Genomic DNA, 57,671 nt, shown 5'->3' with positions numbered 1-57,671 from the left:
GATAAGTCACTGAAAGATGCCATTCGACGCCTCATCAACGAAGAGATTGCACGCAAAAGACATGAGCAAGCCTACATCGGAAACAATGTAAAGATAGTCAATACCAAAGAGATTACAAATACAATCGTTTATGATGATTGCGAAATCAATGGGGCTTCACGACTCAGTGACTGTACAATTCTAAGCTCACCGGTATCAAATGTGTACATCGGTACAGGCGTAATATGCGAAAATTCGATAGTTAGTGAGGGCTCAAGTATCATTAACAGCGTTAAGATTCAAGATTGTTTTATTGGTGAGGCCTGTCAAATCAGCAATGGTTTTACGGCATCTTCAAGTGTATTCTTTGCCAATTCATACATGAGTAATGGGGAAGCTTGCGCCGCGTTTTGTGGCCCTTTTACGGCCAGTCACCATAAAAGTAGTCTACTAATTGGAGGCCAATTCTCGTTCTATAACGCTGGAAGTGCGACGAATTTCAGTAACCATGCCTACAAGATGGGACCCATTCATCACGGTGTTTTGGAGCGAGGCACGAAGACAGCAAGCGGTGCTTACATACTTATGCCGGCTCATATTGGGACGTTTTCTGTATGCTTTGGCAAGCTAATGTATCATCCAGACACCCGCTATTTACCATTCTCTTACCTCATCGCTTATGGCGATACGATGTATCTTTCGCCTGGAAGGAATATCACAACCGTAGGACTTTACCGCGACATTAGAAAGTGGCCAAAACGCGATGTGCGTCCAGTGGGCAGCCAAAAGAGTATCGTTAACTTCGATTGGTTATCCCCTTTCTCAGTTGGAGAGATAGTAGAGGGGAAGCAAATCCTTGAGAAACTACGCGATGCTTGTGGCGAAAATGTAGCTACTTACACCTATCATAATTATGTTATCAATGCAAGTTCGCTCAACAAAGGCATCAAATATTACGATATTGCCTTAAGAATATACATGGGAGCCGTATTGAAACGCGTGATAAAGAAATGGGGAAAAGTAGATCTTCCAACAACAACCATCGGGCAAGGGAAATGGAATGACCTCAGCGGATTACTGCTTCCAGAAAGTGAAGAGATGCGTTTGCTGAGCGATATCAAGCGAGGTGAGCTTGAAACTATTCAAGAAGTAACAGACCGTTTCAAGGAGATTAATCGCAATTATCGCGAATATCAATGGGCATGGACTTATCAATTGATTCTCGACTACTATCACCTTACAGAGATTACTGATGCAGATGTTGAGCGAATTCATAAGGATTATGTACATGCCCGACGTGCTTGGATCGCGGAAATCCGTAAAGATGCCGAGAAAGAATACGCCATGGGAGACGTCGAAAAGCATGTACTTGACGACTTCATCCATAATCTTGACCACGAAATTGATTTCGAAAATTAAAATAATATGAGACTAAGAACGATTTTATTCACATTGGTTCTCGCCGTCACTACTTCTGTTTCGGCTAAAGATTACCACTTTACTACCGTCAAAGGTGACGCGATGAAGACGCGTATTTACACCTTAGACAATGGCTTAACTGTTTACATGAGCGTCAACAAAGAGCTGCCAAGACTGCAAGCCGACATAGTAGTTCGCACGGGATCTCGCAATGATCCTGCCGAAACTACAGGCTTAGCGCATTATTTAGAGCATCTAATGTTCAAAGGAACTCAGCAATTTGGCACGACAAACTACGCCAAAGAAAAACCTTATCTTGACGAAATTGAACGTCGATATGAAATTTATCGCACGCTAACTGACCCCAAAGCACGCAAGAAAGCCTATCATGAGATTGACTCAATCTCCCAACTTGCCGCACAATATAACATCCCAAATGAGTATGATAAGCTTATGGCGAGCTTGGGTTCTGAAGGGAGTAACGCCTATACAAGCAACGATGTAACGTGTTATGTGGAGAATATTCCATCCAATGAAATTGCTAATTGGGCACGCATTCAAGCCGATCGGTTTCAGAATATGATAATACGCGGCTTCCATACTGAGCTTGAAGCCGTCTACGAAGAAAAGAATATATCGATGGGAAGCGATGGAAGTAAGGAGTATGCGGCCCTTTGGAAGCTCATCACTCCAACTCACCCATACGGTACTCAGACTACAATTGGAGAACAAGAACACTTGAAGAATCCCTCAATTGTAAACATAAAGAATTATTTCCACCGCTATTATGTGCCCAATAATGTGGCTATTGTGCTTGCAGGTGACTTCAATCCAGACGCTGTTATCGCCATCATTGATAAATACTTTGGCAGTTGGAAGGCCGACAAACAACTCTCACGACCTGAGTTTGAGGCACAAAAGCACATCACATCTCCAAGAGATACTACAGTCATTGGACTTGATGCAGAGAACATTATGATGGGTTGGCGCTTCAAAGGGGCTAACCAACTGCAAAATGATACGCTTGATATCGTAAAACGTATGCTATCAAACGGCAAGGCCGGACTCATGGATATAAACATTGTTCAGCCCATGAAAGCAATGCAAGCTGAGGCATATCTTGAGGAACTTAACGACTATTCATTACTTCTTTTCGAAGGAGTTCCATTGCAAAATCAAAAGCTTGACGACGTGAAGAGCCTCATCTTGGCAGAGATTGAAAAGCTTGGACGCGGCGAATTCAGTGATGATTTGTTGCCAGCTGTGCTTGCTAACAAGAAACTTCAATACTATAAGTCACTTGATAACAATAATAACCGCGCCAGTTTAATGATAGATGCGTTTATCAACAACAAGCCATGGGCTGACGTTGTGGGGCAAATTGCGCGACAAGAAAAACTTACCAAGCAAGATATTATAGACTTTGCACGCCGCAATCTGCGTACAGATAACTACGCATGTGTCTATAAAGAGATGGGAAATGATACTACTTTGAAGAAGATTGAGAAGCCTATCATCACACCAATCCCTGTAAATCGTGAGCTTGAAAGTGCCTTCTTGAAAGAGATTCGCACGTCAAAAGTTGAGCCCATTCAACCGCAATTCGTAGACTTTAAGAAAGAACTTACGTTCACAAGTACTAAGTCTCGCCTGCCCATGATATACAAAAAGAATACTGATGACGGTATTTTCAACCTCGTTTTCCGCTTTGATTTCGGTTACACGGCAAACAAACTATACGACATAGCCTTTGATTATCTCGACTATATCGGCACTAACGACATGACCGCTTCACAGATTAAACAAGCCTTTTACAAGCTTGCGTGCAGATATCATGCCTCTATGGACGAGAAGAACTTGCAGATTACACTCACTGGTTTGAATGAAAATATGCCACAGGCACTGCGACTTTTTGAGAAGATTATGCATCATGCAAAGGCTGACAAGACTTCATGGAATAGCTATTGTGATATGCTTGAGAAGGCACGTAATGACGAAAAGACCAACCAAAGGTCTAATTTCAGTGCGCTTTGGGACTATGCTGTCTATGGAGAATATAACCCAACACGCGACAAAACGCCTATGAAGGACTTGCGGGCAATGGACCCTCAGAAGCTTGTTGATATGCTTTCAGAACTTGAAAAGATGGAACACACCGTACTTTATTATGGTCCTTCTGACATCAATCAACTCAACCAGTTACTCAGTAAAGAGCATCCTACGCCAGCAAAATGGGTACTTGTACCTGCCAACAAGCCCTATAAAGCTAAAGAAACGACACAAAACGAAATGATTATTGCACCATACGATGCTAAGAATATCTATCTAAGACAATACAACAACGAAGGAAAGACGTGGTCAACTGCCAAAGCTCCCGTTGAAGCGCTATTCAATCAATACTTCGGTGGAGGTATGAATAGTGTGGTATTCCAGGAACTTCGCGAGACAAGAGCACTCGCTTATAATGCCTTTGCAATGTATAAACGTCCTGCGTATAAAGACGAATCAGAGAGCTTTTACACACATATCATCTCACAAAATGATAAGATGGGCGACTGCATCAAGGTATTTAACGAGATTGTTAATAACATGCCACAGAACGAAGCAGCGTTTGATTTGGCTAAACAAAGCCTCACTAAGTCTATCCAAAGTAGTCGAACAACAAAGTTAAACATCATCTATCGATACCTGTATCTCAAGCAAATGGGACTTGATCACGACTATATGCAAGACATATATGTCGCATTGCCCAAGCTGAAATTGCAGGATGTCGTTAACTTTGCAAATCAGAACATTGCGCACAAGCCTTATCGTTATGCCGTGCTTGGCAACGAAAAGAATCTTGATATGAAGGTTCTTGAAAAGATAGCCCCTGTAAAACGTCTGACTACTGAAGACATTTTCGGGTATTAATTCATGCAAAATCGTTAACATCGAACCGCAAATCATATCTCATCTATCATATAGATAAGGTATAAACACATAAAAAGAGGCAGGTCTGAACCATCAGAACCTGCCTCTTTTTTAGATACAAAGTCCCACCCTTTGAATTAAAACAATGTCACAAAACACTGATTGTAAACGATGACTCGCAAGGATGAGCATCCAACACAGAGCCCCGACATTCAATAATATATAAGCCATTGAGAAACGAACAGCAAGAAAGCGATTAACATACTGCATGAAACTCACCTTAATAATGACATATAAGGCACTAAAAAATGACATTTCACAAAAACCTTTACAATAGAGAATAAATCGTGAAAGTATTTGAAACATTTTCTAAAGACGACCCTCTTATGGCACGCTTTTTATCTTTTTGCAATAGACTTATAGTCAAAGCGTTAGAACATTTGGCACGAAACACGCCCTAAAATCATGATAAAAATCTATTCAATCTCAGTCATATCATACAACAAACAGCATCATTTCGTGGAGTAAAATGAATGAAATAGGAACGTAAAATGACGCAAATCACATCACAAAATGAACAAAAAGAGAAAACAATTAGGCAGAAACGATATACAAAAATGATTTTTTTGAGCAACCGAAACCTTATTGATGTATCCTCAAAGTGTTAAAAAACAGACAATAATCCTTACACAAAAAACAGGTTTTTCCATGCTATCCATAACACATTGCACCCCATTTCAAAAGCTGATTTATAACAGGAAAGCCTTTGATAGCAAGGACTTTTCACCCAATATTGCACCAAAAGCAGATGAAAAGCAATAGATAGCATAAGAAAAGCCTCATGGTTTAATCATTTAAATCACATCAAATCAGCCCAAAATCTCAAAAAAAATAATTTGTGAAATCTTTCTCTTTAATTATCAACATGCAAGTGATTGATTTTGAAAACCTTTCATTTTATCTTTATAAACAAGTTTTCCAAAACAGAAATTTTATAGAGAAAATAAGTTGATTTGAATTTCCTTTTGTCGAATTTAAAGGCTAATTTTGCAACAACAAATTTATAGTTACACTTGAAAATGGAAACGAACAAAACCTATTCTTTTGAAGAAGCCTTCCAAACTTCTTTGAAATACTTCGACGGAGACGAGCTTGCTGCGCGCGTATGGGTAAATAAATACGCTATGAAAGATAGCTATGGGAACATCTATGAGCGTAGTCCTGAGGACATGCATAGGCGTATTGCCAAGGAGATTACACGTGTAGAAGCGAAGTATAAGAACCCAATGAGCGAGCAAGAAGTATTCGAATTACTCGATCATTTCCGTTATATTGTGCCGGCAGGAAGCCCAATGACGGGCATAGGTAATAACCAACAAGTAGCCAGTTTGAGTAATTGTTTCGTCATAGGACTTGATGGTAAGGCCGACAGCTATGGCGCAATAATGCGTATTGACGAAGAACAAGTTCAGTTAATGAAGCGTCGTGGTGGCGTGGGGCATGACTTAAGTCACATCCGTCCGAAAGGAAGTCCGGTGAATAACTCGGCACTTACCTCGACAGGTTTAGTGCCTTTCATGGAACGTTACAGTAATTCTACACGCGAAGTTGCCCAAGATGGTCGCCGCGGAGCATTGATGTTATCAGTTAGTATCAAGCATCCTGATAGCGAAGCCTTTATTGATGCCAAGATGGAAGAAGGCAAAGTAACAGGTGCAAACGTATCGGTGAAGCTCGATGATGACTTTATGAATGCTGCCATCAACGACAAAACTTATGTTCAACAGTGGCCAATTGATGCAGAAAAGCCCAAGGTTCAGAAAGAGATTGAAGCCCGAAAACTATGGGAAAAGATAGTACATAACGCATGGAAAAGCGCAGAACCTGGTGTGTTATTTTGGGATACAATCATCAAAGAGAGTATTCCTGACTGCTATGCAGATTTAGGTTTCCGCACCGTTAGTACGAATCCATGTGGCGAAATCCCACTATGTCCTTATGATTCTTGCCGTCTTTTGAGTATCAATCTCTATAGTTATGTGGAGAAACCCTTTACAAAAGAGGCACGCTTTGATTTCGAAAAGTTTAAGAAACACGTTCAGTTTGCTCAGCGAATCATGGATGATATTGTTGACTTGGAAATGGAAAAGATCAACCTTATCATTGAAAAGATCAAACAAGATCCTGAAAGCAATGAGGTGAAAGATGCCGAATATCACCTTTGGGAGAAGATAAAACGTAAGAGCGGAATGGGGCGTCGTACAGGCGTTGGTATCACTGCAGAAGGTGATATGCTTGCCGCTTTGGGATTACGCTATGGTACTCAGGAGGCAACCGACTTCTCAGTATTGGTTCATAAGACGCTGGCCTTGAATGCATATCGTTCATCTGTGACGATGGCTAAAGAGAGAGGAGCATTTGAAATCTATGATGCGAAGCGCGAAAGCAATAATCCTTTTGTGCTAAGAATTAAGGAAGCAGACCCTGAACTCTATGCAGATATGCAGCAATATGGGCGTCGCAACATCGCTTGTTTAACCATTGCACCGACTGGAACGACTTCATTGATGACGCAAACCACCAGTGGTATTGAGCCCGTTTTCATGCCAGTGTACAAAAGAAGACGTAAAGTTAACCCGAATGATGCCGATGTTCACGTTGACTTTGTAGACGAAGTAGGTGACAGTTTCGAGGAGTATATCGTCTATCACCGTAAGTTTTTGAAGTGGATGCAAGTCAATGGATATGACACAGAGAAGCGTTATAGCCAGGAAGAGATAGATAATCTTGTTGCAAAGTCACCTTATTATAAAGCTACAGCCAATGATGTTGACTGGTTGATGAAGGTTAAAATGCAAGGCGCTATACAGAAATGGGTCGACCATAGCATTTCAGTGACCGTCAATTTGCCTAATGATGTGGACGAAACTCTTGTGAATCGTCTCTATGTTGAAGCCTGGAAGAGTGGTTGTAAAGGCTGTACCATCTACCGAGATGGTAGTCGTGCCGGCGTAATGATATCCGTTTCAAAGAAAGATAAGAAGAAAGGTACACACGCAGAAGGTGCAGAAGTGCGCGAGGAAGAACCCAAAGAGAAAGATTGTAAGCAACCCGAAGTGACGGAAGTACGCCCAAAAGAGCTCGAATGTGATGTCGTTCGATTCCAAAACAACAAAGAAAAGTGGGTGGCATTTGTAGGCTTGCTCAATGGCTATCCTTATGAGATATTCACTGGTTTGCAGGACGACGAGGAAGGAATTGTATTGCCTAAGAACATCACTAAAGGCAAAATCATCAAGTCAACGCTTGAAGATGGCACGCATCGCTATGACTTTCAGTTCGAGAATAAACGCGGATATAAGACTACAGTAGAAGGATTGAGCGAAAAGTTTAACCCAGAATACTGGAACTATGCTAAGTTAATATCAGGCGTTTTGCGTTATCGCATGCCAATAGATCACGTGATGAAGCTCGTAAGTTCTTTGCAATTGAAAGACGAAAGCATTAATACTTGGAAGAATGGAGTAGAGCGTGCCTTGAAGAAATACATCGTTGATGGAACCAAAGCGAATGGACAGAAGTGCCCAGTATGCGGACATGAGTCACTCGTTTACCAGGAAGGATGTCTCATTTGCACGAATTGTGGCGCCAGTCGATGCGGTTAACATCGCGTGAAGAGAATTGAATCATGATGAAAATCAGAAATAGTTATATATTTCTTAACGGCCTGCGGTTTCATGCTTTCCATGGTGTGATGCCGCAGGAACGTTTAACTGGGAATGATTATCGAATCGATTTAAAGATAAACTACCCGTTGGATGATGCCGTTGTTACAGACGAAGTAGAAGACACTTTGAACTATGCAACGGTTTATCAACTAACAAAACAGGAGATGGAAAAACCGAGTAAGCTCGTTGAAAACGTTGCTTATAGGATTGCAAAAAGCCTCGTTGACCACTTCCCTACTATCAAAGAAGTCTACATTAAAGTAGCCAAGTGTAACCCACCAATGGGAGCTGACACAGCAGATGCAGGCATAGAACTACACATAATAAACGAAAAAACTGAATGAAACTCAAGGTTTTATGACATTTTTTCATTAACTTTGTCACCCGATATAATGGTTTTATGCGTAGAAAGAAAGTATTCTTCCTGATAACTATGTTATTGTTTGCCGTACAACTCATGGCGGCAAATCGTAAGTTTACACTCGTAATAGACGCCGGACACGGTGGAACTGACCACGGTGCACCTGGTGCTTACTCCAAAGAAAAAGACTTAACACTCAAGTATGCGCTTGCTTTTGGGAAATATGTAGAAGACAATTGTCCCGATGTTAGAGTGATATATACACGTAAAACCGATGTTTTCGTGACCTTAGCTGGCCGTGCTGACATCGCAAATAAAGCCAATGCAGACCTCTTTTTATCGTTCCATATCAATGCCGTTACAGGCTCTCGAGCTGCTCGTGGCTTTCAAAGTTGGACATTAGGTCGTGGAGAACACTCAGGGGATCGAGGCATAAAAGCCAACCTTGATGTAGCAAAACGCGAGAACTCTGTAATGTACTTAGAGAAAGATTACAAAACCGTTTATAAAGGTTTTGATACAAACTCGGCGGAAAGCGATATCATGTATGAGTTTATTGCGGATAAAAACAGAGAGAAGAGTGTTGAACTTTCCCGCCTACTTCAACAGTATGTGTGTGCCTCAACGGGTCGATCTAATGGCGGATCTCACCAAAATAATCTCGCCGTTCTACGCTTATCATCAATGCCAAGCTGTCTTTTGGAGTTGGGATTCATATCTACTCCCGATGAAGAAGACTTCTTAAATAATGATTCTTCAGTAGCCTTGTATGTGAAAGGTGTATTTAATGCCTTCATGAAATATAGGCAACGCTACGATAACGACTTTAGCGTTCCGTTCAAACCCGTAAAAGAAGAGGTTACCATTCCACAGATTGTACCCACAGACTACCAAGGTTCGACCACGGAAAAGCCAGCAAAACGCAAGAAGCAACGACGTGTAGAAGTCAAGTCTGAAGAGGCAAACAACAACACCGATAAAGTTGAACAGCCACGCAAGGAAACTACAATCGCTGTACCAAATAAGCAAGAAAAGGATAAGCCTGTATTCAAAATACAACTCTTTACCAGTCCAACCATCTTGAAAAATGACGATAAACACTTCAAAGGTTTGACGAATATTGAGTCGTATAAAGAAGGTGTTTACAAATACACTTACGGCGCTTCAACTAATTATAACGAGATTTTCAGACTACGGAAACAAATACTTGACAAGTTCCCCGATGCCTTTATTGTCGCTTTTAAGAATGGGAACAAAATGGATATCAACGCAGCTATCAAGGAATTTAAGCAGAGAAGATAACAGCATTTCGTAGAAATAACAGCATCACTCAATTGAAAAGATAACGCTATTCAACGCATAAAGTAAAAAAGTTAAGATTAAAATATGAAACTAACAAAGGAAATCAAGATTGCACTGGTAGCCATAGTAGGTATCCTTGTGCTCTTTTTTGGACTCGAGTTCCTAAAGGGAATGTCGCTATTCTCTAACGATAATACTTATTATGTGTCGTTTAAGGACATCAGTGGACTATCTTCTTCCAACCCCATCTATGCCGATGGATATAAAGTTGGCGTTGTAAAGCATATCCAATATGACTATGATCGTGGCGGAGATATACTCGTTCAGATCGATGTTAACAAGGATCTTCGCATACCAAAAGGTAGTTCTGCCGAGATAGAAAGCGACATTATGGGCAACGTTAAGATGAATTTGCTCTTGGCAAATAACCCTCGTGAGCGTGTAAATCCAGGCGAAACTATCATTGGTGCAAAGAATAATGGTCTCATGGGTAAAGTTGCAGGACTCCTCCCTTCAGTAGAAGTGATGCTGCCAAAGCTTGATAGTATTCTTGCTAATCTCAATGCTTTACTCGCCGATCCGGCTTTAGCGAACTCATTACACAATATAGAAAGCATCACAAACAACCTCAATACATCGAGTAAACAGCTAAATGTTCTCATGGCAAGTCTTAACAAAAATGTTCCTCAAATGATGCATAAAGCGAATAATACGCTATCAAACACCGACCGACTTACAGCCAATTTAGCTCGTCTTGACGTGGCAAATACACTCGCACAAGTAGACCAAACAATCGCTAATCTCAAAGGATTCACAAACCAACTCAATAGTCGTGAGGGTTCATTGGGACTGCTTATGCACGATGCAACCTTGTATAACAACCTCAACAAAACCATGCAGTCAGCCGACTCTTTGTTGATTAACGTGCGTCAACATCCAAAGCGTTATGTTCACTTCTCACTCTTTGGAAGGAAAGATAAATAAAAGATTGCAGATTAAATAAAAAGCATCTAAATTATAAACACAAATGTTTCACGGCTTCTGATAATACTCAGGAGCCGTTTTATTATACCATCTCTTGTCGCTTTCAATAACGTTTCACATCACAAGATAAAGCTACTTAGAAAACGATATAACACATTTAGAATCAGAATCTTATAATCTTGCAAACGTAAAAAGCATTGAATCATCCCGCGAAACATATAACTTCGCATATATGAATGAGTTAACCAAGCTTATCAAAAAACATTCATGAGATAGATTTGCCTATCTGATATTCTTTTATTAACTTTGCAGTCACGACGCAACAAAAGGTCGAAAGACATACATTATTATATATTCTAAATCATAAATGAAAGTGAGTCCTGATAGCAGTTGGGGCAAAGCAGTTGCGCTCATCAAGCAAAACGTTACGCAACAGCAGTTTGAAACATGGTTCAAACCTATCGTTTTTGAACATTACGACAAGGAAAAGAAGACCATCTTAGTTCAAGTTCCCAGCTTGTTTGTTTATGAGTACTTGGAAGAAAACTTCTTAGCGTTACTCAAAACGGTTCTCTATCGCACGTTTGGCGAGGGAGCTCAGCTCACGTATCGTGTCGTAACAGATAAAGAACACAAACTAACTCAGGACTTAGAAGCCGATGGTGACGATGCAGAACCAAGCAAAAAACAGCAAGAAGCAAAGCTTTCTCCGTCGTCAAAAGACGATACTCAGGTCGCAGATATAGACACTCAACTCGACCCTCACCTTAATTTCAAGAACTATGTTGAGGGAACCAGCAACAAACTTGCACGCAGTTTAGGACTCTCTATCGCTGAACATCCGGCACAACCGCAGTTCAATCCTATGTTCATCTATGGCCCATCGGGATGTGGAAAAACGCATCTCATCAATGCCATTGGCCTTCGTTGCAAACAGCTTTACCCTGAAAAGCGCGTACTTTACATAAGCGCAAGGCTATTTCAAACGCAATTTGTCGACGCCAACTTCCATGGATCAATCAACGATTTCATTCGATTCTACCAAACAATCGACATGCTTATTGTCGATGATATACAGGAATGGGTCAATGCAACGAAGACACAAGACACCTTCTTTCACATCTTTAATCACCTCTTTCGCAACGGAAAACGAATGCTTTTGGCCAGCGACAGACCGCCAGTTGACTTAAAAGGCATGAACGAACGACTCTTAACACGATTCTCTTGCGGTTTGATTGCCGAACTTGAAAAGCCAAATATCGAACTATGTACAGACATTTTAAAGAGTAAAATACGTCGAGACGGCCTGCATATTCCCGATGAAGTAATTCAGTTTATCGCTTCAACTGCTAACGGAAGTGTGCGTGATCTTGAAGGCGTTATCAACTCATTGCTGGCTTATAGCGTTGTATATAACAGCAATATTGACATGCGTTTGGCTGAAAGAGTTATCAAACGGGCCGTTAAAATCGATGATAACCCGCTCACGGTTGACGAGATTCTCGACATGGTTTGCAATCATTTCAGCGTCACACCAACTGCCGTGAATAGCAAAAGTCGTAAGCGCGACCTTGTCACTGCACGCCAAGTAACGATGTATTTGGCTCAGAAATACACAAAAATACCGGCTGCTCGCATCGGAAGATTAGTCGGAAACCGCGATCATTCCACGGTAATTCATAGCTGCGCACAAGTAGAAAACCGATTGAAAATAGACAATACATTCAAAGAAGAGATTAATTCCATCGAGACTTCTTTTAAACTTAAGGCGTAAAAATCAAGCATTTCAAAACAGAAAGGCATTGAGTCTTCACGCTGAAATCCCTTGTCTTCAATAGTCTTATTTATATAAATTAAAAGAAACTCTAGCTTCTTTAGCCTGAGTTTCTTTGGTTATCATATCGTGAAATAAAATAAATTGTATCATGAAATCTATGATTCAAAAACACAACTTGTAGCGAGTTGCCCCACTATCTAATGCAAACGCTCTTGCAATTAGACTCATTTTATGCAATGAAATGACGCAAATTACACGATAAAATGACGCAGTTCAGTATGTGAAATGACGCAGTTTACCATGCGATTAAAGTTCAACGCTGAGGGCATTGCCCTTTAACCACTCTGGGGTGGCTATGCCTTCCTTCATCGATCACTATCAAATCATGTAATAAGATGAAAGAAAAGGTGACACCGGTTGAAATCATTTGCATCACGTTTTCATTCAATTATATTATTATTCCCTATCAAATGAAGGAGCAAATTGATGAGAATGTTCGGCTGCTTTGCCTTCAAATGTAAGATAAACCATATAAAAGCCATCGGCATGGAAAGTGACTTCGTTGCCTGAAGCCTCATTTAATGTGCCCTGCCAAAGTGCATCATACGCATAAGACTGCCACAAAAGGCCCTCACTTTCGAGTCGTTTGCAACCGAAATTAAAGATACTTATCTGCTGGTGGGCAAAGGTTTTGAAACAACTTTCGCCACAAGTGGGAATAAAATATCCATGGTCTGTAATCATGATGGGTTGCAAATGAAAAGATGAATAATAGCGCATCATGAGCGAAATATTGCCCAACGTATGGTCTTCTCGCTTGCCTGTACATCCCAAATAAGCTACCTTTGCACCCTCTTTGAACGTAGAAAGCGACATCAAATAACGTGTGGCCTTCGTCAAATCATTATCATCTTGTTCTGCAACATGAATGAAATGAAGACGTGATTTCAAACTGTCGGGAAGACTGTCTCCATCTCCTATCACCGTCATTCGATGTGCCTCTACCCCATCATTCACAAGAGATTGTGCCGCTCCATCACATACAATGAGATGTGAAGCATGCTGAATGAGCGTATGACAAGCCTTGTTTTGAGGGTAAGAACCATTAGCAACAATGACGGCATCAAAGCGACTTTGTCCGTCAATAAGAGGGTAATTATTCATATTGTTGATGCATTATACGTTTCCATTTGCAATAACCTGCGACGGCAATCACTACATACAAGCCGTAAAGTCCAGCCTTAAAGGGTATTCCTTTGATGATATAGAGATAGCAACTGATAACATCTACGACAATCCAAAAGCCCCATTGCTCGATATATTTACGTGCAAGAGCCCACAAACCGACAAAACTCAGCGCATTGGTAAAGGCATCTAACAACGGAACGGATGAGTTAGTGTAGGTTCGTAACACCCAATAGGTGGCCCCCCAAGCCACAAAGAAAAACACAATTGCAGGCAGATAGAGCCGCCGACGCATGTGCGTGATGGGGAGTTCTTGGCCTTCTTGTTGTCCATGTTTACGCCCAAAGCGCCACACTATGAAGCCATACAGGGCGGCAAATGTATAATATACCGCCATGCCGGCATCCCCATAGAGGCCATGAGTGTAGTAAAGCCAAACGTCAAGTAATGGCATGAGGATGCCAACCGCCCAGAGATAAATGCTTGCCCGATATTCTAACACGATATAGATAAGGCCTAAGAACGTTGTTAGAATATCGAGCCAATGGAGTGATAAGAATGCTGTCATCTTAGAAAGTGATGCTTAAATGCGCCAGAAAGTTAAGGGGTGCCTGCGGAGAATAGGCTGATTCTGTCTTAGTTTCCTTTCCGTTGTCATCATAACCTGCGCTGGCATAGCCGTTAGTGAAATACTTTTCGGAGAACAGGTTGTATATCGTTGCGCCAATAGTAATGGCTTTTACTGACCTCATCTTAAACGTATAACTGAGGTTTAAGTTTGAAATGAAGTAGCCATCAAGCATAAGATGGCGGTTGTTATCATTCGTCATATACTGCTCTCCGATATATTGGCTTTGCAAAGATGCTTCAAAACCATGACTATTAAACGTGAAAATGTTGTTGAAAATGAGGTCAGGGGAGAAGCTAAGGTGGGTGGTTCCAAAACTAAGAGCCTTTTTATTGTTACTCATTACAATCCAATCCATGGCACGATTACGGCTGAAAGTGGCGTTCATATCCCATCGGAAACAGTCAAAAGGCTTCCAAGCGCTTTGTAATTCAATGCCTTCGCGATAGGAACTTCCTACATTTCGGTGAATCATCGCACCGATAGCATTTCGCTCTCCCGTTAAAACGAACTGGTCTTTATAGGCCATATAGTAGATGTTTAGGCCTGCACTGAACCTCATAGCTTGGTATTTATAACCCAATTCCCAATCGTTCATGCGCTCAGCACGTGGCTTTGGGTCGGGATTTCCCTCGAAATCATTGCGTACAGGCTCACGATGTGAGAGCGACCAAGAGCCATATAGCGCATGGTTAGCATTGATTTGCCAGAAAAGTCCAGCCTTTGGATTGAGGAATTTGTAGCGTTCGTCGTAACGCCAACCTATAGAAGGCGACGCCGTATATTTGTCTTCAGGATTCTCTATGCGGTAAGTGATATAACGATATTGTAGATCTGCATAGGCATTCAGCCCCTTAATAAGCTCATAATTGACCTTTCCGTAGATGCTGTTTTCATTCTTTTCAGCCTTGTTTCGATAGTATTCATTGTCTGGATAGTTGGTAACAACAGGATTGATGACGCTGATGAGTGTTCCGAAATGGCGTCCGTTGTAATGGTTTATGGCTCCACCGAGCGATGCTTCAAGTCGATTTTGCTTATAATTCAAGGCATATACGCCACCAAAGAAGTCATTTCGCAAATTCTTTCGACGGATAAGGTCAGACTTCAAGCCTGTAGTTGTGAGTCCATATTTGGCAAGTTCCTGATCTACCATATATTGTTCGTAATATCCAAAGCCTGCCGTGTAGTGCAAAGCAGCACTGAAACTGAAATGGTTTCCAAGCAATTGGTTCCAAATTAACTGGTAGTTTTGCTGATGATAATTGTCAGTTTGATTGCTATAGTAACGTGTAATTCCCTTGTCATCTACGTATTCTCCGCTCGGGTTATAACGCCTTCCATGTTGTTTCATCTGCTCTTTTGTGGCGTAATCCCATGCCATATACGTCTTCTCTATACCGTTAAAGGTCAGCAATTTGATAAGCGTATTGTCGGAAGTATAAGCACCTTGCATGAAATATGAATTAAGTTGGCTTGTGGCGCGGTCTATATAACCATTACTTCCGATATTAGAAAGGCGACCATCAAAGCTCCAATGGCCAGCCAAAAGACCAGAACCGAAGCGTAAACTCTCTTTATGCGTGCCGTAACTGCCTGCAGAGGCGTTGAGATTCAAGTAAGATTGCAACGAAGGTGCATCCGTTTGCATGTTTATTGTGGCTCCAAACGCGGCACTACCATTGGTAGATGTGCCGACACCTCGCTGTATTTGAACGTCTTTAACGCTTGACATGAAGTCGCCCATATTAACAAAGAACACTTGAGAACTCTCTGCATCATTCAATGGAATGCCGTTAGCGGTGAAGTTGATACGGCTTGGATCTGTTCCTCTTACCTTCAAAGAAGTGTATCCAATGCCATTACCTGCGTCGCTGGTCGTAGTGATACTCGGTGTAAGAGCAAGCAAAAAAGGTATGTCTTGACCATGATTTAACTTCTTGATTTGATTCTTGTCAAGAGATGAGTAGGCCATAGGAGTGTGCTTTCCGGCACGAGTTGAGGTGACGGTCACATCGTGTAGTTCATACGTTTTCAGCGTATCTACAGTTTCGTTTGTCGCATAACACTGCATGGTAGCTATGGAAGCAAGCATCAGCATGTGTAGTTTTCTGTTCATATTTAAGTGTTTTTAAAGAATAATTTATATCCAACAACAATAAACATACAGGCGAACAGCATGCATAAATGTATCATTACATCTTACAAAAGAACTCGTGGAATAATCTCATCCCTGCGTCGGCATTATCCGTTTCAGGTTCCATGGGTTTGTTCTCAGCATCCGCAAACGCGGTAGCACCCCGTATGTCACGTCTTCATTTGACTATAGAAGACGTGTGCAAAGATACATTTTTGAATTTAAATACACAAATTTTATGTCACAATTTGTTTATAATCGTGCAAAAAATAATATTACTTCTCAAAGCATAGGCTATCAATTCAGCCTTAAAAATAATTGAAATATAGCTTAGATTTCAGTGCGATATTGACGTGGAGAGACTCCCGTGTGACGCTTAAAGAACTTACAAAAGCTACTCAATGAAGGGAAATTGAACTCATTGGCAAGTTGAGTTAGTGTCTTATTTGAATAGCGTAACTCCACTTGTATAGCCGAAACAGCAGCCCGATCAATCCAAGTCTTCGCCGTTTCTCCCGTTTCTCGCTTAACAACCATACTGAGATGATGACTTGACATGCAAAGCGTTGACGCATAATAGGTCAGTTCATGCTCCGTATTTGCTTTCTGATTAACTAACTGAATGAATGCTTCCGACTGCTGTTTCCCTAAGGACCAGTTCTTCTGTGGAGCCACAAAGTCTTGGTCATAAAGCATTTGTGCGAAGTTAAGTGCAGCCACAAAGAGAGTATTTAAGGCTTTATTCTTGTCGCCATACGATAGCTTTGACAAGCTCATTAGCGTGTTAAGATAGTCTTGAAAGACTTTACGCTCGTTGTCAGAAAGGTGTAGTTTGAAGCAAAGACCAGGGTTTCTAAAGAGTGGAGGCATATCCAAGCCGAAGAGTTGACGTAGATATTCCTCGGTCAAAGCAAAGCCTCCAAAGCGTGTATCGGGTGTAAATGAATCATCTTCTACAACACTTCCCCAGTTGATAAATATCAAATCACCCACCTCACAAGGGTAAGATCGCGAGTTAACTACAGGGCAACAAGCTCCTTGTTTGACTATAGCCATGCGCATACAATCCATTCTTACGGGCGCATTTTCAGCGATAATAGCTTGAAAGAAAGGGCTACTGTTCGTGAAAGCTGTGTAATCTGAGGTAACAACATAATCCCCTTGAGCGGGATGTTTCGTTGCTTGTAGTTGGTCAGTAAGTTCCTTCAGTGAGGCAATCGAAGGCATCTTGTTCGGGTTGTCTTTCATAATTGGTGGTCGAAATAATTGTTGTAAAGGTACGAAAAAAATCAATACATAAGATTATTTTACTTGATTTTAACATAAAAAAGACTCTACTAATATTCTATTTTATCCCAAATTGGGAGGTAAAATACCCCAACTCGGCTCTATTTTCATGCATTTATACGAAAAAGGAAACATTACATACGATTTTGACAACGGCAGTTTAAGGAATTGTTAGTACTTTTACACCTGCAAAATCAACTTTAGAGGATGCACGACTAATTAAATTTTTATACTCATATAAGTCCAAATGATAATTAAGTATCACTTAAGGTGAAATTATAGTGGTAGCTATAAATGGGAAAAGATCCATCGAGATGATGGGTCTTTTTTTTGTTTTCATAAGCCCGAATGAAACTAAAACCAAGCTTGTATGTATCTAAACCTAAGTTTGTAGATAGCTAAAACTAAGCCTGAATGAAGCTAAACCCAAGTTCGTATGTATCTAAAACTAGGCTCGAATGAAGCACATCTAAAGCTCGAACAAATCAAATCACGACACAAACTGACTTTACACCTTATATATATAGAAGCCTTGCAACAAACCAAAAAGGTCATTGCAAGGCTCCTTTTGCTTTATTTCCACTTATCTCAACAAAGCGATTATGCTATCGTTACAAACGAAACGCTACACGACAAACCTGCTGAGACAAGGAAATCTCTTTTATTTTGTGCAGTTACAAGGCGTCCATGGTTTCAATTCCTTAAAGAAATCATGTCCTTTATCGTCTACAAGTATGAAGGCAGGGAAGTCTTCTACGCGAATCTTCCATACCGCTTCCATTCCCAATTCCGGATATTCCACACACTCAATGCTCTTGATGCAGCTCTGAGAAAGCACCGCAGCAACGCCTCCAATGGTACCCAAATAGAAGCCACCATGCTTTTTACATGCATCAGTTACAACCTGAGTGCGGTTTCCTTTGGCTATCATCACGAGTGAACCACCATGCTCTTGGAACTCATCTACATAGGGATCCATGCGGTTTGCAGTAGTAGGGCCCATAGAACCACAGGCATATCCTTCTGGAGTTTTAGCCGGACCAGCATACAAAACAGGGTAATCCTTAATGTATTGAGGTAGATCTTCGCCCGCATCTAAACGCGCTTTGAGTTTTGCATGGGCTATATCTCTTGCAACAATAATAGTTCCTTTGAGGTTAACTCGAGTGCTTACAGGATACTTTGTGAGTTCCGCACGCACGGCATCCATGCCTTTATCCAAGTCAATCTCAATGCCCTTAGCTCCTTCTCCAGGCTTTCTATACTCCTCAGGGATAAGTTCTGACGGATTCATATCCATCTTTTCAAGCCATATTCCATCTGCATTGATCTTCGCTTTGATGTTTCTGTCGGCCGAACAACTAACTCCCATGCCGATAGGACAACTTGCTCCATGACGTGGAAGACGTATAACACGGATGTCATGTGCAAAGGCTTTGCCACCAAACTGAGCGCCAAGACCAATCTTATGAGCCTCTTCAAGAAGCTTGTTCTCAAGATCTATGTCTCTGAAAGCACGTCCTGTTTCGTCTCCTGTGGTAGGAAGATTGTCGTAATATTTAATAGATCCGAGCTTAACTGTAAGCAGATTCTTCTCTGCAGAAGTACCACCCACAACGAAACAAATATGATATGGTGGGCAAGCTGCAGTGCCAAGACTCTTCATTTTCTCTACCAAGAACGGCAAAAGTGTACCTTCATTCTGGATAGTTGCTTTCGTCATAGGATAGAAGTAGGTTTTATTTGCAGAGCCACCACCCTTTGCTACCATCACAAAACGATACTCGTCACCTTCTGTTGCCTCTATATCTATCTGCGCCGGAAGGTTACATTTCGTGTTAACTTCGTCATACATGTTCAAAGGTGCATTCTGAGAGTAACGCAGATTGTCTTCAGTGAACGTGTTATACACACCTTTTGACAAGGCCTCTTCATCCTCAAAGCCAGTCCAAATCTGCTGACCTTTCTCGCCATGGATAATCGCTGTACCCGTGTCTTGACAGAAAGGAAGAATACCTTTGACTGCAGTCTCAGCATTACGAAGGAATTGTAACGCTACATACTTATCGTTTTCAGAAGCTTCCGGGTCACGAAGTATGGCGGCAACTTGCTCATTGTGCGCCCTACGTAGACTGAATTCTACATCGTGAAACGCTTGTTGTGCAAGATAAGTTAAGGCTTCCTTTGACACCTTCACAATCTGTTTGCCTTCAAATTCGCTTGTCGTCACACCTTCTTTCGTCAGAAAACGATACTCAGTATCATCCTTTCCAACTTGAAACATCGGTGCATACTTGAATTCAACTCTGTTTGCCATAATGTTTTTTGTTTATATATTGTTTCGAATTTCCAATTGAATAACCTCTGCAAAGGTATAAAAAAACTATGTAACGCATGGCGAATTTCACCTTTTTCACACTCTAAACCGGTCTTATTTTAATGCATTGTTTCTACCACTTCAATGCCTTTTAGACACGAAATGACTATAGCTATCATTCAAATACCACTATAACAACGAAACAAAGTGACGCAGATTAGGCAGTGATTTGAGGCATTTCACCGCACAAAATGCCTCAAAACACCTGCTCATTTGCGTCATTTTATCACACCAACGCAGGGCCTTTGCATAACTAACTCATTGACAACGCACTAAAAAAGAAAGTGTATGACATCACAACTTGATTTGATGTTGCTAATATCGAATATTTTATGTAACTTTGTTTCCATTGACATCAGCTAATAAAATAATTATGGATACATTGCAAAACAGAAAAACTATCAGGAAATATTCAGCCAAAGAGGTTAGTGATTCACTGCTGAACCGATTATTGAAAACGGCTGAACGCACGCCTACTATGGGCAATTTGCAACTTTATAGTGTTGTGGTGACGCGCCAACAAGAGGGTAAAGAGCGTTTGGCTCCAGCCCATTTCCATCAGAAAATGGTTACTGAGGCACCAGTAGTACTAACGATTTGCGCCGATTTCAGACGTACTTCACTCTGGGCTGAGCATCGAAAAGCAACACCGGGCTATGCAAATTATCTCTCGTTTATGAACGCTGCAACGGATGCTTTGCTTTATACGCAGACCTTATGTAACCTTGCTGAAGCCGAAGATTTAGGCACTTGTTTTCTTGGAACGACACTTTACACGCCACAAATGATTATCGATGCGCTCCAGCTTCCACGCTTGGTATTCCCTGTTGCAACTATAACCATGGGATGGCCTGACGAAAATCCGGAGTTAACAGACCGTCTTCCACTGCATGGAATCGTGCATCAAGAGTGCTATACAGACTATAATGCTGACGCGATTGATGATATTTATCACGACAAAGAGGCGCTATCCGAGAACCAAAATTTCGTGAAAATAAACCATAAAGAGACGTTGGCGCAGGTGTATACTGATATCCGTTACACGAAAAAAGATAACGAATCGATGAGTAAAAGATTCTTAGAAGCGTTGCGGAGGCAGGGGTTTTTGGAAGTTGACGAGTAGACAAGTTGACGGGTTGACAAGTTATTTGCAAAGCAATACACAACTCGTTTACTCGTCAATTATTATTAGAGACGACAGCAACACAAGGGGGTGATAGAGTTAACAAGTAGACAAGTTGACGGGTTGACAAGTTGTTTGCAAGGCGAAACACAACTCGTTTACTCGTCAATTATTATTAGAGACGACTGCAACACAAGGATTTTGGGGAGTTAACGAGTAGACAAGTTAACGGGTTGACAAGTTATTTGCAGACTTATAAAATAAGAGTTTTGCAGCATTTCCTATCAAAAGTAAACGGGTAAACAAGTTGTTTGCTAACCAACAGCCAACTTGTTTACCCGTCAATCGTTATTAAGGACGGTCGTAAACGCATGTATTTTTATAGGTAGACGAGTTGACAAGTTATTGTTAAAGGTTCAAATAACATGTCTACCCGTTTACAGTCAACTTGTCAACTCCTCCACTTGTCAACCTCTCCCCCTACTCCAAAACGATTGGTTTGTATTTAGGTACGAGCAGTTTCATAATACTCCAGCCGATGAGATAAGCCACAGCACAGATACAAAAGACTATCATGTAGCCGGCAGGCTTGCCTTCAAAGCCCATGAAAGAGAACGAAGCACCTTGCGCTTCCGCATAGGTGAAGAGCATACCCGAGCCTTTATTAATCATAAACGAACTCACTCCACCTGCCATTGCGCCTATACCGGTGATGGTAGCTATCGTTGATTTAGGGAACATATCGCCTATAGTTGAATAGAGATTTGCCGACCATGCCTGATGTCCTGCACCCAAAAGACCAATAATTATGGCTGGCCACCACGGACTATATGCACCAAGTGGCTGGGCGAAAAGTCCCAAAACAGGGAAACAAGCGAAGATAAGCATCGCACGCATGCGGCCGATATAGGGATTCATTCCTTTCTTATCGACGAAATAAGTGGGCAGATATCCACCGCCAATACTAAGAATTGTGCAGATAGCATAAAGCGTAAAGACTAACGATATGCCCATGGTGGAATCGCTCTTGTAGCCATATTGGTCAGAGAAATAGGCCGGAGCCCAGAACAAGAAGAACCACCACACGCCATCAGTCATGAACTTTCCAACAATGAATGACCATGTTTGCTTGTATGAAAAGCATTTCATGAAGCTGATAGTATGCTCATTTTCATCTTTCTTTTCAATCTGTTCCATCGATGAAAAGTTACTATCTTGCTCAATATAACATAGCTCTGACTTGTTAACATGCTTGCTTTTAGCCGGTTTTTCATAAAGCCATAGCCAGAAACCCATCCAGATATAGCCCAAGATGCCTATGATAATAAAGGCCATTTCCCAACCCCATGCACGAGCAAGTAATGGAATTGTGGCTGGCGCGGCTAAGGCTCCGACCGATGCTCCGCTATTAAATATCGAAGTAGAAAAGGCTCTATCCTTCTTAGGAAAGTACTCGGCAGTGACTTTTATGGCTGCCGGGAAGTTGCCAGCTTCACCAACTGCCAAGATCAAACGACACGAAAGGAACAGCCAAACGCTTATCGTGGCGATGGCAACTGCAGCAGAACTCCCCGCTTGTACTAAGCGAAGAGCTTCTATACTGTCATATCCTTCTATCCGCATTGCTACCCATCCGCAACCCGCATGCATCACAGCACCAGTAGACCAGACAAGAATTGCAATGAGATATCCCTTCTTTGTGCCCATCCAATCAATGAACTTACCCGCAAAAAGATTAGCAATGGCGTAGAAAATAGAAAACAATCCCGTTATTGTTCCATAGTCATCATCCGTCCAATGGAATTCAGGCGCAATAAAATCTTTCCAAGTTAACGACAAAACTTGACGGTCCATATAGTTGATTGTGGTTGCAATAAAGAGCAAAGCACATATCACCCATCGGAAGTTTGACATCTTTGCAGATTGTATTTTGTTCATTCTTATTTTCTTTAAAGAATTATTTTATTGAAGGAATCTTAACGACTTGCATGTCCGTATAAATCAAATTCTCTCCTGCCATGCCCCAAATGAACGTGTAATTACTTGTTCCCGCCGCACAATGTATACTCCATTGCGGTGAGATTACAGCCTGTTCATTGCTCAACCAGATTGGTCTTGTCTCTTGAGGCTCACCCATTACGTGGAGAATCTTTTGACTTTCCGGCAAGTTATAATAGAAATAAGCTTCCATTCTGCGCATATGTGTGTGGGCAGGCATGGTATTCCACACCGAGCCTACATTGAGTTCAGTGATTCCCATCTGTAATTGACACGTGTGAACTCCAGCAACTCCGTCGATAATCATTTGGTGAATAACACGGTCATTGCTTTCTTTCAGCGAACCAGCCTTTATGTTTTTGGCCTCCTTTAGCGTCACTTTCTTTGTTGGATAGGATTGATGTGCGCAAGCACTATTCATATAAAACTTTGCAGGATGACTTGGATCGTCACTCGAAAGCACTATATCTTTATTGTTTTTCTCGTCAGCTCGCCCCACATAAAGCGCCTCTTGGAATCCCAATTCATAGCTTTTTCCATCCACAGTAACCGTGCCTTTACCTCCTACATTGATGATACCCAGCTCGCGATTATCAAGTAATCGTTGTTTGTCTTGAGGCTTATCAGTATGCAAAGGCTCAATAGATGTAAGACGAATTGGAGCAGTTGTAGGTTCAGCTCCACCGATTAAAAAGCGATCATACATGCTATACACCCAGTTAACTTCACCAGGTGAGAACACCTTTTCTATCGCAAACTCCTTTCGAAGACGTTCCGTGTCATAATGCTTTGCGTCTTCTGGGTGGTTAGCCCACCTCACTTCATAATTCACTTGTGCCATACTTACGGTTGCACTAAGGCCTAAAACCAAGGTTAATAATGTCTTTTTCATATTTAATCTGCATTTTTTTCACTCGCAATAATCCTGCGTCGATTGAATAACATCAGTGCTATTGTCACACAAATTAACAATACCATGCCAACGTATTTCAATGAAGCAGTCGCTTTATAGATAGCCCATCCAAAGAAACTTGAGGCAAAATCAAGTGCACCTCCCAAGAAACCATCAGGTATTTTGGCTGCTTTGTCGCCCGTTTCTGCATAGACTGAGGCTGCAGCTTGCGTGAAAGCAGGAGCCATATCCGTAACAAAATAGAGGCCGAAAACAAGCACTACAAGTCCGATAATGAATGTTCTCACAACGTTTCCCTTTGTAAATGGCAACACCATTGGAAACAAATAGAACATCCCTGCCAATGAAGCTAACGGCAGAAATTGGTTTCCTGGCAAGAAAACGGCTAAGGCTAAGATCGTTGGAATGAGGAAAAGTGACACCACAAGTGTTGTGGGATGTCCAATCACTAAAGCCGGACTCATACCTATATAGATTCGTTTTCCTTTGAATTTCTTAGCTACAAGCGACTTCGTTCGTTCCGAAATAGGCATCAATCCATCGATAAACAACTTCGTGATTCGAGGGATTAGTTCCATCACAGCGCCCATAATCACACCCAAAGCCAACACATTTTTCACAATGCTTACCGTGGCATCTGTTGCCGTTGTACCTGGAGCAGTCTTACGAAGTTCGTCTAAATAGCCCGCAAAGTTTGTGATATGGCCAGCTTCTCCGAATAGCGCTATCAGACCACCAACGATTACTCCCAGCACAAGAGGGTCGCCAAGTTCGCCAAACTTGCGTTTAAGTCCCTCGGCATCTATATCTAATTTATTAAAGCCTGGAATCTTTTTTAGAAGTTTATTGATAAGAAGTGCAAAGGGAACAAAGCTCTGACAGAACGGCTGAGGAATGGAAATACCTTCCAAATCATAATATTTTTGGAAACGTTCTGCCGTTAAGTCTGCAAAGACCAGCGTTATAATATAGCATACTATGGCTGCAAAATATCCCCAAAGTAGGCTTTCTCCCATCACAAAATAAGCCACTGCACCTATGAAAGCAAAGTGCCAATAGTTCCAAAGGTCAATGTTCACAGTGCGTGTTGTCTTTGTAATGAGCATTAAAAAGTTAACTCCTAAACACACAGGGATAATCAAAGCACCCACCGCAGTGTTATAAGCCACGGCAGCAGCTGCAGGCCATCCCATGTCAAAGACATTGAGTTGGAGATGATAAAAGTCTGAGATTGAACTCAAAGGCGTGTTGAAATTCGTCGTGAGTAAGGCTGTCACAACGCCCAACCCCACAAAGCCCACGCCAACATAAAGGCCCGATTTCAACGCTTTTCCAAAGCCCATGCCTATGCATATGCCTATGATTGTAAAGAGAATCGGCATCATCACACTCGCTCCGAAGCTGATGATGTAGCTAAAAATTTGTTCCATGTATTGGTTTTTCGATTTTAAGTTGTAGATTGTTTTCTTGATTTCAGCGTTCTCCACGCATTAAATGCAAAGTTAAACAAAGTTTTCTTATTACGCGTTCTTTTAAATGTTAGTTTTCTTTAAACAGCAAATTATGATTAGAAAAGCATGCAAAATCAAGCCTCTCTGAATCTAAACTCATCATAGAACAAGGGGTATACCCCATAAAACAACGGCAAATAAAACTCTTTACAAATTCACTTTACAGAATCGTTCAGTTTTCATCAACCACCCACTCGCCTGTAAATACACGAGTTTTAGGCCTCTTTCATAAAACTTTATATATCAGATGGTTACACCATGCACCTCATTTTATTCGCTAAAAAACTGAGAAAAACAGAAGGTTTTAAGCCATAAAATCTTATGAAGTGAACCATTTCATGGCATCATTTGAGTCTTAACAACTCATGAAATGCCTGAAACCACCATGCAATTTGACGCATTTAACAATAGCTTATGACTAAAAACATGATTCCGTTAGACGTCAAACAGCATAAAACAAGGCTTTATCCGCTTTCTTCTTCGCTATTTCACACTTTCCAAACACCTTGTTTTTTGGTTAAGTTTCCTTACAAAATAACGCCTATTCTATTATTCCCCACTCCATTTTTTGCCTTGAATGACATTTAAATCCCATGTCATTCCGCCACCAATGTCCCTTTCCTCTATACGCAATATCCGCAAAGAGGAAAGGAAAACAAAAGCAAATCAGCCTATAAAAATGTGCCTAATCTTGGAAATAAACACGCTTAACACGATTGCTTATGCCTGTAAGCACCTCGTAAGGAATCGTTCCAATGATGTCACTTAATACCGTAACAGGCAGATGATCGCCAAAGATTTCGACGCTATCTCCCTCTTTGCAGTCAATGCCTGTAACGTCTATCATAGCTACATCCATACAGATATTGCCAACATATTCGGCTTTTTGTCCGTTGACAAGGCAGTAACCATGTCGATTACTGAGGTGTCTGTCGAGCCCATCTGCATAACCTATAGGGATAGCTCCTATCACACTGTCTCGCTCAAGGATTGTCTTTCGGCTATAACCAATGCTCTCTCCGGCCGCAAGATGATGCAATTGAAGGATTGTAGTCTTTAATGTGCTGATGTTGTTTATAGTCTTATTGTTGCGCGGATTAATGCCATAGAGTCCCAATCCAAGTCTACACATATCCATTTGTCGGTCGGGGAAGTGCTCAATTCCAGCGCTGTTGTCCATATGAAAGAGTATTTTGTGGTCGAAAGCACTTTGTAGTTTGGACGCTCCGAAAGTGAAAAGTTCAAATTGTTGGGCGCTAAAAGCGTCAAAATCATCGCAGTCTGAGCCTACGAAATGGCTGAAAACAGAACGTGGAATAATGGCATTTTGGTGCTTCAAGCGACGTATAAGTTCATCCATATCCTTATGAGGATCAAAGCCAAGTCGATGCATTCCAGTGTCCAATTTGATATGAACGGGGAAACCAGTAATGCCTTCTTTCTCTGCTTCTTTAACCAAAGCATCAAGTAAACGGAATGAATATACCTCGGGTTCTAAGTCATAATCGAACATCGTCTTAAAGGCTGTCATCTCCGGATTCATAATCATGATATTACTGGTGATGCCATTTTTGCGTAGCGTTACCCCCTCGTCAGCCACTGCAACGGCAAGATAATCAACGCGATGGTCCTGTAAAGTCTTCGCTATCTCTACGCTTCCAGCCCCATAAGCGTCGGCCTTAATCATGCAAACCAACTTGGTTTGTGGCTTCATAAATGAGCGATAGTGATTTAAATTCTTTACAACAGCGTTGAGATTCACCTCTAAAGTGGTCTCATGTACTTTCTGAACAAGGAGTTCTGTGAGTTGATCGAAGCCGAAACGACGTGCTCCTTTAATCAAGATTACCTCGTCATGGAGTTGTTTAAACACGTCACTTTCGATGAGGTTTTCAACGTTTTCAAAGAAGAATTTGTCTTTAATCGCGATAAGACCCGCATGAGATTGCAGCTCTTTTCCTACACCAATGAACTTCTCAATGCCACGTTGTTGACAGAGCTTTCCTACCTCTTTATAAAGTTCTTCGGTAGTCATTCCACTCTGATAGATATCACTTAATATCAAAGTATGACGTCGTCCTTGATGATCTGGACGTCGATTCATGAAGTCAAGTGCTATATCTAAGGAGTTAATATCCGAGTTATAACTATCATTTATGAGTGTACATCCATGCTGACCTTGCTTTACTTCGAGGCGCATGGCTATGGGTTCAAGTTGTAACATGCGTTCATCAAGCGCATCTTTACTAACTCCTAATGTCAACGCAACAGCCGCACAAGCAAATGAATTGGTGATAGATGCATCGTCGATAAAAGGTAATGAATACCAACTTTCTATACCTTTATATATATAGGTGATGGTGGTTGCCGTAGCTTTCTTTTCAATTGACTTGACAAAGAAAGGCGCATTGTGGTCTGAACACGACCAATACAGACGCTCACCCCTAAAGTCTTCCAACGCGTTTACACTGTCACTGATGAGTGAATCGTCTCCATTATAGACGACAATCTTAGCATCATGGAACAAAACTAACTTCTCTTTACACTTCGCTTCCCTACTAACGAAGTTCTCTTGATGGGCATCTCCAAGGTTTGTTAGTACGGCAATGGTCGGCTGAATAATATCTCTTAGGGCCAACATCTCGCCAGGTTGGCTTATTCCTGCTTCGAAAACACCGACTTGACTATGCTCATTTAGCAACCAAACACTTAGTGGAACGCCCACTTGTGAATTGTAACTACGTGGTGAACGAGTAACAAACAAGTCGTCACTTAATAGCTGATTAAGCCACTCTTTGACCATAGTCTTGCCATTACTTCCCGTGATTCCAACGATCGGAATGTTGAATTCGTCACGATGACGCTCGGCTAATCGCTGCAAGGATTCAAGCGAATCAACGACCTTTAAGAAGTTAGCTTGGGGATAATCTGAGGCATAATTGGCCGGCACTTCAGTCACAACGAAGTTCCGAACGCCTCGATGATAGAGCTCAAGTATATAGCGATGGCCATCGTTTCGGCCTGATTTAAGTGCAAAAAACAATGTTTCTTCGGGGAAACAAAGCGATCGACTGTCGGTCAAAATAAATCCAATCTTGGCGTCAGTTGAACCAAAACGACGCGCTCCTATTAGCGTTGTAACCTTTTCAATCGTGTATATCATCGTGTAAAATAAGTTATATTTGACTACAAATTTACTGCAATCCACTGACATATCAAAATAAAAGGCAACGAAATAAAGAGCTTTTCGCAAATTCTTTCAATTGAAAAAATAAGCTGTCCTGCATTGAAAAGCTTACTCAATTCTATCTTTTTATGAAATAATAAAATTGAAATTATTGATTCAATGATAAGGAAAAATCTCATCAAACAACCCGAAAGAGCCGAGAAAATGATTCGTTCAACAAACTGTAAACAATCTAAAGACAGAATAAAACCAATCAAAAGACGGAATTAAGGCAATCGAAAGACGGAATAAAAGCACAGCGGTTAAGATACAAAAACAGCGCTGAATCACTTCAACGCTGCCTTTATTATTAGTTAATCACTATATTTTTCTAATAAAATGAGCGACGCTTTCGCTCGTGTTATCCATCAATTAATCTTATACCTAATAACTAATCCTATGAAAAATCAAACTAATCTTTAAACCTAAACAACTAAACCTAAATCTATATGTAAACCTAAACAATCTATTACCTAATGTCTTTTAGACGATGCAAAATTAGTAATTGTGTACGAACACGCCAAATAAATTCATGTTATTTTGCACACTTTTCATGATATTTTGATTTACATCAAAGAATGAGTAGAAACACCTTACGATTCTTTACAACTTTTCACACGGCATGGTTTGCTACAACTCATTTTCCATTATGCAGGAACTCATTTCTTCGAAACCGCCAAACAAATTCTGCCTTAAGGTCATTCTATGAAACACATACAATCTCTTAACAAACCACTTTGTACGTATAAAGTTGGTCACAAACAAGAATTTTGGGGTTAAAACCGCATTAAAGATGATTAGATTCGATGCAAAATCGCACGAAAACACCTTTTATTTACTTTCTAAAGACAAAGAAACAGAAAAAACTTTGCGGTCTCAAAAGGTCGTAATTGACACCATATTTCTCTACCTTATATATATAGAAACCCCGCAAAACTCGTGGATTTGCGAGGAATTTCGTTATATATAGTATACTTTTTTATAATCTTTTTAACTTAAATCTTTTGGAAATCATCTTGAAACTTATTTACCTTTGCACCACAATTAGAGTTATAAATAATTTTAAAGAGAAGAGTTATGAAGAAGTTTTTAATGACTTTAGTAGCAGCTTTCGGGCTTGCAGTTAGTGCAAACGCACAGACCTATGTAGGTGGTGGTTTTAGTATCTTCGGTCAGGATAATGGTAACACCACTGTAACTACTTACAAATTTATTCCTGAAATTGGTTACAACTTCAACAAAGATTGGGCAGCTGGTGTTGCTTTCGGTTGGGAAGGTGCCAATAAAGGCAATGAAAAGAGCATTGAAGTAAACCCATATGCTCGTTACACTTTCCTTCATACGAAGTTCGTTAACGTATTCGTTGATGGTGGTTTAGGCTACAAACACACCTACGATGCAGGCAATGATAACGACCTTTGGACTGTAGGTGTTCGCCCAGGTGTTTCAGTTAACCTCACAAAGAAGCTTTCATTTGTTTCTCATGTAGGTTTCCTCGGCTGGCAACAAGCTAAGAACAACAACTTAAACGCAAAGGTTAGTAAGTATGGACTTGACCTTGATGGCAACAACATCTCATTCAGTCTTTACTACAACTTCTAAGTAGAAGTTTCTTAAAAACTAAAGTATAAGGCAGCCGACTCCCTCAAGGAGCCGGCTGTTTTCTTTTCAACTAAAACACAATAGCCCCTCATTCTCATTATCATCTGACGAAAACATATCGCCCTTTTCACCTTAATTATCTGCTACTTTGCATACAACCCACAAATCTATCAAAGTATTTGATTAATCTTTACAAAAGCCTTTAGAAAACTCTTCCTATTCTAAAATAAAATCCTTTCGGTCGAAAATACGCAAGTTTTTAGCCTTCTTGTAAACCACTATGTATCAAACGATTAACAAAACAGCGTCATTTTTTCATCCAAATATCATCATCGTATGACCCCATCTGCCACATTTCGCAACACAATATGACGCAAACAACAATCAGATATGACTGAAAACGTGCCGTCGTTTGCTGCAATCCGTTGGCCAATATGTCCCACTTCATACGCAAAAGCGAAGTTTTTTCCTTCACCAAACCTATCAACAGAGACAATAAACCCCGACTTTTCAGCCATTATTTTCCTATTTGCAAGCTCCCGAAGTATCGTTTTTTAGACCATATATCTTTACAATCCATAAACAACATTCCTACATTTCAGCCCATAAAACAAAAGTCCGCACAAACCTATACGATAGACTTGTGCGGACTTTTTGATTGAGGTCAGCCTTCAACTTGCCTTAAAAAGCGAGTCAATTAACCGAATTATCGGCTTCCATTTCCTTGGAAAACGAAGCCAACGCTCTTCTTCAGATAGGTTGACGACATTGCATCTACCTGCAAAGAAGCTGCTATAATCTGCATCTGTGATAGGCGAGCTCTGTTCAAAACGCCAAAAGAATAGCTGTTACGAATAAAGAAAGCTATGCTAATCTTATGGTCTTGACCACCATAATTGAGAGTGAAAACAGGCGAAACAGGGCTGATTAAGAAGCCTACCGGATTGAGATGATAATAATAGGTGAAGCATTTGATGTCCTGATCTGGTGCATTACGCAGTGCAGCTTTCAATGCATTGTCGTTCACATATTCGGCAAATAACCGCATAGGAAAGGCCTTAATAATCAACGTTGAGTCTGTATTAATTTCCCAACGAATGGCAGAAGAGTCTTTAACAATATTGCCATTAGTAGCATCCAAGCGGCTAAAGAAGAGCTTACCAGCATAGTTTCCTCTCGCCTGTTGATAGGCTTGTTGTTGCTGTTCTGGGGTAAGTGTGTGATTATCATCCCCACCTGGATTACAAGCTGCAAAGGAAAGACCTAACATTACAAGGCATCCCACCAGCCAAAAAGATAATTTGTTTGTTTGCTTTTTCATCATTTTATTGTTATATTTGATTCATCTACTCCTAAAATACCTATGAAAACAGAACCTTGCCTCACGTTATGTTAAATGATTGTTAAATTCTAATTACATAGACAAGATTATCTTATTTTTGCATTTACTAAGTGAAAGGACTAAAGAAAATGAAGTCAAACAAAGCTTAGAATGACGCTATAAGACTAAAGAAAAAGAGCTGCGCGTGGCATGAAACTATTCAGTAGAGATAATGAACAGACTATTGTTCGCAAGTTAAACAGGGGAGATGCCACTGCTATAGACTTGTTGTATGCTGAATATGCGCCTCTACTGACGGCCGTATGTGCACGATATGTCGCCCAGAATGAAGACATAAAAGATATACTTCAGGAGGCTTTCATTAAGATGTTTGATAAAGGTCGCACGTTCAACTATCGTGGAAAGGGGTCATTAAAAGCCTGGGCTACGCGCATCGTTATCAATGAATCGCTGCTCTTTTTGCGTCAACAAGCAAAACAAGAGCAATGTTTTCTGGATAAAGAACCACCCGATGTAGTAGACGAAGAGCCCGAAATTGGCTCACTTAGTGCCGAAGAAATTACGGCAATGATACGTCAGTTGCCTTCAGGATATCGCACAGTTTTCAATCTGTTTGTTATCGAAGGATTAAGTCATCAGCAAATCGCTGCACAGTTAAACATAAAGGCTGACACTTCAGCTTCACAGCTTTATAAAGCTAAACTCATGTTGGCCCGTATGATAAAATCATATCAGAAACAAGACAGAATGACAGAATGAACAAGTGGATTAACGACATAAGACACCGTTTCGAGGGGCATACGCAAGAGCCACCAAAGGGATTACTCGACGACATTAAAGTCGAAATGGTTCGTCGTGGCCTTGTATCTGCGTCACCATCTGTTTCGTCTCATGTTGGAAAGTCGCCTAAATGGTGGGCTGCAGCAGCTTCTGTTGCCGTGATCATCGCTGGAGTTGGCGTGTGGTGGCTACGTAGTTCTGTACCTGAAACGAATGCGCTTGTCTCACAACAACAGCCAAAGGAGAGCGCAAAACAAGGGCAACGCGACACGGATAGCCCCACTTTGCATGGGAATGTGCGTCAAACAGCAACGTCTTGGTGGGCAAAGAAAAAGGACAAACATGTTGTATCAACGCTTGGGGTGACTGAAACAACAGTAGCTTCAACCTCAGAAAATGATATGGTTGAAAGCCAAGCAGTCGTTAACAGCACAGACAGCACGAGGCAAAAGCCAATGAAGCGGCCCGTAACAAAGGATGAAACATACAGCAATCCTACAGAAATCTTATCACAAAGGCTTGTTTCTTCTACGCCTCAACGCCTTACATTTGGTGTATATATGAGTGGAAGAGGCATGTCAACCCAGGCAATTGGCAACACATTTAACCATGGAATCATGGCTGATGTCATGGCAAATCCCAATAAGAATGGCCATTATTTGAGTAGTGCTCCAGGGCTTTCTACGAAGCAATATCACCATCATTTACCGATTAAAATAGGTGTATCGGTGGGCAGAAAACTAAGTAATGATTGGACAATTCACACGGGATTGACCTATAGTTTCCTGTCTGCAAGTATCACAAATCAAGGCAAAGAGCAAGGTGAAGAGGGGCAACAACGCTTGCATTATATTGGTGTTCCCCTATCGGTTAGTTATCGGTTGTGGCAATATAAGCGGCTAAAAGCCTATGCAACAGCAGGAGGTGAGGTTGAGAAACTTGTCAAAGGCCAACTCCGTTTGCCTCAACCTGAAATGAAGAGCGACTTCAGTCCTAAGACCATTGACCTCAAAGAATCGCCTCTCCAATGGGCTGTTAATGCATCCTTAGGCTTAGAATATCAAATAAATAATAACACAGGATTCTATGTAGAGCCTGGAATGAGCCACTATTTTAATAATGGAAGTGACATAGAAAACAGCTATAAACATCGTCCAACAAGCTTCCAAATACAGTTAGGAATTAGAATCCACACTTCAAAATAAATCAAAGAATGACGAAACTAATTATGCTTTTGTGTACAGTTTGCCTGTTATGGGGTTGTACTTGCAGTCAAAAGACGATTCAATATAACGTGGCAAAGAACTACTTTTTCAGTAATAATACGTCGCTTCCAGCGTCATTAAAGGTGACTAACGAGCATGAGTTTAATCACTATTTTGGCATGGCTGCCGTCATGGGTAAAGGCGGAGAACCGACTAAAATAGATTTTAAGAAGCAGTTTGTCATTGCTAAAGTGCTGCCAGAAACAAGCATATCGACAGATATTCAGCCTTTATCTCTGGTGCAAAAAGGCAATACACTCGTGCTAAACTATAAGGTTATACGTGGTAAAAAGCAATCTTACTACACGCAACCTTTCTTTATTCTCGTAGTCAATCGTAAATACATAGACAAAGAAGTGATTGAGAACAATGCCTCAAAAGAATGAAATAACATCATTAACACAAAGCAAATGCACATTCCTTTGAAAGAGAATGTGCGTTTTTTTGATTCATTATGTAAAATAAATAATAGGTTTTGACGCTATTATTTGAAATAAAACACGCTTTGATTCAATTCAAAAGTTTCAGCCACAAAGGTGAGAAATCAATACCTTTACACCAATAATAATCAATATAATGCCTCCTAACAGCTCAGGTTTCAAGCGTCTTTCCAAAGGTTTTCCAAAGCGAACACCGAGCCACATGCCTATAATTGCAGACACAAAGGCAACGATTCCTATCACAAAAAGTGGGTAATCAAGAGATGAAACCTGCTTAAATCCCATGCAAGCAAACGATATTCCAATGGCTAAAGCGTCTATACTTGTGGCCACACCCAATAGGAATTGCGTCTTGAAGCGACGTGGATTCATCAAATGATCTTCAACAGGAAGGAACGCATCTCGAATCATTCGACTTCCTAAAAAGGCTAAAAGTCCGAAAGCAATCCAATGATCTACCTCTTCAAGATAATGGGAAAAGTTACTTATTCCAAGCCATCCGAGCAGCGGCATCAAGGCTTGGAACACGCCAAAGAGTAAGGCCATACGCAGTGTTATGCCCCACTCCATGCGCTTAACTATTATGCCACAGGCGATCGAAACAGTGAAACAATCGGTGGCTAATGCCACTGCAAGGAACCAAATATCAAGCTGATTCATTAATGATTACACAGAAAAACTCCCCCATGTAGAAACAAAGGGGAGTCTCGTTTGATTCTAATAATTATTTAACCTGGATGACTAAGTATTTACTTGTGCTCCAGAATATTTGCGGATTTGTTATTGTTAACACGTACTCTTTATTGGCATCACGTGCCAAAGTGTAACTGCTTGCAGGATGAAGTGTCAGCAATCGTGCAGACTTTGAATAGAGTTTGATGACCTTATCCACGCGAATATCAATCTTGGTAAAGTAGTTTTTGTTGAAGTTTCCTTGTAAAACCTTACCGTCAGCGATAATGCGTTGTTCTTTAAGTTCACTCTTTGTACCAAACACATACCATGCCGTGTTGAGCTGTTTATCTTGTGCTGAGATTGTTTCCGACTTCTGTGCACTCTCTGTTGTGAGGTTACTTACGTTGGTATTCAAATGATTTATCGTCTCATCGAGCTCTCCAATATGAATATCTTTGGCATCAAGTTCAGCACGAAGTTGCTGTAATTGCTGATCCTTTTCATCCAATTGCTTAACCAAGTTGTCTATAGTTGACTTGAGTTGGCTACCTTTTAACGAGCTGTTTGCAAGCTGTTCACGCAGTTTAGCAATGAGATCTCGGTTCTTCTGCATACGCTCTGTAATGAACTTTATGTTATCTCTTAGCACCTGTTTCTTATCAGAACCCTCGCCGTCTTTAGCGATAGTAACTCGGTTTTCGGCCTCGTTAATCTGACGAAATCCCTCTTGAACCTCGTTCATTAGGCCCATCATCTCGTTAATTTCGTTATCTTTCTGAGAGAGAATCTGCTGTATTGAGTCATTCTGTTCAGTGTTAACAGCCCCCTCTTTCGTCTTGTTCTGGTTACAACCAGTAACAGCCAGCATCATCATACCAACTGAAATAAAAAACATTTTCTTCATAATCATTCACTCCTCTAATTTTAGTTTCTTTTCTTTTTCTTTCTTTATATTTGCTCCCGCGACTACGATTACAAACTCGCCCCGTGGGTCTTTCTCTGTGAAATGTTCGATGGCATCGCGTAATGTGCCACGAACATGCTCCTCATACACCTTAGATATCTCACGCGCAACACTCACTTGGCGCTCGTCTCCAAACACTTCAGCAAACTGTTGCAGTGTTTTCAGCAATCGATAAGGCGACTCATAGAACACCATTGTACGTGTTTCGTTCTGCAAAGCAAGCAGGTGTGTCTGGCGACCTTTCTTTTGTGGCAAGAAACCTTCAAAGCAAAAACGATCACACGGCAGTCCCGATGAGACCAAAGCTGGTACAAATGCCGTTGCGCCGGGTAAGGTTTGAACCATTATTCCGGCTTTAGCGGCCTCGCGAGCAAGGTAAAAACCTGGGTCACTTATACCCGGAGTACCCGCATCACTGACTAATGCTATCGTCTGACCAGCCTTAAGTCGTTCAACAATTCCAGCCGAAGTACCATGTTCATTAAACTTATGGTGGGCCATCAAATGATTCTTGATGTCGAAGTGTTTGAATAGAATGCCCGACGTACGAGTATCTTCTGCCAACACCAAATCGGCCTCTTTCAGCACCCGAATGGCTCTCAATGTCATGTCTTCCATATTGCCTACGGGTGTCGGTACTATGTATAATGTTCCCATAATCACTCACAAATATAAACAATTATCTATTATTTACAAAAAAACATGATATTTCTTTGCAATTTTTAAAACCTCATTCATGAAGTGAAAACAATTGTTTCTTTTATCAAACAAAATGTTTTAATTTGCATTTTTAGGCCTACAAATACCATAAAATTGAAGAAACTAAGCCATAAAGTTTCCCTCGTCATCACACGAAAACAGGATGATTACACACAAATCCCTATATAACTCTGTTTTAGTTTGCCAAGAATAAAAGTGCAAATCCAAATGAATAAAGTTATAAAACACCACGATAAAGAAAATATGTTAATACAAATCTCTTTTCCTTACAATAGACTTCAAAATACGAGCGAATTTGAAACACCTTACAACTTCAGGCGAAATAAGCCGCCTTTTAGCGTCCTTCACAATCCACTCACTATCAAATAGTTAGCTGTAAAGATTCAAAACACTCCGAGAAATCACATGAATTTCTCAACAATCTCTATCAGATTACGAGCCAAACGCTATGATTTTACGCGATTGTTTGACGCAAAACACCATGCAAAATGCCTCATATGGCAACGTAAAAGCTATGGTTCTGTGAAACATATAGCACTGAACAACGACAAAAAATGAGATTTACCACTTCCTTATTTCTATTTGATAGCTTCGCGAAGTGTTAAATTTTGCACTATAAAATTTACAAAACAAGTATTGAATTTGACTCATCTTATGCAATAATACAATAGTTATCGTAGATAAATATGCACCAAAACAAGTAAAGAATTGCTTTAAATTATAATATCATTCATAAATAAGAGGTGAATGAAATGAGAACTTTTGAAACCGAAAGTCATAATTGCTTGGACCTAAATGGTAGCAATAAAGCTATTTATTTAATACAAAACAGCTCATAACAAATAAGGCTTAAGGTCAGAAGAAAACAGGAAACACAAACTAATTTCATGAAAACAACATAGCCAGCCGATGGAATTTGACTTTTAGAACCATTCAATATGGCTCATAAAATGATTATACTTTTTCTGCAATTCCGCGATGACAATATCCTATTTTTTTCTTAACTTTGTAGCCATCATGGTGGAAAATCTAATTATAGAGGCACATCGCCCGGGCAGAATTGAGGTGATTTGCGGTTCAATGTTCTCGGGAAAGACCGAAGAACTGATTCGAAGAATGAAGCGGGCAAAGTTTGCTAAGCAAAGAGTTGAAATCTTTAAGCCGGCTATTGACACGCGTTATTCTGAAGAAGACGTGGTGAGTCATGACCAGAACTCCATTCATTCTACTCCTATAAGCTCATCGGCTGCAATATTGTTGCTGGCATCTGACATTGACGTTGTAGGCATTGATGAAGCTCAATTCCTTGATGATAACCTCGTAGAAGTGTGTAACGAGTTGGCCAATCGTGGCATCCGAGTCATCATTGCAGGTTTAGACATGGACTATAAAGGTGTGCCTTTTGGTCCAATTCCAGCCCTTTGTGCCATCGCCGACGAAGTAACGAAGGTGCATGCAATATGTGTTCGTTGCGGCGCGCTTGCCTATGTAAGTCATCGATTGGTACAAAATGAACACCGTGTGATGCTTGGCGAGGAGACAGAATATGAACCATTGTGTCGCGACTGCTATCAAAAAGCTTTAAAAGAAGAAAGGAAGTAAGAATAATGAGAAAGGAAATTACGTTCGATCGCTTTATCCGTTGGACAGGAACAGGCCTGCTTGTCATCGGTGTTTTGCTTTTGGTTAACTATCTAAGCGGTGCACTTCTACCCTTTTTTATTGCATGGTTGATAGCCTATCTGCTTTATCCCATCGTGCAATTCATTGAAAAGAGGCTCCACATTCATGTGCGGGCAATCAGCATTGTGTTGACTTTTCTGTTGCTGATTGGCGTCATCGGTGGCGTTTGTTACCTCATCTTTCCTCCTATGATAGCGCAGTTTGACCGACTGCAAGACGTACTTATGCGTTGGGTTCACCACACAACACACACCAATGACATAACAAATTACATCTCGGAATGGGTGCAAGCGAATCAAAATCAGATAGAACGTTTCTTCAAAAGTAAGGACTTTGGCGATACCATTAAAACCGCAATGCCCCAGGTTTTCTCGTTTGTTAGTCAGACAGCAAGCATCATTTGGAGTATCGTTGCATCTGCAATCACCTTATTATATACGTTCTTTATCCTCATGGACTATGAGTATCTGACAGCCAATTGGATTCGAATCTTCCCCAAAAAGAACCGTCCTTTCTGGCAGGAACTAATGCAAGATGTGAAACACGAGCTTAATAACTATGTGCGAGGACAAGGACTTGTGGCACTATGTCTCGGCATAATGTTCTGCATTGGCTTTACGATCATAGGCTTCCCCATGGCAATCGGTCTTGGAATCCTTATCGGAATACTCGACCTTGTGCCCTATCTTCACACGTTTGCACTAATCCCTACTGCCTTCTTGGCTATGCTAAAAGCGGCTGATACGGGTCAAAACTTCTGGGTAATCTTTGGCTTAGCACTGCTTGTTTTCGCTGTAGTTCAAGTGATAACTGACTTTATTGTGACACCTAAAATCATGGGAAAAGCAATGGGATTAAACCCAGCTATCTTGCTGTTATCACTCTCTGTGTGGGGCGCTTTACTGGGATTTATTGGACTGATTGTGGCACTTCCGCTGACAACGCTCATCATTGCATACTGGCAACGCTATGTAACCAAGGAGGAACAAGGCCAAGATAAGCCCAACGTTGGTATTGAAATAAAGGAATAAATAATGGTAATGAAGTTATAAATTCAGCCAAGCAAGGTTGCTTAAAAATGGAAATGAAGTCATCGTTAGACAAGATACGATTTGTTAAATATATTAAATTAAATCATATAATCTTTGTAACCATTTCTTTATTTCAATTAAAATAACTACCTTTGCACTCGCTTTCAAACAGGAAGTTGACTGACTCGCTAGCTCAGTTGGTAGAGCACAACACTTTTAATGTTGGGGTCATGGGTTCGAGCCCCATGCGAGTCACAAAACGAAAAAGAGGAGTTCACAAATGAACTCCTCTTTTTTTATGTTATTCTTTGAATGGGTTTGATTTATTGTTTGAACCCCAAAAGCTTATATTATTGAGCATTATATTGCTCCATTTCAAGCGAAGCCCAGATAAAAGGGCCTATTCCCTTGGGGTCGTTATCACGAATTGGCTCGCTCATATAATAGTCAAAACTTCCATCTCTGCGATAATTTTCCTTACCTTTTGGCACAAACGGGCCCTTACCTGGCCCTAAACCACTCACACTACAGCAATCCGTTAGCGAGAGAGTCAAGTCATTATTCACCCGAATGAAATGCTGTAAGATGCCTTGATAGGCACGTTTTCCAGCCTCACGGAAGTCAGAACTGAGCCAGCCTTTACGTGAACCTTTCAGTAAGACATAAGAAAACATGCACGAAGCAGTGCTTTCCAAGTAGTTCTTTGGACTCTTAACATCCATCACATCATACCAAACCCCACTCTTTTTGTCTTGATATTGCACAACCGCTTGCATTGTTTTCTGTAATAAAGCCACAAGTTCGGCCCTGCGAGGATAGTCATTCGGCATGACATCTAAACACTCCATAATGGCCATTACGTACCAACCCAGCGCACGAGCCCACGTGTGACGACTTTGTCCATTGCCTTGATTTGCCCAGAATTGACTATGAGTTTCATCCCAAGCATGCTTCCAAAGACCAGTTGTTTTGTCATAAGTTCGCAAATCGGTTTGTAGTATTTGATGAACTGCATCGTCAAGAATCGCACGCGCTTTTCGGTCAGAATAGTTTGTCAAAGCATAGTTACAATAGAATGGTAAGCCCATAAAGATGCCGTCAAGCCACACTTGATTAGCGTATATTGCCTTATGCCAGAAGACGCCATCTGACGTTCTTGGCTGCTTAAGTAGTTGCTTCATAAAAGTCTTTAAGGCCTTTTTCTCACCCTGAGTAGGGGCATATTGCTGCATCTTGAGAATGAATTTAGCCGGCCGAATGTTATCAAGATTAAAGGCATTATAGTCATACCCTGTCACCTTTCCTTGCTGATCAATCATCTTTTTGCAATACGTCGTCAGGTAATTCCTAATAGAATCGCCCCCATAAACATGGTAAACATCTAATAAACTCTCTAATTCTATGCCCACAGTATAACTCCAACGAGGGGCTGAAGCAAAGTCAAGTAGCCAGGGTTTTGGCGTTCGTTTCATCTCCGAATAAGCCATCCATTCAGACAAATGCTTATAAGGCTTCTTGTCAGCAGACAATACTAACGAGCCATTCATTTTAACATTATCGAACGAAACGTTTCGAGTCTTCCCCGTAATTCTTACATTTTGTTTGCTTATTCCATTGAATTCGCAATCCTTTAAGCATATATCTGAGACATTTTCTACGCTATCTCGTCCCACAATCAGCACACCATAAGCGCTCTTTTGACATGTAACTTGCTCCACATTCACGTTTCTTACCTCTGGTTCAAAGCCTCGATAACATGGTTCTTGAGGTTCATAATCAAGGTTAATCTTAACTACTGCCTCCTTACATTGCCCCACTTTAACGCGCCGAACATTGATATTCTCGATACGACCACCCCTACAATTGTTTGTTTTGATACGCAAAACACGGTCTAAATGAGGTGAATCCATCGTGCAATCTTCGGCAAAAACATTCATACATCCGCCTGAAATCTCACTCCCAATCACAATACCTCCATGGCCATCTTCCATCACACAACGTCGTATAATGATGTTCTTTGAAGGCTGATTCCAAAGTCTTCCGTCGTTATTTCGACCGCTTTTAATGGCTATACAGTCATCCCCTGTGTGGAAATGTGTATTCTGAATGAGCACGTTTTCACACGCTTCAGGGTCACATCCGTCACCATTTGGTCCTTCATTCCATATCTTTACGCCATCAACCGTCACGTTTTTACATTGTAAAGGGTGTATAACCCAGAAAGGAGAATTTAGTAAAGTAACGCCCGAAACACGCACTCGGTTTCCTTTTACGAAGTTAATGAGCTGGGGACGAAGCCCATATCCCAACCCAAAACGACGCTCATCCCAGGGTACATCGTCTTCGGCCATCTGCTGAAGTCGTCTGCGTGAGCCTAACACTTGTGCCTCCTTAGTAACTCCTTTGACATATCCGAAGACCTCTTTTCCACACATTGGCCACCACGTTTCATTCGAACCACCGCCATCTATCGTACCTTCTCCCGACACAACAACGTCATCTGAGCCAAAAGAATAAATGCAAGGACTGTAATTCCAGCACATCATTCCTTCCCAAGATGTCTTTACTAACGGATAGAGTGAACGTTCAAACACAAACTGAAGTAAAGCATCTTTGCTCACAACAAGTTCGATTCCAGAAGATAAACGCAATGCCCCCGTATGCCATTTTCCTGCAGGAACGACCACTTTTCCACCGCCTTGACGAGCTAAAAAGGCTATAGCTTTCTGGATAGCACGCTGATTTTGTGCCGCCGAGGCCGTCGTCTTTGCTCCAAATTTCGTGATAACTACAGACCTATCGGCAATCCTTGGTTGCTCAATAGCATGCTCAATAGCTTGGTATTCGCTTTCATTCCAACCATCGCCCAATGCGAACAACGGAAAGAATACGAAGAAAATCAATAATGATAATTTGTTCATTGTTATTAAGTTGTTTGTTTTTTATAGATTAATCTGTAACATTAAACCAATCAATATCTATCCAACCGCGATTTGATTTCACGTTGGGTTCTTGTGCAACAAAGCCCATCTTTGCTCCTATCCACTTACCTTCTCGCATCTTAAATGGCTCACCTACTTCCTTAAAATGCTTGCCATCACGACTGAAAGCGAATCGAACTATACCACCATCTACCTTCATTTGAAGGAACACTTCCTCATAGATTGCAAACTGATAATCGTTATCATCCTGCCCCGTTTTTGCCAGATGAGCCAACGGAGTGACTGTAACCGCCCCACCTTTATCGGCATTTCGGCAAGTCATTTGTTGCAAAACAAAGCCATCACCCACGCGCTTTACCACCAAAGAAGAATAGTCTATACCCATCATTATGAGTCCACCTAACTGACCTTCTGCCTTACTTATAAGGGTTAATTTGGCTGTAACGGTGAAGCGATCTGCAGGAGTTTTCTGCAATAAAAGATTGGGAACATTCCAAAAATTGTCGTTGGTTTTATACGTATAGAGCCTGAAAAAGCCCAACGAAGTAGGCATTCCGAACGAAGGATTATAGTTAGATTGCCACTGCCATTGACGGCCCAAACGAGGCAAATTGAATGAATCGCTCTCCAGAGGAGTTACTATCAAGCGGCTTTCAGCCTTTGGTTTGCGATATGATAAATAAGGTGTTCCACAATAACCACGCTGAGGCACACAGCCAATGATGGGCCAATTGTCTTTCCATGTAAGTGGTTGCAGATGCACAACACGCCCATATGGTCCCTTATCTTGAAAGTGAACAAACCAATCTTCGCCATATTTCGTGTGCACCCAAGCCCCTTGATGTGGCCCATTTACAGGCGTATTGCCCTGCGCCAACACCTTTTTTGCCTCATAAGGGCCAAAGGGTGACCGCGCACGTAAAGCCAGTTGGAATCCTGTTGACACTCCTCCGGCAGGACAAAATATCCAATACCACCCATCACGTTTATAGAATTTAGGCCCTTCACACGTGCAGTTTTCCGTGCCATTCCCATCAAACACTATCACGGGATCACTGATAGCACGCGTTCCATCGGCATCCATCTCACGCACAGTGATAACACTTGCAAAGCCCGTTCGGCTGTTAGCCCACGCATTTACGAGGTAACATCGCCCATCATCATCCCATAATGGCGACGTGTCGATAATGCCTTTACCAGGCAATATCAGTCGTGGTGGCTCCCAAGGTCCTTCAGGACGCTGCGCCTTTACCATGAAAACACCTTGGTCGGGGGCGCCCCAATAGATGCGATATGAACCATTATGATAGCGAATACAGGGCGCCCAGACGCCCTTTCCGTGTGCAGGAAGCCCCCCAAATAGGCTGTCTGGCCACACACGCTCAAGCGCATGACCAACTATCTCCCAATTAACGAGGTCACGAGAATGTAGAATCGGCAGTCCAGGAACACAATTAAAAGAACTCGAAGTGAGGTAATAGTCATCACCAACTGCCACAACATCGGGGTCACTATAATCGGCATTGATCACAGGATTGACATAGGTGCCGTTGCCTTTATCGGCACACCACACCCTCGATCGATATTGCCCGGCCACTGTTAAGGGCATCATCGCAAGCAAGATACAAAGCAGTTTGTTCATCGTTGCTGTCAGATTATTTCTTGATTAGTAATTTTTGAAATAGTTATTAAGTGTTTGTTTAAGTTTGATCTTCACGACCTTATGTTGACAAAGATAAGGAAAAAGCACGAGATAAAGCCTGAACGGGTTATTAAAAAAAGTTATATAAATGTTTTGAACATATTGGTTTTTGCACTATATTTGCCCCTATAACAACACCTTTTGACACATGAAATCAAAACATTCACCGCTATTGAGTATTTTGTTGCTTGCTACATGTGCAATAATCCTATTGTTATCAGCGTGCAAAGAAACAAAATCAGTGGCACAATCAAACCGAAAGTCTCAGCCCAAACAAACGATTAAGGCGCTTAAACTCACTAAATCCTATAAGAATTTAACAACAGACGCCGATACCACCTGCGCTGGTTGGCACATCATTTTGCAATCGGCCGATGCCCCATATAAAGTGAAAAACGAAGACTTCTACGACAAAATAGTTCTTATTACGCTTTATAAAAACGGCAAACTATTAGTGGATCGGCAAGAGATTACAACCAAAAATCTGCATAAAAAGCCTCAACCTTACCTACAACTTTACCCCGCCTGGGTCAATCTTATCACACGAACAACGGCTCAGATTGGCATTAGCAACTGCTTCCCTGAAAGCGATGCATGCTGGTTTTACACGCTCTTCTATGGACAAGATGGCAGGATGAAGAAGAAAGTTCTAAAGATAGAGATGGACGAATCGGATACCGTGGCCGAGTTTTTCAGGTCATGGATACACGAATGTCAATTGAAACCTATCGATGTAAGCTCATTAAAGATGGTTGCAAATGAGTTTTGTTTGCCAAGCCTTGCTAAGCAATTAGACTATAAAAACTGGCAAAAGATATTGCCAAAGAAGGTTGTCAATCGAATTTATACAGACATAGAAGTAGACGCGGAGACCTCTTTTGTCTCAGAAAACTATTTGACTCACCGCGGAATCGTATGCTTTTATACGCACAATTTCAAGCAAAAGATTGACTCTGTTCACTATGAATTAGCGCTAAAAATGCAAGAAGATAGCACACAAACTATTGCAGGAATCAGTAAGATATGGCATGAATAATAGAATCAATGAACGCTAACCATTGACAAATATCCTTGAATTTAGCCCCTGGTTTCTAACACTTCATGAAGTTATGGGATAGCATATTGAACAAAACATACTTGAAATGTGATAATGAAACATCTATAAAAGCAATGGTTTTTCATGCGTTCTGCAATATGTTTGCTATCCTTCTATCAGCAGGATGGCTTAAAGAAGAATATAACGGATGTGGAAGCAAAAAATGATTTGCGTCATATTGCGTTGTAATCTACCTCATTTCATCGAGTAATTAGACTCAGATTATCAGATAAAGTGATGCAGTTTGTAATATGATTGTAGTTCAACGCTGAAGGCGTTGTACTTTTGATAGCCCAGGGTTGGCGTTAGCCTACCCTGGGTTACGCATGTAATGAGAAGGTCAACGCCGTAGGTGTTGTACGTTTTATGTATGGAATGCCGCGATAAAAAGCCAATAAATAAGAGGTACAACGCCTACAGCGTTGTTCCCACTAACGGCAATTGACCCAGGGTAGACTGCGCTTTCGCTTGTCAACCCTGGGCTATCAAAAGTACAACGCTTACAGCGTTGCCACCTCGATAAATACAAAGTTAGTATCTATTGCATGGAGATAGCGCTATAAGTATAGTGCTTTCTCTCATAAATCACTATAAAATCATGGTGTAAAATGGACAAACACTCATGTAAAATAATGCAGACAATTCAAGCGATTTGGCTTAAATCATTTTCCTTTTAATTATCAACAAAGTAAACATTCCCTATTCCCCATTGCACAAGCTCCCTCACTTTCAACACTGGCAAGTCTCATTTTTCTTTGAGAAAGGACCGAGAAAAGGCCTTGTTTTAAGACAGAAAATGACGAGAAACACATGGAAAACGCCTCACTTAGCAATCAATATGGAGTATAAACAAAATAAAAAAAGTCTGTCAGTTCTCATGAACTGACAGACTATATCATATTTTTTGAATAACTGCTAAATGTTAAATAGCGTGCTGATTAAAGCAAAGCCTTAAACTTTTCGTCAAGAATTGCCTTGCTTGCAGCACCAACAAACTTATCAACTAACTCGCCATTCTTGAAGAAAAGGATAGTAGGAATGTTGCGAATACCATATTCTGCTGCCACATCATCATTCTCTTCAACGTCGCATTTGCCTACAACAATTTTGCCATCATACTCTTCTGCCAGTTCAGAAATGATAGGACCGACCATGCGACATGGGCCACACCATGTTGCCCATAGGTCCACTACCAATGGTAATTCGCCATTTTTGTAACTTTCAAAGTTCTCGTTTGTGATTTTAACTTCCATCTTATTGTATTCTAATGTTATTAATCTTATTTACTTTTGCAAAAGTAAGCATTCAGTTTGATAAAAGCAAACGTTATGCCAAAAAACAGTATTCAGTCTGCCTTGAGCCTTATTAATTAATGTGATATGATATGTATGGATTGCTCTCTACATAGCTAATCAACTCCTTAGTGACGTCTACGGTGTGACTACGCGACCGCAACATCAGGCTGACATTATGCTCTCTATCGACCACTTGTATATAGAATTGCGCCTTGCCTGGCTTCTTTTCAACGAGTGTTGTAAGGTCATTGACAACGTCTTCTGTTAGTTCTGAGCTATCAATGGATATCGTAATCTTTTCCAAACGCGAATCCTTTATCGTCTGCATATATTGAATATCTTGCACGCGAAGGTCGTAAAAGTTGCTGTCTCTGTATCGTTGCTGACACTTAGCTGTTATATATACGATGCAACCTTCAGTCAACATACCGCGCCAACGCCCCCATTCCTCACCGAAGAATGCCAGTTCTCCGCTACCTTCGAAGTCCTCTATGGTGACAAAACCGCATGGTTTTCCGGTCTTGGTAAACTTGGATTTCACGCCTGTTACTATGCCTCCAATAGATATTTCTTCTTTCTTTACGAGCTCATCTTTTTTATCTAACTCCGTGCAATGCGTGTTACAAAGCGACTTTAAGATAACTCCGTACTCGTCTAATGGGTGAGCACTGAGATAGATTCCAACCAAATCACGCTCTCGGTTCAGTCGCTCTATCGTACTCCATTCCTCGAATTTCCCTGGGATTGGACGCGAAATTTCGACTGCACTCTCGCCTCCGAAGAGCGAATTGCGGGCTTCTCGCTGTTCTTGTTGATAGAGCTGACCATAACGAACGAGTGTATCTAAGAAAACATCCCCCTTCATTCCTGGTGCAAAATATTGCTCACGACGATATTCAAAGCCATCAAAACCACCGCTGAGTGCTAAAGATTCAAACGCTTTTCGATTGACATTACTGAAATCAATGCGTTGTGCGAAGTCGTAAATATCCTTGAATGGGCCATTGGCTTCACGCTCTTTAACGATAGATTGCGCTGCCATTTCACCCATTCCCTTAATGGCCGAGAGGCCAAAACGAATCTCTCCACGCTTATTTACGCCAAATTCGGAGTAGCTTTCATTAACATCTGGCCCCAAAGTTGCTATCTTCATACTCTGGCATTCCTCCATTAATTTCGTTATCTCTGTTATCTGACTGAAGCGTCGAGTCATAAGAGCTGCCATATACTCTGCAGGGAAATGCGCCTTCATATAAGCCGTTTGATAGGCTACCCACGAATAACACGTAGCGTGAGACTTATTGAATGCATAAGAAGCGAACTTCTCCCAATCTCCCCAAATCTTTTCTAATATCTTGGGATCGTGGCCATTTTCCGTTCCTTGTTTAATGAATTTAGGCTTCATTGCATCTACAATGGCCTTCTTCTTCTTACCCATTGCCTTACGAAGAGCATCGCTTTCACCTCGCGTAAAGTTAGCTAACTGACGAGAAAGTAACATCACTTGCTCCTGATATACAGTGATTCCATAAGTGTCTTTGAGGTATTTCTCCATACAAGGAATATCATAAGACACTTGAGTTGGGTCGTTTTTACGCTTAATAAAGTCAGGAATATAGTCCATAGGACCTGGCCGATAGAGCGCATTCATGGCGATAAGATCTTCGAAAACGGTAGGATGTAGCTCGCGAAGATACTTCTGCATACCAGGTGATTCGAATTGAAACGTTCCAATGGTACGCCCTTGTTGGTATAGCTGATAAGTCAGTTCGTCATCAATAGGGATAGTATCGAGGTCTACATCTATATTCTTCGTCTTCTTAACAACTTTGCAAGCTTCTTTCAACTCGGATAAAGTCTTGAGCCCAAGGAAGTCCATCTTGATGAGACCTGTAGACTCAATGACGTGTCCATCATATTGAGTTACGGCCGTTTTAAAGCCTGGATAATCGGGATCATCAGCCGTAGAAACTGGTACCCAGTTACTAATTGGATCACGACAAATAATGAATCCGCACGCATGTATACCCGTTCCACGTATAGTTCCCTCAAGCATCTTCGCATACTTAATCGTGTTTCGCTCGCGTGAATCCTGTGAAACTTCGGCCTCACGAAGCTCTGGTGTGCACTTAATGGCATTCGTAAGATTCATCTTTAAGCCATCGGGCAGACGGTCAGGGATAGCTTTACAGAGGAAGTTTGATTTCTCTAAAGGTAACTTTTCAACTCGAGCAACGTCCTTAATTGAGTTTTTCGTGGCCATGCTTGCATACGTAATAATGTGTGCACAGTTCTCATGTCCATACTTATCCATAACCCATCGTAACACCTTTCCACGCCCATCATCATCGAAGTCGGTATCAATATCTGGTAGGTTTACACGGTCTGGATTCAGGAAACGCTCAAAAAGTAAGTCATATTTCAATGGATCTATCTTCGTAATTCCTAAGCAATAAGCCACTACAGAGCCTGCTGCAGAGCCACGCCCAGGGCCTACCATGACACCCAAATCAGTGCGGGCAGCATTGATAAAGTCTTGAACTATGAGGAAATATCCCGGGAAACCCATCGTCTTCATGACGTGAAGTTCGAAGTTAATATGCTCTTGAACATTGGATGGAATGGGGTCTCCATACAACTTCTTAGCACCATCATGTGCCAACTTTGCAAGGTAATCGGCTTCAAACTTGATGCGATAGATTTTATCATAGCCACCAAGTCGCTTGATCACCTTTTGACCTTCTTCAGGTGAAAGCTGATTTTCGCCGTTTTCATCTGAGGTAAATTCTTTATAAAGATCAGCTTCTGAGAACTTCAATTTCCATTCTTCTTCTGTACCAAATGATTCTGGAATCGGGAAGAAAGGCATGATAGGACCATGCTCTATGCTATAGTGTTCAACCTTATTTAATATCTCAAGCGTATTCGTTAAAGCCTCGGGAACATCTGAAAAGACTTCATTCATCTCCTCACGAGACTTAAACCACTCCTGTTTACTGTATCGCATTCGGTTGGGATCATCAAGTTCTTTGCCAGTGGAAAGACACAAAAGATGGTCATGTGCCTCGGCAGTTTCCTTGTCCTCAAAATGCACATCATTTGTACAAATGACTTTAATGCCATACTCCTTTGCAAATTCTAACAAGACTTTATTAGCCTTTTGCTGCAATGGAAAAGCTTCACGATTCGCGAGAATTGTAGGATCTTTGACTTCATGTCGCTGCAATTCAAGATAATAATCGTCTCCAAACACACGATGATACCATTCACAAGCTTCGCGTGCCCCCTCCAAATCACCTTTTATTATCTTTGAAGGCACCTCACCAGCAATACATGCTGAGCACACAATCAGGTCCTCATGATACTTTTCAAGCTCTGTTCTGTCAGTGCGAGGGCGGTAATAATATCCGTCAATCCAAGACTTACTAACTAACTTTATGAGGTTTTTGTAACCATTATAGTTCTTTGCTAACACGATGAGATGATAGCCAGAGTTGTCTCCATGCTCTTTAACTTTATCATGAAGTCTATGATGTGCCACATACATCTCACATCCAAAAATCGGTTTAAAGGGTTCAAGTCCTTCAGCTTTACGCTTTTTATTGACACCGGCACAATAGTCGGCAAACTCTTTTATGCCGAACATCACGCCATGATCTGTCAGAGCCATGCCTTTCATCCCATTCTCAACAGCTTTATCTACGAGTCGGGATATCTTGGATTGTCCGTCAAGTATCGAATAATATGTATGGACATGAAGGTGTATAAAGTCTTGCATAAGATAATAATTTGGGTTGCTAAGGTACTGCAAAAAACAGGGATTACAAAATAAAACGTGGTTTTTTATTTTAGATATTTGCTCATAAAACAAAAAATAATTACCTTTGCCATTAATTAGTTTGCATCAAAACGACTATGATTAAGAAGATAAAGAAATTCAAGAAAATACGTATTCATCGCGAAGGGACAGACACTCTTCTCTATAGTTTCATAGCCTATGCGGCAATTGCCCTATTATTATACCGGTTAGATAACAAGCTTTTCTTTTGGTCTTTCCTTGTAATTTTCGGCGCAGTTTATGGAGTTGTTCTCAACTTCTACCGCTGTCCTTTACGCCGTTTCTCTGAAACCGACGAAACAGAAAAGGTAGTTGTCGCTCCCGCTGACGGCAAAATTGTCGTTATTGAGGAAGTAGATGAGAACGAATATTTCCATGATCGTCGCCTGATGATTAGCATTTTCATGAGCCTTTTCAATGTTCATGCCAACTGGTTCCCCGTTGATGGCAAGGTAAAGTTTGTGCATCATAAAGACGGAAACTATCATAAAGCATGGTTACCAAAGGCAAGTGAGGAGAACGAACGTGCTGATACGATGATTACTACACCCGATGGAGAAGACATTCTCTGTCGACAGATTGCAGGAGCCATGGCTCGTCGCATCGTCACTTATGCCAAAGAAGGCGAAGATTGCTATATAGATGAGCACTTAGGATTTATCAAATTAGGAAGTCGAGTAGATGTATTCCTGCCCATAGGAACGGAAGTTTGCGTGAAGATGGGACAGACTACAACTGGCGACCAGACGATAATTGCAAAATTAAAATAGACAATTGGTCAACTAAAACTATGGGTATTAAAAAACATATTCCTAACAGTATCACTTGCTGTAACCTCATTTCAGGATGTATTGCCACGACATTTGCCTTCATCGGAGATGCCAAATTAGCACTCTGTTGGATTGTAATCGGCGCGGTATTTGACTTCTTTGACGGGATGTCGGCACGTCTGTTGAATGTGTCATCTCCCATAGGAAAGGAACTCGATTCCTTAGCCGACGACGTCACTTTTGGCGTTGCTCCTGCCACGATTCTATTCTCAGAGCTTAATGTTCTGGAGTATCCTGGCCCACTACTCGGCATTAAGGACTTCATTCCTTATGTCGCTTTCCTCATGGCTGCCTTTTCCGCTTTGCGCCTTGCAAAGTTTAATCTCGACGAAAGACAAACCACTTCATTCATTGGTTTGCCTACACCGGCGAATGCTTTATTTTGGGGTTCGCTCATCGTTAGCAACCCTTCATGGATTGAAGGTACATCATATTCCTTCGCCATTCTATTGGTAATGTTGGCCATCAGCTGCTATTTGTTAGTATCAGAACTACCAATGTTTGCACTGAAATTCAAGCATTGGGGATGGAAAGGCAATGAAGTTAAATATTGCTTTGCAGCACTTTCGCTCATCTGTCTTGTCGTTTTTGGTATCTTTGAGGCTTGGTGGATTATCATTTCCCTGTATCTTCTCGGTTCAATTTTACTTTGGTGGAGAGCCAGAGCCTAACTAACCGAGGCACTACTCAACACATTTTTGTATTCAAGGAGGCTTATTTATGTTTTTAATAAAATTCATTTTCCTGCTTTTCATAGCATTCTTTATCTTCATTTTGCTTACTGCTTTCCGCTTCATCAGCACGTTTCGTAGCAATATGAACAAATTTAATAGGCGTTCACAAGGCTTCGGTCAGCACCAACAAGGCAATCAACAACGACGCACTTATGGTCAAAATGGTCAGGTCTTTGACACTCGTGAGCCTCAGGATGCAAACAAAAAGATTTTCAAAAAGAATGAAGGTGAATACGTAGATTACGTAGAAGAGCAATAAACAAGCCTCACCTAAACAGGTGTTTTATACCAAAAAGAGAAAAGCAAAGGCTGAAAGTTCAAGCAAAATAAATAGTGCTGGAGGCACAAGTGCACACTGCTTATATCCTTTCCGATAACATTTGCACGCCACAAATGCACCAATAAAGATAAACAAAGGAAGGCTATTGACCAACAAAAACGCTGCAAAGGGTTTCCAAGAATCAGTTGGTGCGTCAAGAAAGAAAATGGATATAAATTGTAATAATGGTGTAGGCACCAATGGAGACAAGGCATAGAACTTCAACCAAGTAGGCGAATCATTATTCTTTTTTATAAAGAAGTACATGCAAATTGCATAAAAAACAAAGATGATTGTCATGTCTTTTCCTTTGATTTAACCAATTAATACATTGCAAAACTAATAAAAAAGAATGGGAAACACCACTATTCGATAATATTTAACAACATGAATCGCATGGTTTTCCTCCTCCACTTAAATAGATACTACCATCATAATATGCGCTAATGTCATGCAAACACTAATGATTTTCCATATCAATCATTCCCTCATACAGCTTCTCCCTCATCGTGGAACATAACATTGCGCTCCCAACACGATAATATTTATCTTAACAAAGTGCTGCATTTTGCCAGGCAATTAGCATCAAATCACACGATAATTTGACGCAAATCATCGTGTGATTTGACTCAGATTATCGGGTAAAATGATGCAGTTTGTGATATAATTCACGTCATCTTCCGACACGAACCAATGGAATGTTGTGCAAAAAATGAATGTTAGTTGTGCACTAACGTACCTATTTCTTCTCCGTCAAGCACGCGTTTTAAGTTGCCATATACGTCCATGTTGAACACATAAATAGGTAAATTATTCTCCTTGCACATTGTAGTTGCAGTGAGATCCATCACTTTCAGTCCACGCGTATAAATCTCATCATACGTGATATCGGCAAACTTTGTAGCGTTAGCATCCTTTTCTGGGTCGGCAGTATAAATGCCATCAACGCGTGTTCCCTTAAGCATCACGTCGGCTTCTATCTCTATTCCACGCAAAGAACTGCCTGTATCGGTGGTGAAATATGGGCTTCCTGTGCCTGCAGAGAAGATGCAAACATAGCCTGCTTCCATTGCTTCTATGGCCTTCCACTTGCTATAATACTCACCAATTGGCTCCATGCGAATAGCCGTTAAGACTTTTGTTTTGACACCAATCGCACCTAAAGCACTACTGAGCGCTAACGAATTGATGACTGTTGCGCACATACCCATCTGGTCACCCTTTACGCGATCAAAGCCCTCTTGACTGCCACTGAGACCTCGAAAGATATTACCGCCACCGATAACAATACCAATTTGAACGCCCATTTCATGGACTTCCTTAATCTGTTGAGCATAGTCTGAGAGACGATGTGGGTCGATTCCGAATCCCTGTTCACCCATTAAACTCTCACCACTCAATTTAAGTAGAATACGTTTGAATCTCATATATTTTTTAATAACAGCCTCTTCTGTTTATCATGAAATAGAAAAAAGAGACTTGAGTTTATGATTTAACGATTGAATTTCTTCAATATTATTGTTTGATTTGATGCCGATTGTAGGACTATTCCCTCCCACTCGTTTGCAAATAAAAGTGAGATGACAGTCAAGACTGGCTATTGATGCACTCTATTTCCTTGAATTTATACTCTCGAATAACACCTTCTCGGTCTCTGACTACCATGGTTCCATCGTCTTCAACCTCAATGATTGCTGCCTCAAAGACCTCGTTTGAAGCGACATCTCGATAGGGATAAAATCCTTTCCGACGATAAAGTGCCTCATGATAACAGGCAGAAACATCACCATATTGCCCATTTTCAATCCACGAATAATACTTATCAAAGCATTCAAGGAAAGCATCCAAAATCTGCTTTCGCTCCACTTCATGGCCTAAAATCTGTGCCAACGAAACGGGATTTGGGGCATCACTCGTGAAAGTTTGCTGGTTAACATTGAGTCCAATGCCAAAGATACAGTCCTTAATATGGCCCGCCGAGATTGTGGTTTCTATCAAAGTGCCACTAATTTTGCGGTCTTTCCAATAGACATCATTAGGCCATTTCAGTGTAATATCATTTGTATAATGGTCTAACACCTCTTTCAACGCAAGCGCACCTGCCATAGAAAGCAAGAACTGACAACGCAAAGGAACCATCAACGGATGGACCATAACACTGAAAAGTAAGTTCTTTCCGGCCTCACTCTCCCATCGGTTTGTCGCCTGACCGCGTCCCTTTCGCTGATAATCTGTCACGACAACAACCATTCTTTGCGTCTGTCCGTCGGCCAATCTGCGTATCTCATCATTGGTAGAATCGGCTTCTTCGAGCCACACCACCTTGGGTTTATCCTTTTGTTTCTGTTTCTTTTTGAACCAAGCTGTTATCTTCATTTGCACGAATTATACGAAATCTAAATTAAAAGTGGGTTGAAGGCATCGACAACATGTTCGAGTTTAAAGTTCTCTGGGGCAGTTCCGACAATCGTGATTAAGTCAAAACGCAACTCCTCTACAATGTTTTTTTCCTTCACATAGGCATTCGCGGCATGACCAAGATTGCGTATCTTTCTTACATCTACAGCCTCATCAGGATGCATAACAACGTCAGAACTACGCGTTTTTACTTCGATAAAGACGACCGTAGTGCCATCAGGCGTGCGCGCAACGATATCTAAATCGCGGTGACCTTGACGCCAATCGCGCTCTATAATGCCGTAACCTGCATGCTCAAGAAACTCAGCTGCATAGTCTTCTCCTATCTTTCCAAGTTCATTATGCCGTGCCATTATCTATAAATATGGACTACAAAATTACGACATTTATTCTGTTTCGTCAAGTGATTCATTAAGAAAAATCATTCCATTTGCAGCTTTATTCATTATTCCTTGACTTCCTTTTGGATTCAATGTTGCGTCAGTTGTATTTTTTTTATTACCTTTGCAAAGAATAAAATGTATGAAAGTAACTGACATCATCCAACAAAATAAAGACCAAAGAAGGTTCTCTATTGAGGTACTTCCACCCCTAAAAGGGAATGGAACTGCTACACTTTTTGCCACGATTGATAAGTTTAGAGAACTCAATCCGCTTTATATTAACATCACAACTCACCATAGTGAGTTTGTGTATCGGGAGCTTCCAAATGGTCAGTTCACACGAAACCGTATACGACGACGCCCAGGAACAGTGGCCATTGCAGCTGCTATTCAAAGCCGTTATCAGCTTCCGGTGATTCCACACCTAATATGTAGTGGCATAACGGCTGAGGATATAGAATATGAACTGCTTGACTTGCAGTTCTTGGGGATTGAGAATCTGTTGCTATTACGTGGCGATAAAGCGAAAGACGACCGTGTATTCATGCCAACACCAGGTGGACATTCGCATACAACAGAACTCATTTCGCAGGTCAATCGCTTTAATAAGGGCTTGTTTAACGACGGCACTTCTATCAATCATCCAGGTGTACCTTTCGAATATGGTGTGGCAGCTTATCCCGAGAAACATGAGGAAGCACCCAACATGAAGATGGATTTGGAATGGTTAAAAGAAAAGCAAGACATGGGCGCAAGCTATGCAGTGACTCAGCTTTTCTATGATAACAAAAAATTCTTTGACTTCATTCAGGCAGCAAGAGAGATAGGAATCACCATTCCAATCATACCGGGTATCAAGCCTTTGGCACGGCTTTCACAACTCACTGTGGTGCCACGCACCTTCCGATGTGACCTTCCTGAGGAACTCGCAAGTGAGGTTTTGAAATGTAAAACCGATGAAGATGCACAACACTTGGGCATAGAATGGGGCATCAATCAATGTCGGGAACTCTATGAAGTAGGTTTCCATAACATCCATTTCTATACGGTTTCAGCAGCAGACAGCGTCAGAGAAATCGTTAGAAAGCTATTATAAGTATGAAGTTTAGTGACGTAATTGGACAAGAAGAGGCTAAGAATAGGTTGCGAGACTTAGTGAAAGAGCATCGCATTCCTAACACTTTGATGCTTTGTGGACCAGCAGGCAGTGGGAAAATGGCCCTTGCTCTTGCCTTTGCAAGCTATCTTTTAGGAGAGCGTGACGACGAAACTTCATTGCTTTCTAACCCTCGTGCCATCGCAAATGCAGAGGCAATGTTGGCTAAATGGGAGCATCCTGACTTGCATTTCACGTTTCCTGTCATCAAACCTACAGGCACTTCACCCGACCATAAGATGTCAAGTGACGACTTCATCTCACGTTGGAATGCGATGCTGTTAAAGTCACCTTACTTCACCATGGATAGCTGGTTATCGGCTATGGAAGCGGCAAATCAACAGGCAATTATAGGCGCAGGAGAAAGTGATGAGCTAATAAAGAAGTTGTCACTAAAGTCAAGTCAGGGTGGATATAAAGTGAGTATTATTTGGCTTCCAGAGCGAATGAATGTGGAATGTGCCAATAAACTCCTGAAACTTCTTGAGGAACCACCCCACCAAACAGTTTTTATCATGGTGTGTGAAGAGCCTGAACTGCTGCTCGACACCATCAAAAGTCGTACCCAACGCATTGACATCAAACGCATAGATGATGCAGATATAGAGCAAGCGCTTATCGAACGACGCGCCATTGACGCTGAACATGCACACCGAATTGCCCGTATTGCCAGCGGAAACTGGCTTCGCGCATTAGAGAATCTCGATGCAGGCAATGAGAATAGAGCCTTTCTTGACATGTTCATTATGCTCATGCGATTAGCTTATCAGCGTGACATTAGGGAACTAAAGAAGTGGAGTGAGGTCATTGCTTCATATGGACGTGAGAAGCAAAGACGCTTTATCAGTTACACAATGAGTTTGATAAGAGAGAACTTTATGTATAACTTTCAGGTGCCAGAACTATGCTTTATGACGCTGGAAGAAGAGACTTTCTCTCGCAAATTCGCACGATTTATCAACGAAGCTAACGTGATAGATATCAATGATCTGTTGCAAAAGGCAAGACGAGATATAGGGCAGAACGCCAACGCAAGAATCGTTTTCTTCGATTTGGCACTGCAAATGATTGTATTATTAATCAGAAAGTAAAGAGTGAAATGGACTTCAAAAATATGAAATTCAAATTGGCAAACGGCTGCGATCGAGGCCTTTGTCACAAAGGTTGCAGTCGACAGGACCGACAACTAAACACGTATGACTGGTTAGCGGACGTGCCGGGGAACAATGAAACAACGGATCTTGTAGAGGTACAATTCAAGAATACACGCAAGGATTACTATCATAACGTGAACAACCTTGACTTGAAGAAGGGCGACATTGTAGCCGTTGAAGCTAATCCCGGCCATGATATTGGCGTGGTAACCCTAACAGGTCGGCTTGTAAAATTACAGATAAAAAAAGCCAATATCAAGTCACCTGATGACATCAAACGCATCTATCGGATTGCTAAACCCGTAGATATTGACAAATATAATGAGGCAAAATCACGTGAACATAGCACGATGATTGAGAGCCGACAGATAGCAAAGTGTCTCGGCCTTCAAATGAAAATTGGAGATGTAGAGTATCAAGGTGACGGCAATAAAGCCATCTTTTACTATATTGC

Annotated in this window: 43 protein-coding genes, 1 tRNA gene and 1 riboswitch (2 of these 45 only partly in view); of the genes, 22 read left to right on the top strand and 22 right to left on the bottom strand. The window is 41.2% G+C overall.

All coding sequences use genetic code 11. From position 1 onward, the window contains the following. From HMPREF9145_RS02315 to dnaA, 7 genes are all read left to right on the top strand, one after another. On the top strand, nt 1-1,398 hold the 3' portion of the coding sequence (locus HMPREF9145_RS02315) for a DUF4954 family protein (RefSeq protein ID WP_021824565.1). It extends 450 nt beyond the left edge of the window; 1,398 of the gene's 1,848 nt are visible here — the last part of the coding sequence; its start codon lies off the left edge, out of view; the stop codon is at nt 1,396-1,398. Nucleotides 1,399-1,404: 6 nt separating this feature from the next. Next, nucleotides 1,405-4,311 carry a M16 family metallopeptidase gene (locus HMPREF9145_RS02310; protein ID WP_021824489.1) on the top strand — a complete coding sequence of 969 codons (2,907 nt, stop codon included), beginning with the start codon at nt 1,405-1,407 and terminating at the stop codon, nt 4,309-4,311. Nucleotides 4,312-5,390: 1,079 nt separating this feature from the next. Further along, a complete protein-coding gene (locus HMPREF9145_RS02305; RefSeq protein ID WP_007134310.1) occupies nt 5,391-7,976 on the top strand; it encodes an adenosylcobalamin-dependent ribonucleoside-diphosphate reductase in 2,586 nt (861 codons plus the stop codon). A gap of 26 nt (nt 7,977-8,002) precedes the next feature. Next, nucleotides 8,003-8,383, top strand: a complete 381-nt coding sequence (gene folB / locus HMPREF9145_RS02300; protein ID WP_036906303.1) for a dihydroneopterin aldolase — start codon at nt 8,003-8,005, stop codon at nt 8,381-8,383. Nucleotides 8,384-8,439: 56 nt separating this feature from the next. Further along, on the top strand, nt 8,440-9,702 hold the full coding sequence (locus tag HMPREF9145_RS02295; protein WP_021824606.1) for an N-acetylmuramoyl-L-alanine amidase family protein: 1,263 nt from the start codon (nt 8,440-8,442) through the stop codon (nt 9,700-9,702). An 84-nt stretch (nt 9,703-9,786) separates the two neighbouring features. Further along, a complete protein-coding gene (locus HMPREF9145_RS02290; protein ID WP_021824675.1) occupies nt 9,787-10,686 on the top strand; it encodes an MlaD family protein in 900 nt (299 codons plus the stop codon). Nucleotides 10,687-11,053: 367 nt separating this feature from the next. Next, nucleotides 11,054-12,460 carry a chromosomal replication initiator protein DnaA gene (gene dnaA / locus HMPREF9145_RS02285; RefSeq protein ID WP_021824541.1) on the top strand — a complete coding sequence of 469 codons (1,407 nt, stop codon included), beginning with the start codon at nt 11,054-11,056 and terminating at the stop codon, nt 12,458-12,460. A gap of 459 nt (nt 12,461-12,919) precedes the next feature. On the opposite strand, the gene HMPREF9145_RS02280 is transcribed toward dnaA, so the two are convergent. From HMPREF9145_RS02280 to HMPREF9145_RS02260, 5 genes are all read right to left on the bottom strand, one after another. Further along, entirely contained in the window at nt 12,920-13,627 is a 708-nt protein-coding gene (locus HMPREF9145_RS02280; protein ID WP_021824795.1) for a thiamine diphosphokinase, read from the bottom strand. Then, on the bottom strand, nt 13,620-14,216 hold the full coding sequence (pnuC, locus tag HMPREF9145_RS02275) for a nicotinamide riboside transporter PnuC (protein WP_021824730.1): 597 nt from the start codon (nt 14,214-14,216) through the stop codon (nt 13,620-13,622). Before pnuC ends, HMPREF9145_RS02280 begins: the two co-directional genes overlap by 8 nt. Nucleotide 14,217: 1 nt before the next feature. Further along, nucleotides 14,218-16,395, bottom strand: coding sequence for a TonB-dependent receptor (locus tag HMPREF9145_RS02270; protein WP_021824797.1), 2,178 nt, complete (start codon nt 16,393-16,395; stop codon nt 14,218-14,220). A 94-nt stretch (nt 16,396-16,489) separates the two neighbouring features. Then, a riboswitch (TPP riboswitch) is annotated at nt 16,490-16,589 on the bottom strand. Nucleotides 16,590-16,743: 154 nt separating this feature from the next. Next, the gene (locus tag HMPREF9145_RS02265; protein ID WP_036906236.1) at nt 16,744-17,661 is read right to left on the bottom strand and encodes a helix-turn-helix domain-containing protein; all 918 of its coding nucleotides are present in this window, start codon (nt 17,659-17,661) and stop codon (nt 16,744-16,746) included. Between the two features lie 700 nt (nt 17,662-18,361). Next, a complete protein-coding gene (locus HMPREF9145_RS02260) occupies nt 18,362-20,017 on the bottom strand; it encodes a fumarate hydratase (RefSeq protein ID WP_021824626.1) in 1,656 nt (551 codons plus the stop codon). 433 nt (nt 20,018-20,450) lie between these two features. Between HMPREF9145_RS02260 and HMPREF9145_RS02255 the strand changes: the two genes are divergently transcribed. Continuing rightward, a complete protein-coding gene (locus HMPREF9145_RS02255) occupies nt 20,451-21,200 on the top strand; it encodes a nitroreductase family protein (protein ID WP_021824779.1) in 750 nt (249 codons plus the stop codon). A gap of 480 nt (nt 21,201-21,680) precedes the next feature. Here HMPREF9145_RS02255 and HMPREF9145_RS02250 read toward each other — a convergent pair whose 3' ends face one another. From HMPREF9145_RS02250 to HMPREF9145_RS02235, 4 genes are all read right to left on the bottom strand, one after another. After that, nucleotides 21,681-23,138 (bottom strand): MFS transporter, encoded by a 1,458-nt coding sequence (locus HMPREF9145_RS02250; protein WP_021824667.1) that lies wholly within the window; start codon nt 23,136-23,138, stop codon nt 21,681-21,683. Between the two features lie 19 nt (nt 23,139-23,157). Continuing rightward, complete coding sequence (gene kduI, locus HMPREF9145_RS02245; RefSeq protein ID WP_021824589.1) at nt 23,158-24,090, bottom strand: 5-dehydro-4-deoxy-D-glucuronate isomerase; 933 nt, start codon at nt 24,088-24,090, stop codon at nt 23,158-23,160. Between the two features lie 2 nt (nt 24,091-24,092). Then, nucleotides 24,093-25,541 carry a PTS galactitol transporter subunit IIC gene (locus HMPREF9145_RS02240; protein ID WP_021824518.1) on the bottom strand — a complete coding sequence of 483 codons (1,449 nt, stop codon included), beginning with the start codon at nt 25,539-25,541 and terminating at the stop codon, nt 24,093-24,095. Between the two features lie 766 nt (nt 25,542-26,307). Next, nucleotides 26,308-28,785 carry a bifunctional UDP-N-acetylmuramoyl-tripeptide:D-alanyl-D-alanine ligase/alanine racemase gene (locus tag HMPREF9145_RS02235; RefSeq protein ID WP_021824590.1) on the bottom strand — a complete coding sequence of 826 codons (2,478 nt, stop codon included), beginning with the start codon at nt 28,783-28,785 and terminating at the stop codon, nt 26,308-26,310. A 1,140-nt stretch (nt 28,786-29,925) separates the two neighbouring features. On the opposite strand from HMPREF9145_RS02235, the gene HMPREF9145_RS02225 reads away from it, so the two are divergent. Then, nucleotides 29,926-30,450 carry an outer membrane beta-barrel protein gene (locus HMPREF9145_RS02225; protein ID WP_021824529.1) on the top strand — a complete coding sequence of 175 codons (525 nt, stop codon included), beginning with the start codon at nt 29,926-29,928 and terminating at the stop codon, nt 30,448-30,450. A gap of 329 nt (nt 30,451-30,779) precedes the next feature. Here the strand turns inward: HMPREF9145_RS02225 and HMPREF9145_RS02220 are convergent, their stop codons facing one another. Further along, a complete protein-coding gene (locus tag HMPREF9145_RS02220; RefSeq protein ID WP_021824764.1) occupies nt 30,780-30,968 on the bottom strand; it encodes a hypothetical protein in 189 nt (62 codons plus the stop codon). A gap of 188 nt (nt 30,969-31,156) precedes the next feature. Continuing rightward, entirely contained in the window at nt 31,157-31,774 is a 618-nt protein-coding gene (locus tag HMPREF9145_RS02215; protein ID WP_021824697.1) for a DUF4840 domain-containing protein, read from the bottom strand. Between the two features lie 207 nt (nt 31,775-31,981). Between HMPREF9145_RS02215 and HMPREF9145_RS02210 the strand changes: the two genes are divergently transcribed. Genes HMPREF9145_RS02210 through HMPREF9145_RS02200 form a run of 3 tightly spaced genes read left to right on the top strand, consistent with a single transcriptional unit; the run spans nt 31,982 to nt 34,223 of the window. Next, a complete protein-coding gene (locus tag HMPREF9145_RS02210) occupies nt 31,982-32,551 on the top strand; it encodes an RNA polymerase sigma factor (RefSeq protein ID WP_021824623.1) in 570 nt (189 codons plus the stop codon). Further along, entirely contained in the window at nt 32,548-33,777 is a 1,230-nt protein-coding gene (locus HMPREF9145_RS02205; protein WP_021824499.1) for an outer membrane beta-barrel protein, read from the top strand. Before HMPREF9145_RS02210 ends, HMPREF9145_RS02205 begins: the two co-directional genes overlap by 4 nt. 8 nt (nt 33,778-33,785) lie before the next feature. Further along, nucleotides 33,786-34,223, top strand: a complete 438-nt coding sequence (locus HMPREF9145_RS02200; protein WP_021824643.1) for a hypothetical protein — start codon at nt 33,786-33,788, stop codon at nt 34,221-34,223. Nucleotides 34,224-34,361: 138 nt separating this feature from the next. Here the strand turns inward: HMPREF9145_RS02200 and HMPREF9145_RS02195 are convergent, their stop codons facing one another. The 3 genes from HMPREF9145_RS02195 to rsmI form a co-directional block, all read right to left on the bottom strand. Continuing rightward, nucleotides 34,362-34,937, bottom strand: a complete 576-nt coding sequence (locus HMPREF9145_RS02195) for a manganese efflux pump MntP (protein ID WP_021824713.1) — start codon at nt 34,935-34,937, stop codon at nt 34,362-34,364. 64 nt (nt 34,938-35,001) lie between these two features. Then, nucleotides 35,002-35,856, bottom strand: a complete 855-nt coding sequence (locus HMPREF9145_RS02190; RefSeq protein WP_036906297.1) for a Cbp1 family collagen-binding glycoprotein adhesin — start codon at nt 35,854-35,856, stop codon at nt 35,002-35,004. Nucleotides 35,857-35,862: 6 nt separating this feature from the next. Further along, complete coding sequence (gene rsmI / locus HMPREF9145_RS02185) at nt 35,863-36,573, bottom strand: 16S rRNA (cytidine(1402)-2'-O)-methyltransferase (RefSeq protein WP_036906232.1); 711 nt, start codon at nt 36,571-36,573, stop codon at nt 35,863-35,865. Between the two features lie 1,080 nt (nt 36,574-37,653). Between rsmI and HMPREF9145_RS02180 the strand changes: the two genes are divergently transcribed. From HMPREF9145_RS02180 to HMPREF9145_RS02170, 3 genes are all read left to right on the top strand, one after another. Further along, the gene (locus tag HMPREF9145_RS02180; protein WP_021824668.1) at nt 37,654-38,238 is read left to right on the top strand and encodes a thymidine kinase; all 585 of its coding nucleotides are present in this window, start codon (nt 37,654-37,656) and stop codon (nt 38,236-38,238) included. 5 nt (nt 38,239-38,243) lie between these two features. Continuing rightward, nucleotides 38,244-39,350 (top strand): AI-2E family transporter, encoded by a 1,107-nt coding sequence (locus HMPREF9145_RS02175; RefSeq protein WP_021824566.1) that lies wholly within the window; start codon nt 38,244-38,246, stop codon nt 39,348-39,350. 182 nt (nt 39,351-39,532) lie between these two features. Next, nucleotides 39,533-39,605: transfer RNA gene (locus tag HMPREF9145_RS02170), tRNA-Lys, on the top strand. Between the two features lie 95 nt (nt 39,606-39,700). Here HMPREF9145_RS02170 and HMPREF9145_RS02165 read toward each other — a convergent pair. Both HMPREF9145_RS02165 and HMPREF9145_RS02160 read right to left on the bottom strand, forming a co-directional pair. Beyond that, nucleotides 39,701-42,271 carry a glycoside hydrolase family 88 protein gene (locus HMPREF9145_RS02165; protein ID WP_021824721.1) on the bottom strand — a complete coding sequence of 857 codons (2,571 nt, stop codon included), beginning with the start codon at nt 42,269-42,271 and terminating at the stop codon, nt 39,701-39,703. Nucleotides 42,272-42,299: 28 nt separating this feature from the next. Beyond that, a complete protein-coding gene (locus HMPREF9145_RS02160; protein ID WP_021824535.1) occupies nt 42,300-43,934 on the bottom strand; it encodes a glycoside hydrolase family 43 protein in 1,635 nt (544 codons plus the stop codon). Between the two features lie 208 nt (nt 43,935-44,142). Between HMPREF9145_RS02160 and HMPREF9145_RS02155 the strand changes: the two genes are divergently transcribed. After that, nucleotides 44,143-45,030, top strand: coding sequence for a hypothetical protein (locus tag HMPREF9145_RS02155; RefSeq protein WP_036906229.1), 888 nt, complete (start codon nt 44,143-44,145; stop codon nt 45,028-45,030). A gap of 998 nt (nt 45,031-46,028) precedes the next feature. On the opposite strand, the gene trxA is transcribed toward HMPREF9145_RS02155, so the two are convergent. Continuing rightward, nucleotides 46,029-46,343: a thioredoxin gene (gene trxA, locus HMPREF9145_RS02150; protein WP_007134366.1), complete on the bottom strand. Its 315-nt coding sequence runs from the start codon at nt 46,341-46,343 to the stop codon at nt 46,029-46,031. A 112-nt stretch (nt 46,344-46,455) separates the two neighbouring features. Further along, complete coding sequence (gene dnaE, locus HMPREF9145_RS02145) at nt 46,456-50,163, bottom strand: DNA polymerase III subunit alpha (protein WP_036906227.1); 3,708 nt, start codon at nt 50,161-50,163, stop codon at nt 46,456-46,458. 137 nt (nt 50,164-50,300) lie between these two features. On the opposite strand from dnaE, the gene HMPREF9145_RS02140 reads away from it, so the two are divergent. From HMPREF9145_RS02140 to HMPREF9145_RS02130, 3 genes are read left to right on the top strand one after another with little or no spacing between them, the layout of a single operon-like run. Then, the gene (locus tag HMPREF9145_RS02140; RefSeq protein ID WP_007134368.1) at nt 50,301-50,993 is read left to right on the top strand and encodes a phosphatidylserine decarboxylase family protein; all 693 of its coding nucleotides are present in this window, start codon (nt 50,301-50,303) and stop codon (nt 50,991-50,993) included. A gap of 20 nt (nt 50,994-51,013) precedes the next feature. Further along, nucleotides 51,014-51,724: a CDP-alcohol phosphatidyltransferase family protein gene (locus tag HMPREF9145_RS02135; protein ID WP_021824753.1), complete on the top strand. Its 711-nt coding sequence runs from the start codon at nt 51,014-51,016 to the stop codon at nt 51,722-51,724. Between the two features lie 49 nt (nt 51,725-51,773). Further along, a complete protein-coding gene (locus tag HMPREF9145_RS02130; RefSeq protein ID WP_021824585.1) occupies nt 51,774-52,046 on the top strand; it encodes a DUF4834 family protein in 273 nt (90 codons plus the stop codon). A 24-nt stretch (nt 52,047-52,070) separates the two neighbouring features. Here HMPREF9145_RS02130 and HMPREF9145_RS02125 read toward each other — a convergent pair whose 3' ends face one another. The 4 genes from HMPREF9145_RS02125 to HMPREF9145_RS02110 all read right to left on the bottom strand — a co-directional run bounded on the left by HMPREF9145_RS02125 (nt 52,071) and on the right by HMPREF9145_RS02110 (nt 54,877). Next, the gene (locus tag HMPREF9145_RS02125; protein WP_021824670.1) at nt 52,071-52,373 is read right to left on the bottom strand and encodes a hypothetical protein; all 303 of its coding nucleotides are present in this window, start codon (nt 52,371-52,373) and stop codon (nt 52,071-52,073) included. 452 nt (nt 52,374-52,825) lie between these two features. After that, entirely contained in the window at nt 52,826-53,533 is a 708-nt protein-coding gene (gene pyrH, locus HMPREF9145_RS02120) for a UMP kinase (RefSeq protein WP_007134373.1), read from the bottom strand. A 160-nt stretch (nt 53,534-53,693) separates the two neighbouring features. Beyond that, entirely contained in the window at nt 53,694-54,482 is a 789-nt protein-coding gene (locus HMPREF9145_RS02115) for a biotin--[acetyl-CoA-carboxylase] ligase (protein ID WP_021824570.1), read from the bottom strand. Between the two features lie 20 nt (nt 54,483-54,502). Then, nucleotides 54,503-54,877 (bottom strand): YraN family protein, encoded by a 375-nt coding sequence (locus HMPREF9145_RS02110; RefSeq protein WP_021824506.1) that lies wholly within the window; start codon nt 54,875-54,877, stop codon nt 54,503-54,505. A 169-nt stretch (nt 54,878-55,046) separates the two neighbouring features. On the opposite strand from HMPREF9145_RS02110, the gene HMPREF9145_RS02105 reads away from it, so the two are divergent. The 3 genes in view from HMPREF9145_RS02105 to HMPREF9145_RS02095 are tightly spaced (at most 8 nt apart) and all read left to right on the top strand, a layout consistent with a single transcriptional unit that may run on beyond the window. Beyond that, nucleotides 55,047-56,003, top strand: a complete 957-nt coding sequence (locus HMPREF9145_RS02105; RefSeq protein ID WP_021824627.1) for a methylenetetrahydrofolate reductase — start codon at nt 55,047-55,049, stop codon at nt 56,001-56,003. Between the two features lie 2 nt (nt 56,004-56,005). Beyond that, nucleotides 56,006-57,154 (top strand): DNA polymerase III subunit, encoded by a 1,149-nt coding sequence (locus HMPREF9145_RS02100; RefSeq protein WP_021824576.1) that lies wholly within the window; start codon nt 56,006-56,008, stop codon nt 57,152-57,154. A gap of 8 nt (nt 57,155-57,162) precedes the next feature. After that, nucleotides 57,163-57,671, top strand: partial view of a PSP1 domain-containing protein gene (locus HMPREF9145_RS02095; protein WP_021824802.1) — the 5' portion only. Its footprint extends 847 nt past the window's final position; only the first 509 of its 1,356 coding nucleotides appear in the window; its start codon is at nt 57,163-57,165; its stop codon lies off the right edge, out of view.

This window comes from Segatella salivae F0493 (assembly GCF_000477535.1).
GTDB classification, from domain to species: Bacteria; Bacteroidota; Bacteroidia; order Bacteroidales; family Bacteroidaceae; genus Prevotella; species Prevotella salivae.
This window is presented reverse-complemented; position numbering and strand designations above follow the sequence as displayed.

Bases quoted from the DNA above. Each gene is read 5' to 3' on its own strand.
- HMPREF9145_RS02165 (WP_021824721.1), bottom strand. From the start codon at position 42,271: ATGAACAAATTATCATTATTGATTTTCTTCGTATTCTTTCCGTTGTTC.
- HMPREF9145_RS02160 (WP_021824535.1), bottom strand. From the start codon at position 43,934: ATGAACAAACTGCTTTGTATCTTGCTTGCGATGATGCCCTTAACAGTG.
- HMPREF9145_RS02255 (WP_021824779.1), top strand. From the start codon at position 20,451: ATGGATACATTGCAAAACAGAAAAACTATCAGGAAATATTCAGCCAAA.
- HMPREF9145_RS02210 (WP_021824623.1), top strand. From the start codon at position 31,982: ATGAAACTATTCAGTAGAGATAATGAACAGACTATTGTTCGCAAGTTA.
- HMPREF9145_RS02205 (WP_021824499.1), top strand. From the start codon at position 32,548: ATGAACAAGTGGATTAACGACATAAGACACCGTTTCGAGGGGCATACG.
- folB (WP_036906303.1), top strand. From the start codon at position 8,003: ATGAAAATCAGAAATAGTTATATATTTCTTAACGGCCTGCGGTTTCAT.
- HMPREF9145_RS02215 (WP_021824697.1), bottom strand. From the start codon at position 31,774: ATGATGAAAAAGCAAACAAACAAATTATCTTTTTGGCTGGTGGGATGC.
- HMPREF9145_RS02220 (WP_021824764.1), bottom strand. From the start codon at position 30,968: ATGGCTGAAAAGTCGGGGTTTATTGTCTCTGTTGATAGGTTTGGTGAA.
- HMPREF9145_RS02135 (WP_021824753.1), top strand. From the start codon at position 51,014: ATGGGTATTAAAAAACATATTCCTAACAGTATCACTTGCTGTAACCTC.
- HMPREF9145_RS02235 (WP_021824590.1), bottom strand. From the start codon at position 28,785: ATGATATACACGATTGAAAAGGTTACAACGCTAATAGGAGCGCGTCGT.
- HMPREF9145_RS02175 (WP_021824566.1), top strand. From the start codon at position 38,244: ATGAGAAAGGAAATTACGTTCGATCGCTTTATCCGTTGGACAGGAACA.
- HMPREF9145_RS02265 (WP_036906236.1), bottom strand. From the start codon at position 17,661: ATGAAAGACAACCCGAACAAGATGCCTTCGATTGCCTCACTGAAGGAA.
- HMPREF9145_RS02180 (WP_021824668.1), top strand. From the start codon at position 37,654: ATGGTGGAAAATCTAATTATAGAGGCACATCGCCCGGGCAGAATTGAG.
- dnaE (WP_036906227.1), bottom strand. From the start codon at position 50,163: ATGCAAGACTTTATACACCTTCATGTCCATACATATTATTCGATACTT.
- HMPREF9145_RS02125 (WP_021824670.1), bottom strand. From the start codon at position 52,373: ATGTACTTCTTTATAAAAAAGAATAATGATTCGCCTACTTGGTTGAAG.
- HMPREF9145_RS02200 (WP_021824643.1), top strand. From the start codon at position 33,786: ATGACGAAACTAATTATGCTTTTGTGTACAGTTTGCCTGTTATGGGGT.
- HMPREF9145_RS02110 (WP_021824506.1), bottom strand. From the start codon at position 54,877: ATGGCACGGCATAATGAACTTGGAAAGATAGGAGAAGACTATGCAGCT.
- HMPREF9145_RS02140 (WP_007134368.1), top strand. From the start codon at position 50,301: ATGATTAAGAAGATAAAGAAATTCAAGAAAATACGTATTCATCGCGAA.
- HMPREF9145_RS02260 (WP_021824626.1), bottom strand. From the start codon at position 20,017: ATGGCAAACAGAGTTGAATTCAAGTATGCACCGATGTTTCAAGTTGGA.
- kduI (WP_021824589.1), bottom strand. From the start codon at position 24,090: ATGAAAAAGACATTATTAACCTTGGTTTTAGGCCTTAGTGCAACCGTA.
- HMPREF9145_RS02240 (WP_021824518.1), bottom strand. From the start codon at position 25,541: ATGGAACAAATTTTTAGCTACATCATCAGCTTCGGAGCGAGTGTGATG.
- dnaA (WP_021824541.1), top strand. From the start codon at position 11,054: ATGAAAGTGAGTCCTGATAGCAGTTGGGGCAAAGCAGTTGCGCTCATC.
- pnuC (WP_021824730.1), bottom strand. From the start codon at position 14,216: ATGACAGCATTCTTATCACTCCATTGGCTCGATATTCTAACAACGTTC.
- rsmI (WP_036906232.1), bottom strand. From the start codon at position 36,573: ATGGGAACATTATACATAGTACCGACACCCGTAGGCAATATGGAAGAC.
- HMPREF9145_RS02155 (WP_036906229.1), top strand. From the start codon at position 44,143: ATGAAATCAAAACATTCACCGCTATTGAGTATTTTGTTGCTTGCTACA.
- HMPREF9145_RS02115 (WP_021824570.1), bottom strand. From the start codon at position 54,482: ATGAAGATAACAGCTTGGTTCAAAAAGAAACAGAAACAAAAGGATAAA.
- pyrH (WP_007134373.1), bottom strand. From the start codon at position 53,533: ATGAGATTCAAACGTATTCTACTTAAATTGAGTGGTGAGAGTTTAATG.
- HMPREF9145_RS02195 (WP_021824713.1), bottom strand. From the start codon at position 34,937: ATGAATCAGCTTGATATTTGGTTCCTTGCAGTGGCATTAGCCACCGAT.
- HMPREF9145_RS02295 (WP_021824606.1), top strand. From the start codon at position 8,440: ATGCGTAGAAAGAAAGTATTCTTCCTGATAACTATGTTATTGTTTGCC.
- HMPREF9145_RS02290 (WP_021824675.1), top strand. From the start codon at position 9,787: ATGAAACTAACAAAGGAAATCAAGATTGCACTGGTAGCCATAGTAGGT.
- trxA (WP_007134366.1), bottom strand. From the start codon at position 46,343: ATGGAAGTTAAAATCACAAACGAGAACTTTGAAAGTTACAAAAATGGC.
- HMPREF9145_RS02270 (WP_021824797.1), bottom strand. From the start codon at position 16,395: ATGAACAGAAAACTACACATGCTGATGCTTGCTTCCATAGCTACCATG.
- HMPREF9145_RS02190 (WP_036906297.1), bottom strand. From the start codon at position 35,856: ATGAAGAAAATGTTTTTTATTTCAGTTGGTATGATGATGCTGGCTGTT.
- HMPREF9145_RS02250 (WP_021824667.1), bottom strand. From the start codon at position 23,138: ATGAACAAAATACAATCTGCAAAGATGTCAAACTTCCGATGGGTGATA.
- HMPREF9145_RS02310 (WP_021824489.1), top strand. From the start codon at position 1,405: ATGAGACTAAGAACGATTTTATTCACATTGGTTCTCGCCGTCACTACT.
- HMPREF9145_RS02305 (WP_007134310.1), top strand. From the start codon at position 5,391: ATGGAAACGAACAAAACCTATTCTTTTGAAGAAGCCTTCCAAACTTCT.
- HMPREF9145_RS02100 (WP_021824576.1), top strand. From the start codon at position 56,006: ATGAAGTTTAGTGACGTAATTGGACAAGAAGAGGCTAAGAATAGGTTG.
- HMPREF9145_RS02280 (WP_021824795.1), bottom strand. From the start codon at position 13,627: ATGAATAATTACCCTCTTATTGACGGACAAAGTCGCTTTGATGCCGTC.
- HMPREF9145_RS02225 (WP_021824529.1), top strand. From the start codon at position 29,926: ATGAAGAAGTTTTTAATGACTTTAGTAGCAGCTTTCGGGCTTGCAGTT.
- HMPREF9145_RS02105 (WP_021824627.1), top strand. From the start codon at position 55,047: ATGAAAGTAACTGACATCATCCAACAAAATAAAGACCAAAGAAGGTTC.
- HMPREF9145_RS02130 (WP_021824585.1), top strand. From the start codon at position 51,774: ATGTTTTTAATAAAATTCATTTTCCTGCTTTTCATAGCATTCTTTATC.